This window comes from Butyrivibrio sp. AE2032, from assembly GCF_000702965.1.
In genome coordinates, this window is sequence record NZ_JNLF01000003.1 from 2,544,215 (window position 1) to 2,601,885 (window position 57,671).

A 57,671-nucleotide genomic window follows, 5' to 3' on the forward strand; every position below is an offset into this window, starting at 1 on the left:
GGAAATGAAGCTTATACCAGATGGTATCAGGATGAATATCTAAAGAGATTTCCAAAGCCACCAAGGAAAGAAAACAAGTGGACCCAGGATGATCTTCCGGAAGGATTCATCATGGAGAAGCAGACAGACTATGACATGGAATACTCTTTTAAGCTTGATGCATTTGTGGATTTTATGTTGATCCAGTCAAATGTGAATGCTCAGATAGAGAGTGGAAGTATTAGCGCCGAGCAGGCAAGGGACTGGATGATACAGTCTTTATCATCTGTTTTTGGTGATGGGGAAAAACAGCTTATATTCTATGGATACAGCTGGTATATAAGGAAAAAGTAAAACGGATAAGGAAGGATATTACAGGTGTTTGGGGATATTGAATCTAGTGTAGATTGGGAATCAGTCACTCCTGTTTCAAAGGGCTGGTCAAGTGATAAGAAGTACCAGATAAGGACTAAAGAAGGTGAAGAACTGCTCCTTAGAGTGTCAGACATAGAGCTATTTGATGCCAAGAAAAAGGAATTTGAGATAATAACAAAGTATTCAGAGCTTGGCTTCAATATGTCAAAGCCTATAGAATTTGGCACATGCAATGAAGGAAGAAGTGTATATATGCTTCTTTCCTGGGTGGAAGGAAGTGATCTGGAGGAAGCTTTGCCGAAGCTTTCTGAAAAAGAGCAGTATTTATTGGGAAGACAAGCCGGTACTATTCTTCGAAAAATACATTCGGTTCCCCTTGATAAAGACGATATTCCTCAGAAGACCAAGAAAGAAAAAAAGCTACTGCAGCTTTCCAAATACGAGGATTCACAGGTAAGAGTATCTGATGATGAGATAGCTGTTAAATATGTAAAAGATAATATAGACCAGATTTGGAAAGAGCAGCCTGTATATCTTCATGGGGATTATCATCCGGGGAATTTGATCTACATGAAAGATAGCACTATAGGAGTTATCGACTTCAATAGGTGGGAAGTGGGGGATCCCTACGAAGAGTTTTACAAGCTGGAAAGTTTTGGAATTGAAGTCAGCGTCCCTTACTGTATTGGTCAGATAGATGCATATTTTCAGGATGATGTACCAATGGATTTCTGGATTGTAAATGCGGTATATGTCGCACATGCTTCACTTTACTCAATTAAGTGGGCTGAGAAATTTGGTCAGGATGAAATTGATGGCATGACACGAAGAGCAATACAAGCTTTCGATGATTTTGAGAACTTTAAGGAATGTATTCCCAAGTGGTACACGGATAAATATAGAAAGCAGTATGAGGAGGAGTAAGTTTTGAAAAAGAGGGTGATACTAAGTATTTGCGGAATGCTATTGGTACTTTCCGGTTGTGGAGCAGAAAGTGAAACAAAGAATATGGGCTTGTTCCGAATGATAAGGAAGAGAGCGAATATCGTTTTGGAGTATAAAAGATATTAAGATTTTCGAGGTTTTGACTGTTGACAAATAGTGAGATAAAGGAAATTGCATTAAGACAATCTGCAGAGGATATAGGCTGTCAGTCAGATGATTTTATGTTAGATAAGAATATTGTTGTGCCCTTTTGTTTAGGAAAGAACGCGCGAAAGTATTATAAAGAGCCAATTACGAGCAATTTCGTTTCCTACGGGAGTAATATCGTTGCAGCCACAACAGAAGAAGTAGCTGATCTTGTTACAGAGTATATTGGCAAGTTTGAGTTTTATCATTGTTTTGAAACGCCGAATTTGCATTGGCTCAATGACAAGCTTGCAGAGCGAGGACATAAGGTATGCTTCATGGCAGAGTATTACCTTCCCGATGTAAACAGAATACCTGATGCGAAATGCTTGTATGAAACACGCATATTGGTTCAAGAGGACTTCAAGGATTTGTATCTGCCTGAATGGAGTAATGCCCTTTGTAGTGATCGCAAGAATCTGGATGTGCTTGGCATAGGAGCTTACGATAATGACAGACTGATCGGTTTTGCAGCCTGCTCAGCCGATTGTGATGAAATGTGGCAGATAGGCGTGGATGTTCTTCCAGAATATAGACAAAAAGGAATCGCATCAGCTTTGACGAGCAAACTGGCACGTGAAATTTTGAATCGGGGAAAAGTCCCATTTTATTGCTCAGCATGGTCCAATATCAGATCTGCTCGAAATGCAGCAAAAAGTGGCTTTATTCCTGCGTGGGTAGAAATGACTGTCAAGCCGACAGTCATAGTCGATGAGATGAATTTCAGAGGAGAATAAACATTATAAATATCGTGCGAGAAAACCCCTTCCGATGAAATCGGTTGTGGGATGAATCGCACTAGTTTTTCTTTTTGTATTTCCCCGTCTTAATGTATTTGCGTTTGTGTTCTTCTTTGCGTTGATCTTCAATGTATTTCTTAACAGTATCAAGCGAAACACTTCCGGTAGTGGCACAAAAGTAACTTGCGCTCCAGAAGGGGGAATCTCCCCCAAGGTATTTCTCTACGTGTAGTCTATATGTATTCCTTACTTCCTTGGATAATTGTGATTTTAATGAGTTGATGAGCTTCACAGGAGCAACATCAGGTGGCATTGAGATGAGCAGATGCATGTGATCGACATCTGTCTCTGCAGAAATGAGCTCACTGTTCATGCGCCCGCAGAGGTAAGCGGCGTAATTCTTCATGAAATCACCAATCTCATCTGTGATCACTTTCTTTCTGTATTTTGTCACAAAGATCACATGGTATGTGAGTTTGTATACGGAATGTGAGCCCCTTCTGTAGTCATCAAGGTTTTCTGATCTTGTTACTGATTTTGCTGCTGATTTCTGCATATTTTTCTTCATCCAAAAAGAACAAATGTTTGTGTAACTCCGAAATATGTGCTATAATACTAACTATAGAATACTAATAAGGAATTTACAACCGTGTACAGAACAAGGCAATACAGGATAAACCAAAACCACATACTCTATGACTATTTCAGGGATATCTGCAGATCATCAGCCATCCTGTACAACAGGGCAAATTTCATCTTAAGGCAGTATTCGTCATCGGTCGATTCAATGGCCATGTTCAAGCCTCTTTTTCCAAATCAGATGGTAGTTTACAAGCTCGTAAGGGATAGTCTCTTTGGAACCAAATATCTTGGTGACAGCAAGTGGCTTTCATATAATGCCCTTGATCATCTGCTAAAGGTAACAAGGGATAAGGCATACTATGCCCTTCCGGCCCAGGCTAATCAGCAGATATTGAAACTTCTTCTCAGAGACTATAAGTCTTTCTTTGAAGCTGTAAAAGTTTATGGCAGGAATCCTGGGGCATTTACTGGTCGCCCCAAGATGCCGGGATATATGTCACAGGGATCATTCAAGACAGCTGTCCTGACTAATCAGATATGCAGGATCAAGGATGGGTATCTAAAGTTTCCGGGGACAAAGGATAGGCTGTCTCTTGGCCAGCTCCCTGAAGAAGTGTGCCTTAAGGAAGTCCGTATAAAGCCCGGTGGAAACAGCTTTGTTCTGGATGTAGTTCTTTCAGTGCCTGACAAAGGGATAATCCCCATGGCTGATAAGGATATCCTCGCTGACCTTTCGGCTGTAGAGGATCTGAAAAATCTGAGAGTGATGGCTATAGATCCTGGAACAGACAATATCGCCGCTGTTGTAAACACTTTTGGTGCAAGACCATTTGTGATAAAGGGCGGTGTGATCAAGTCAATCAACCAGCTTTACAACAAAGAGATGAAAAGACTCTCTTCCTGTGCCATGACATGCAACAAGAGGTACAGGACAAGGAAAATGAAGGCTCTTACTGAAAAGAGGAACAGAAGGATAAAAGATCAGTTCCATAAGGTGAGCAGACATCTGGTAGACTATGCAAGGGATAACCATGTAGACATAGTGGTGATGGGCCATAACACATACCAGAAACAGAAAATAGGTATAGGAAATGTCAATAATCAGAACTTTGTGCAGATACCAATGCTGATATTTGCAGACATGCTCAGATACAAACTTGCTGAATATGGTATAAGGTTTGTCCTTACAGAAGAAAGCTACACATCAAAGGCAGACTACCTTGCAAAGGACTATATCCCTGTATATAAAAAGAATGCGAAGGATAACCCCAATTTTTCAGGAAAGCGGATACAGAGGGGACTTTACAAGCACTACGATGGTACAATAACAAATGCAGACATAAATGGAGCTGCAAACATCTTAAGAAAAGTATTCCCAAAGGTAAGCCAATGGGATAGGGGTATAGTGGACATGCCCTGTTCTGCAGGGTGCGTAGAGCATCCTGCAGGTTCATGCCGCCATGCGGCATAACAGAAACCCTTTCCGACGTGGAGTCGGTGGGGGTAGTTCATAGGATAGCCATATTAGAAGCCTAATTATTCCGTAACCGGGCGGAATAACCCTACAATAATTGCCGAATATGATATTTACCGCATAATAGACGCATATTATTATATAAAAAAGAGAAAACAATTATGATTTTCGTGGAGGGTATTTCTATGTTATTGAAAAAAAAGTGTTGAAGCAAAAGTATTAAGTAAAAATATCGAAGAATTAGAGGAACCACCAGTATTTGCCGCTTCAGGTGCTAACACGATGCTTGGAATGGCAGCAATGCAAGATGAAAATAAAACTATGTGGGACAGGGTAACACGCTATTGGGTATCTTTCTCGGCTGGAGATAAAACAAAAGAGTTTCAGGTAGAACGTCAGATTTACGATTTGCTTAATGTTGGAGAAGAGGGAACACTAGTATATTCAGGTACAAAATTCATTTCTTTTGAATAAAACAAGGTGGCCACATATGATAAATATACTTTTTATGTGCCACGGCACTCCGAAGGAATGACAATGCAGGCTTTTGCATAATGGAGCAAAGTTTTGCAGATTATAGTAGATAAATAAAAAGATACTACCAACCTTACTACTAAGGCACGTAGTATCGATGCTTAATGAATAGTATTTGATTCTATTTAGATTTGTTGAAAATATAGCTGACGGAGATGCCGAGGTCCTTATCACCTGGGTTCCGTGAATAAAGCAAAGATTGTACAGGTAGCTGGTAAGGCTGCCTGTTTTTTTGTGTTTTTATGCATTTTTTATTTAATTTTATTAAAAAAATATTAAACGTAAAACAATGCATTATTTAGCTATATAATGTATGTGGGTGAATATTTATTATATTGAAAGGAGTGTCGTTATGTCAAGGACAACTGAAAACAAGAAGAATAAGGTCAGTTTTTTCAAATCTATTCCGGTTCAGATTTTGTTCTTTAATATTCTGATGTTGCTGGTATTTAACATAGTAAGCTACATTGTTAACGATGGAATATCATCCATGTCTGACAGTGCTCAGGGTATAATTGCCGGAGTAACCGAGCTGGTTCATAAAGAGGGAACAGTTAAGGAAGATCTGGCCAGGATTGACGGAACGATCCAGAGCGCACTGGGACTATGGTCATATTACACTGATGCTGATAAAGAGAGAATCGGAAGCGAGCTTAAATCCTACGAGAGCGAAGTGACCACTCTTGTAAAAGAAATCGGCGATGAGTTTACTATGTATGGCAATCCAAACGCAACGACACAGCTTGATGCTTCGGCAAATGCTCTTATTGCGAACGTTGATGAAGTGTTCAATATCATGATGACAACTGGCGATGGACGTGTTGCCTCGGAGATACTTACCGGAGATTATATGACTAACATGGAAGGTGTCAAAGCAGGCATGACAACCCTTGATGCATCGGTGGAGGCACTTCAGGGTAATGTTGTAAATTATATGGCACAGTCAAGAAGTAAGATAACTGTCATGAATGTAACAGGAATGGTTGTGTTTATCGTGTGCCTTCTTTTGAACCTCTATGTTTCATTTGTTCTTATCACCAAAGTTATTGTTAAGATTTCCGACTCTGTTCAGGAAATTATAAATGATATCAACTCCGGAAAGGGTGACCTTACAGCAAGAGTAAATGTTAAGACCGGAAATGAGCTTGTATTTATAAGAGACGGCATAAATGATTTTATTGAAACCCTGCAGGGCGTAATGAAAGATGTTAAGAGCGGAACACTCATTCTTACAGATTCCGCAGACAAGATGACCTCACAGATCGCTTTGGCTAACGACAACATCACCAACACATCAGCGGCGCTTGAGGAGCTTTCAGCCAGCATGGACAATGTGTCAACTACAGCTTCTCACATTAAGGAGCAGCTCAATGATGTAAGAGATGCGGTGGAGAGCATCAACGATGAGGTTGCTTCAGGAAAAGAGCGTGCAGGCGAGATCCAGAAGGAAGCTGATACCATTAAGAATGAGGCTATGCAGAAGAAGGAGAATACAGGTGCCAGAGTTGAGGCGCTCAGCAAGACCCTTGATGAGTCAGTAAAGGAAAGTGAGCAGGTTAATCAGATCGGAGAACTTACCAAGGTTATCCTCGATATAGCTTCCCAGACAAACCTTCTTGCACTTAACGCCAGCATTGAGGCTGCAAGAGCAGGTGAAGCCGGCAAGGGCTTTGCGGTAGTTGCGCAGGAGATCAGTGCACTTGCCGATAACAGCAGACAGACAGCCGGAAATATTCAGACTATAAGTGAGAATGTGACAAAGGCTGTTCAGGAGCTTTCGAATAATGCCATCGAGGTTGTAGATTTTATCAACAATACTGTTATTGCCGATTATGAAGCCTTTGTTGAGACAGGAGAGAAATACGAGAGTACAGCAGAGATAATGAATGAAATTCTTGAAGGCTTTACTGAGAAGGCAGACTCTCTTGATAACACAATGCACAGCATGGCAGACTCAATTCTTACAATCACCGATTCCGTTGAAGAGTCCACACAGGCCATCAGCCTTTCAGCTTCCAACTCTACGGAGATTGTGGGAGAAATTCAAGAAATCGGAGAGGCCATGGATAATAACAATCAGGTTACGAACAAACTTAGCGACAGTACAAAGAAGTTTATAAACGTATAATACTATTTTTTATAAAGTGGCACAGCTATTATAGGCTTACTATACGCGTTTTTCTATATTCTGAGGGCGTCAGATCATATATTTTTTTAAATACTTTCACAAAGTAATTGTTGTCAGAATATCCGACGTAGCTGCTGATCTCCTGGACCGGAAGATCTGTCTTTTTCAGGAGTCCGGCAGCTTTTTTGCATCGCATAAGTGCGATGTACTCCGTCATGGTCCCGCCGGTTTCTTTTTTGAACACCTTAGACAGGTGAGAGATGGACATACTGGCATTTGCCGCCAGATCATCGTTTGATATATGGTCCCCCAGATGAAGATTGATGTATTCCATTACCCTCTGAATGGGGGGAGAATACTTGTCCAGAGACAGCTTGTGGTTGTGAACAGCTTTTGTCAGCTCAACGATCATATCGATCTGATAGCGCTTCTGAAGTTCTGCATTGTTTGTAGCTGATGAAAGCTGGGTGTATTTTTGGGTTATCTCATCTATTGTAATGACTGAAAGACCTGATTCTTCCGCAGCTTTTCTGGAAAGAGCTTTAAGTATTGCCAGACCATAGCCCGAGGCATAGTAGTTAAGAGTCTCTTTGGAAAAATCGGAAAGAGCCTCCGGACCGGACAATTTTTCAAATGCGGACAGGATGTTTTTGGTATCCCCGTTTCTTATCATCGAAAGGAACTGCTTTTCCTGATCATATCTCCTGTAGATTTCACTGTAATTCTTCTCGGACAGTTCTGTCTTATCATCTTCTTCAGATACATCCTGAATAAATCCCGATAGTCTTCTGTATGAATACTCACTTTCCGTAGGGGAAAAAGAGATTATGCATTTATTTACAACACTGGTGATCTGCTCGGTATACACAATGGGAAATGCTGTGTAATACAGCTTAAACGCCAATGATTTGGATGAGGATTCATCGTTTTTTGCAAGTACGGTTTCTGTCTTAAGCTCTGAATATTTCTCTTTTACATAAGGTCCGATTATATAAATCCTGTTATCAAACGTAAAAAAGGACAAGCAGATACCGAGCTGGTCTATGAGCTCATAGATCATGCTTTCTTTGGAGGAGGACAGAAGATAGTAAAGCGCCTTGCTTGTAAACATGGGCTGCATCTTTATGCTGAAGCAGTATTTCTTTTCAAAGGCGTAAAGAGAGCTGTCCATGTCTGTTGCATCCGTGACATCCACAGAGAGCAGGTTTTTTAAAAGAGCTGAAAAAAGAGTGTGGTCCATATTTATTCCTCAAAACAATAAGATAATACTAATCGGGATAAAATAATTCTAACATATTGTGAAACTAAATGATACCATGACCATAACAGGAAAGCTTTCAAAGATTATCATGCAACTGAAAGGGGTTAATAATGGGTAAGGACAAATCTCTGATAAGAGAAGAAAATGGGGTAACCTATAAAAGAGCTAAAACCTGGCATATTGCGCTTGCGATGATGACAGGTGCAGGGCAGATGGCATTTTATCTGCTGATGAATGGTGCAACATATATTGGAAATTCCAACTTTGGAATTCTTGTTGCAGTTACAGGACTTATTATCACAGGATCAAGGCTTTTGGATGGAATTACAGACCCGGTAATAGCTTTTTTCCTGGAAAGATTTAATTCCAGATTTGGAAAAGTAAGATTTTCAATTATGTTTGGATGGCTTCTTATGGCTATTGCTACGACGCTGATGTGCAATATAGGGGCAAAGCTGTCACTTACGGGCGCAGCAGGAATAGCATTCTTTGTTCTCTGTTATGTGATCTATATCATTGGTTATACATTCGTAAGTATAGCCGGCCAGATCAACATGAACATTCTGACCAACGATCCTAAGCAGCGTCCTACAATCGGTGTCTGGAGTACAGCATATTCATATCTGGTTCCGATGATCATGAGCGTTGTGGCATCGGCTGTGATTCTCCCAAGATTTAATAACATTCAGGGAACAGAATACTTCGCAACTTACAATGTAGTGGTAATACTTGTTTCACTCTTTTTCTACATTCTGGCATGCATAGGAATTGCTCCATATGACATTCCCGAGAATTTCGAAGGAATCAAAAAGGATGGCGAAACCGATGAAAAGCCAAGCTTTAAGGATATGCTGGCTCTGATCATAGAAAACAAAGAGCTTCAGAGATTCATCATGGCTGCAACATCCGATAAGCTGGCTCAGACAATAGGCTCTGCAGCGGTAGTATCCACGATGCTTAACGGAATCATGCTTGGATCAATGGCTATTTCATCAATTCTTTCTGCTGTGGCAATGCTTCCATCCATTATTTTCGCGATCATAGGTGCGAAGATTGCCGGCAAACAGGGTAGCAGAAAGGTCATGATCGACTGGACCAAGAATTGTATCGGACTGAATATCGCATTTGCAGTATATCTTTTATTCACACCTACAACTCTTGTGGGAACAGTATTCGGTGGCAACTTATCAAGCGGAGCAGTTCTCATGGCAATCACTTATGTACTCTTTACATTTGGAAATAACGCAATGAAGATGGTTGTTTCTGTATCAACAAGCGCGTTCAGAATGGATGTTGTTGACTATGAGATGGATCGCTCAGGAAAATACATGCCTGCGACAGTATCCGCTACTTACAGCTTTATTGACAAAATAGTTTCATCCTTTGGTGCAACTATCGCAACACTCATGATCGGACTTATAGGATATACAACTACAGCGCCTCAGCAGGGTGATCCGCTTACCTTCGGCGTCAGAGTTATGACCGTAATACTTCTTATCGGATTCCCTATAGTGGGATGGATCTGCACACTTCTGGCAATGAAGAATTCTGAGCTCACATACGAGAAGATGGAAGAGATCCAGAAGAGTATCGGCGAGAAGAAAAAGGCTGCAATGGGTCAGTAAAAAACTGGAGAGGTGAAACATGCGAACAACAATTCTTTGGAATGATAACTGGATATTTGAAAAAGAGGGAAAGAGCAAAAGCATAACTCTTCCTCATACCTGGAATGCTGTTGATGGACAGACGGGGCCTGAGCAGTATTACAGAGGAACCTGCCTTTATAAAAAGACATTTGAAAGACCGGTAATGGAAGAGGGACAGCGGGTGTTTGTGGAATTTCGAGGCGCTAACTCCTCTGCAAAAGTTGTTTTAAACGGCCGTGAGGTTGCGAGCCATGATGGCGGATATTCCTGCTTTAGGACGGACATTACAGAGGCACTTTCAGATTTAAATGAGATGGTAGTTTCTGTTTCCAACGAGCCCAATACAAGGGTGTATCCACAGAAAGCGGATTTCACTTTCTATGGTGGCATTTACAGGGATGTTTATCTTGTGGTTGTGGATGAAAAGCACTTTGACATGGACTATTATGGTGGAAAAGGACTGTACGTCACACCAAGACTAAACGGAAATGAAGCTGAAATTGAAATAAAGGCATACACGAGCGGCGGAGAGCGCGTAAGAATATCAATAGATGCTGTAACAGAGCAGGAGTTTGAGGTGGTTCCGGCAGAGGATGCATCCTGTGGATATGTTGCCTGTGGTAAGATCACGATAAAAGAGCCACATTTATGGAACGGTCTCAAGGATCCGTTCTTGTACAACATAACAGCAACTCTTTTGGATGGAACAAAAGAGTGTGACAGAATTTTTGACAGATTTGGAGTAAGAGAGTTTCATGTTGATCCTCATAAAGGATTTTTCCTCAATGGAGAAAGCTATCCGCTTCGAGGCGTTTCACGACATCAGGACAGGGCAGGAGTTGGCAATGCACTGACAAAAGAAATGCACAAGGAGGACATTGATCTCATCCTCTCCATGGGTGTCAATTCCATAAGGCTTGCACATTATCAGCATGATCAGTACTTCTATGATCTTTGTGATGAAAAGGGAATAGTAGTATGGGCTGAGATTCCATATATCACTGTACATATGGACAGTGGAAGAGAGAACACCATATCTCAGATGAAAGAGCTGATAAGCCAGAATTACAATCATGCATCGATAATGTGCTGGGCACTTTCAAATGAAATCTCTTTGCAGGGTGTTACTGAAGATCTTTTGGAGAACCACAGGATATTAAATGATATTGTCCACGAGATGGATCCTATCAGATATTCTGCCATGGCAAATCTGTTCCTTCTTGAGACAGACTCGCCTCTTGTAACACTGCCTGATATTCGCGGCTACAACCTCTACTATGGCTGGTATGTAGGCGAGATGGAGGACAATGACAAGTGGTTTGACGATTTCCATAATCAGCATCCCGATGTGGCAATAGGACTTACGGAGTATGGCGCAGATTCAGTAATTACGCTTCAGTCTCCAATACCTGAAAAAGGCGATTATACAGAGAGCTATCAGGCTGTTTATCACGAGCATATGCTTGAAATGTTCAGCACCCGTCCATATATCTGGGGAACATATCTTTGGAATATGTTTGAATTTGCTGCAGCAGGACGAGATGAGGCAGGAGATCCGGGCAAAAACCACAAGGGTGTCATCACCTTTGACAGAAAGCAGAAGAAAGACGCCTACTACATTTATAAAGCATGGTGGTCAGATGAGCCTTTCATCCATCTTTGCGGAAAAAGATATCACGACCGCATCGAGGATAACACAGAGATTAAGGTATATTCAAACCAAAAGTCCGTAACTCTCTTTGTTGACGGCGTAGAAGTAGGAAACGCAAGTGGAGAACACATCTTTAAGTTTAATGTTCCCATAAGCGGAGTTCATACCATAAAGGCTGTGAGCGGAGAACTTTCGGATGAGATGGAGATAACAAAGGTTTCCGAGCCCAATCCGACATATTTTGCACCGGATAAAAAGGTCAGAAACTGGTTTGACAAGAAAGATGAGCCTGAGGAAAAAGAGGGATATCTCTCCCTTTCAAGTACAATGGCAGAGATTCAGGCCATACCTGAAGGAAAAGCAATTCTCGACAGGATGATGGCAGCAATGACATCAAGAACAGCAGGCGGAATGGGAGAGGGCGTAGAGATTTCAGAAGCAATGCAGCAGATGATTGCCCGCCAGCCCCTTAAGAAGCTCCTGCAACAGGGCGGAATGGATATAGAATCTGACGAGATTAAGGCACTTTCAAATGCTCTTATGAATATTAAAAAGCAGTAAAGAACACAAGAGGTGTTAGATGGAAGCGGCGAAGATTTTTGAAAAAGCAAAGTGGATATCACCTGAAACCGTGGCAGAACCTGATAAGAGAAAGGGAGCAGGCTATTTAAGGACTACATTCTCTTATAAAGAGGGGAAAGTTAGCATATATGCTACGGCCCATGGTTTGTATGAAATATTGATAAATGGCCGGAAAATTACGGATGCACGACTGACACCGGGATGTGATGAGTATGATAAAAGGCTTCAGTATCAGGAGTATGAGATCACTGAAGTGCTAAAGCCCGGTGAAAACGAGATATTTATAACGCTTGGTGATGGCTGGTACAGAGGATGCAACGGGATTGACGGTGTGAGAAATCTGTACGGAGAGGATATTTCATTTCTGTGCGCGATAATAGGCGATGGAGACATGGAGAATCCGATACTTGTCACGGATTGCAGCTGGGATGCCTGTGAAAACGGGCCCATTAAGCTTACGGACCTTGAACTGGGAGAAACTTGTGATGCCGGTTCGGGCTTTGGTGAGTGGCATAAGGCAAGAGAGATGTCTTTTGACAAAGGGAATCTTATAGCCCAGACATCGCCGTTTGTTACGGAACATGAAATGTTTGAAGGAAGGCTCATCACTACTCCGAGCGGAGAGAGCGTATTTGATTTCGGACAGAACCTTGCAGGTTATACGTTTTTTGTTGTAGAAAACGCCAAAGGCGGTGAGAAGATCTGCCTCGTTCACGGTGAAACCCTGGATGAAAACGGAAACTTCACGATCAGTAATTTCCAACCCGGAGACAGGAACAAATCAGGCGGAATAAAACAGGAAATAAACTATATCTGCAAGCCGGGCAGGAATGAGTTTAAGCCTCATTTTTCGATGTTTGGATTCAGATATGCAAAGATAACGGGTGATATTTTGCCGTCTGACATCCAAATAAAGAGCATTGCTGTTTATTCGGACATGAAGGAAACCGCGAGGTTTGAATGTGGCGTGGATGAAGTAAACAAGCTCTTTAAAAACAGTGTATGGTCTATGAAGTCAAACTTCTGTGACATTCCTACTGATTGTCCCACAAGGGAGAGAGCCGGCTGGACAGGTGATGCGGCGGTCTTTGTGAGGACCGGTGCGTACCTTATGGACTGCAGGGGAGTTTACGAGAAATGGCTTGCGAACGTGAGGATAGGGCAGCATTCAGATGGCAAGATGGCGTATATCTGTCCCAAGAACTCAAATCCGGGCAAGATAGCAGAGATGTTCTCGGCTTCTGTCGGATGGGGCGATGCGGCGGTTCTTGTGCCCTGGAATCTGTACAGAATATATGGCGATGAGCAGATACTTAGAGACAACTATGAAATGATGAAGAAGTGGGTGGATTTCCTCGGAAGAAGAGCAGGAAAGAGCAAGCTCAAGAACCGCTTTGGAAAGAACCCTTACAGGAAATACATCATCGATACCGGAATGGACTACGGTGAGTGGTGCGAGCCGGGGGCAGATGTTATGAAGACCATGATGTCTGCATTCAAGGATGGCCAGCCTGAAGTGGCAACAGCTTACTATGCATATTCATCTGGGATTCTCGCCAAAATATCAGAGTTCCTTGGAAATGGCGTCGATGCGGATAAGTACAAAGAGATCTCGGAAAAGGCGACTGAGGCATACAGATATCTGGTTCTGAAAGACGGGCATATAAGATCTGACAGGCAGTGCGAATACGTAAGGCCTCTTGCGTTTTGTCTTTTACCTGTAAAAGAGGCAGTGGAAGCTGCTAAAGACTTAAATGAGCTGGTAGTGAAAAATGACTATCATCTTAATACAGGCTTCCTTTCAACACCTTTCCTGTGCAGCGTGCTTGCAGATTACGGTTATGTGGATACTGCATACAGACTGCTGTTGCAAAAAAGCTATCCTTCGTGGCTCTATGCGGTGGAGAAAGGTGCTACCACTATCTGGGAGACGTGGGATGGTATCAGGGAAGACGACACTGTACATGATTCGCTGAATCACTATTCCTACGGAGCTGTTTCCGGATGGCTTTTGTCCGGTGTCTTGGGAATCAGATACGATTTTGACAAAGTCCTGATAAAGCCTCTGCCGGATGAAAGACTTAAGTTTGCAAAGGGCTACTATGATTCGCCGAAAGGCCGCATAGTTTCTGAATGGAAATATATTGAGAGCTCGAATTCTTTTGCCTACCGTTTTGAAATTCCTGAAGGAATGGGAGCAGAGTTAGAGCTCCCCGATGGGGAAAAGAGAATTCTGACAAGCGGAAGTTATGAGATTTAAATTATGGAGGATAGGAAAATGAACAAGTTCGAGAACGGATTTATGCTGGGCGCTTCTACTGCAGCCCACCAGGTTGAAGGAAACAATACAAATTCAGATTACTGGGTAATGGAGAATATGGAGTATTCACAGTTTGTTGAGCCTTCACTGGATGCTGTGGATCACTATAACAGATACGAAGAAGACATCAAGATGCTTGCGGATGCAGGCCTTAACACGTACAGATTCTCTGTTGAATGGGCACGTATTGAGCCTGAGCAGGGCAAGTTTGATGAAAAGGAGATCGAGCATTACAGGAAGATGATCAAATGCTGCAGGGACAATGGTGTTGAGCCGGTTATTACCCTCATGCATTTCACATCACCTGTGTGGCTTATAAAACTGGGAGGCTGGGACAATGAGCAGGTTGTAGAGCTTTTTGCCAACTATGCAAGGTTCGTCACAGAGCAGCTTGGAAGCGAGATAAAGTATATCTGCACCATAAATGAGGCCAACATGAGACTTCAGATAGGCGCTCTCATGGAGAGATTTAAGAAGCAGATGATGGCGAAAATGGCAAATGCAGCCAAAAGCAGTGGTGACTCCATGGAGGGACAGGTTCAGGTTGGACTTAATCTCTCTGACCCGATGGAGAAAATGAAGCTGGCAGCAATGGAGAATGCCAAAGTATTCGGAGATCCTCAACCGCATACATTTGTTTCTGCAACAGATGCAAATGGCGATATGATAGTTATAAAGGCGCATCAGGCAGCCAGGGAAGCAATCAAGGCTGTTAATCCGGATATTCAGGTTGGTATTACGCTTTCCCTGCACGACTGCCAGTACATAGAAGGTGGCAAGGAGCGCGCAGACAGCGACTGGAATGAGGAGTTTAGCCATTACATTCCTTATATCAAGGATGATGATTTCTTTGGACTTCAGAACTATACCAGAACAACTTACGGCCCTGATGGAATAGTGCCTGTTCCGGAGGGAACACCCATGACACAGATGGATTATGAAGTATATCCTGAGGCTCTTGAGCATGTAATAAGACGTGTACATGGAGAGATGCCAAATGTTCCGATCATGGTTACCGAAAATGGAATAGCAACAGCAGATGATAAGCAGAGAGTTGAGTTTATCGACAAGGCAATTGAGGGTGTTCAGAGCTGTATAAATGATGGAATTCCTGTCATCGGATACTGCCACTGGTCACTTATCGATAATTTTGAGTGGCAGAAAGGTTATGCGCTGACATTTGGTCTTTGCGCAGTTGACAGGAAAACACAGATCAGGGCACCAAAGCCCAGTTTGAAGCATCTTGGAGGCTATTTGAAATAATGAAAGACACAGTACTGACGGGTGTGCAACAGATAATGATCGGAAGCAGATGCAATAGTTATGAGAGTGCACTCAGCACACTTCAGAGCATCAAGAGTGCCGGCTATGACGGCATTGAACTAAATGACTTCATGATCAAGCCAACGCCTTTTATTGTGAGGCTGCTTACAAAATTTGCCGGTATGCCCACTGGTAATGGCGGAAAACTCGATTGGAAGAAGCTGATCTCAGAGAGCGGCCTGAAAGTAATAAGCCTGCACAGCTATCTGAACAGCATTGAAGAAAACCCTGAGGCTGTTGCTAAAGAAGCCATGAGCTTTGGAACAGATACCGTTGTTATAACCGGTATGTACAGGTTTGATTACGGGAATGCTTCTGAGGTAAAAAAACTTGCTGAGAGGCTTAATAAGGCGGGAGAAGCTCTTTTACCCTATGGAGTAAAACTTCTTTATCATAATCACAATGTCGAGTTACAGAAGGTCTCAGAAGAAAAAACTGCATTGGACTTTATCGCCGCGAACACCGACCCCGGATATGTTAACTTCGAACTTGATACCTACTGGCTTGCAGACGGAGGAGCAGATGTTACTGCCCTGGTGAAAAAACTGTCAGACAGAATGGTAATGTGGCATATAAATGACAGAGGCTGCAGAAAACAAGGACCGTTCATTACGCCTATTCTCAAGGAAGATGCGGCCGAACTAGGAACAGGGAATATGGCCCTTGGCAGTATTTTGGAGACTGTACAGGAGGCTGCCAAAGTAAAGGCAATTGTATTGGAAACTCATAAAAACTGGATTGACAATGATCCGATAAAAAGTCTGACTCTTAGCGCGCAGTGGTTTAAGAAAAACAAATTGATTTCCTCATGATTTTACAACGTGATATGGAAATCACACGTCGGTAAGATTACGCCTCATGTTTGCCGCCATTCATTTTGTAGCAACATGGCTAAGTCAGGGATGAATCCGAAGACACTGCAATATATTATGGGACATTCAGACATAGGTGTAACGCTTAATACCTATACACATTTTTCTATCGATGATGCCAAATAAGAGATGGGAAGAATCTGTGCAAATGCCTGATAAATACTGAGTTGTACGGAGCAATGAATTGCAACTTGTCGTTAGGGTAATCGGGTAAACAACAATAATAAAAATGTCGGTTGACTGTATAGTTGATCGACATTTTTTATTGACAACACGCATCGCGTATGCATATACTGATAATACGCAATGAGTATAAATGCATTGAATGAACGGGGTGACTTGCATGGATAGCAGAGATTATTTGATAGAATTAAGAAACAGTACTGGAATGTCGAGAAAAGAGTTTTGTGCGTATTTTGAAATTCCGTATCGTACACTGCAGGATTGGGAATTGGGAAATAGAAAAATGCCAGATTATCTTTTGAGATTGATGGCGTATAAAATCGAGATGGAAAAACTTGCAGGTGATAGCAATAGGAGTGGGGAAAAGGGGAAAAACGATGATGGAAGATAAGGTACAATTATTCGAAAATCAGCCTATTAGAACGGCTTGGGTAGAGGACGAAGAAGAGTGGTATTTCTCAATAGTTGATGTGGCGGGTGTTTTAACTGAAAGTAAGGATCCGACTACATATTGGAGGAAACTAAAGCAAAGACTGAAAGAAGAAGGAAATGAAACCGTGACAAATTGTCACGCTTTGAAAATGACTGCTAAAGATGGGAGAAAGCGATTTACTGATGTAGCAAATACTGAACAACTTCTAAGAATTATCCAGTCAATTCCTTCCAAGAAGGCTGAACCATTTAAGATGTGGCTTGCACAGGTTGGTCGTGAAAGGATAGAGGAGACGATAGACCCTGAGCTTACGATAGATCGCGCTTTGGAAACATATGCAAGACTTGGATATGACGCAGACTGGATTAATCAAAGACTTCAGACAATTCGTGCAAGAAAAGAGCTAACGGATCAGTGGAAAGGTCATGGTGTTAAGCAGGGAAAAGAGTTTGCTATCTTGACAGATGAAGTTACCAGAGCCTGGTCAGGCATGTCAACAAGACAGTACAAGAATCTTAAGGGGCTCAAAAAAGAAAACCTAAGAGATAACATGAGTACTCTTGAGCTTGCATTAAATATGTTGGCAGAAGCAACTACTACTGAGCTAACTAAAGTACATAATCCGCAGGGACTTGATGAAAACAAAACGATAGCAAAAAGAGGCGGACAGATTGCTGGAGATGCCAGAAAGAATATTGAGGCAGAAACCGGTAAGCCCGTCATCACAAGTCAAAATGCGATGCAACTTAATGATGCTGTTGTTGGGCTTATAGAGAACATTATAGATATCGAGTATGAAAATGATAATGAAAATGGAGAATGATGTGCACAAACAGTGAGGGTAAGCTTTTGGAATTTACCCTGTTTTTTACCCTTTTTGCCGACTAATTTACACCAAGATATGCCATCTTATGCGGTGTAAGCCACAAAATAACAAAAACACAAAATGCGGGAAACCGCAGAAATAGAGGGCTTTAGAGCAATGATAAGAATTTTATTCGTCTGCCACGGCAATATATGCCGTTCCACAATGGCAGAGTTTGTGATGAAGGACATAGTGAATAAACAGGGGCTATATGACAGCTTCCACATTGAGTCTGGTGCAACACACACAGATGAGATCTGGAATGGAATGGGGAGTCCGGTGTATCCCCCTGCAAGGGCGAAGCTGAGGGAACATGGGATTGGAACAGATGATAATGAGCTGGGAGTTAGTGAGAAAAGAGCTAAGCTCACCACCAGATCTGATTATGCTAAATACGATTTCATTATCGGAATGGACAGCGCCAATATTCGCAATATGAACCACATCTACGGAGGAGACCCTAAGGGGAAGATCTTCAAGATGCTGGATTTCACAGATAGGGACGGAGACGTGGCTGATCCCTGGTATACCGGAAACTTCGATGCTACCTGGCGTGATGTGTCTGAGGGCTGCCACGGGCTTTTCCGTGCTATCCTGACAGATCCAAAGTATGCGAAGGTGCTTCAAAGCTCCATAGAAGACTGGGATGATGAACCTCAGGAACGAGGCCTTATCCACGATGATTTTCCACGAGGCTGACAGGACAATAAATCTATAAAGACCGCTGTATAGGCTACTTATGTAACCTGTACAGCGTTTTTTTGCAGCACACGGATAATAATTTTTTAATAATTTAGGTACGTTTGCCATGATATTATGTTATTAGTGGGATTACGTGAAAAAATGTGTGCCGGTCAAATGACCGGGTCAGGAGATGAAAAAAATGATTGTAGCAATGCTTTTTGTAGAATTCATCTTTTACAGCTTTTTAGGATGGGTATGGGAATCTATATACTGCACGATTATGGAAAAAAAGTGGGCTGACAGGGGATTTTTGTTTGGACCAATCTGCCCCATATATGGTTCCTGTGTCATAGGAGTCACAGTACTTTTTAGCCTTATCCCGGCATTGTCGGATCCCACATTCCCTGTTTGGGGCACCTTCATCATATGCCTGATCGGAAGCGCTATTGCAGAGTTCGCTACCAGTTGGGTTCTGGAAAAGAGATTTAACGCCAGGTGGTGGGATTACAGCTCTATGCCACTTAATATTCAGGGCAGGATATGCCTTCCTGTGAGCATCTGCTTTGGCCTTGCAGGAGTAGCGATCGTGAAGTGGCTTTTACCCTTCATGTCCGGATTACATCAGACCATACCGGAGATCATATATGTGATCCTGGGCCTTGTTCTTGCCGGTATCTTCGGCGCAGACTTCGCCCTGACTGAGGCGAGCCTTTCATCCCTGCTTAAGGATGTTGAGAGAATGCATGCTGAGTTTTGTGAGAGATCCCAGGCTAATTATGAGAAAGTCCATGACGAAGTTGTTTCCATTGAGACAAGGGTTAATGAAGGTAAGCAGGCTATGGCTGAGCGCGTCAGTGGAGCAAAAGAGAATCTCTCAAAACTCCACGCTAGTGGTCTTTCCTTCAACGAGAGAAGGATCCTTGGCAGTATCGACAGATTTACTCCCAGTAAAAAACGTACCGATGACCAGAATAATACACGCCTGATGCTTACCAAGGAAATGAAGAGCTTTGCCAGAGAACACAAAGCAAAAAGAAAAGATGCGTAAAAGAATTCTTGCCATAATAACAACCCTTATGCTATCAGCAGCCATAACATGCTGCGGACAAAGTGACACGGCAAAGTTGCCAAAGGGCTTTCAGAAACTGACTTCCAAGGGCGATATTTCTTTTGATTACACTCTGTATAGCCCCGAAGAGGGAAAAGAGCTACCGGTAGTAATTTACTTCCATGGCTTCGGAGAAACCTATTCCGTCATGGACACAAAGGTAGTTACAACCCTGACGGGGGATGAGAACCAGGCCCTTCATCCATGTTTTGTTCTTTCACCATGCATTGAGGATGATGTGTACCTTGCCCAGTCAGACAGGGATAAGCTCTACATCGCCGTAAAGAACATAGTAGACAAAATGGCCTCTAAGGGCAGCATAGATCCAAATAGAATATATGTCTGTGGCAATTCCTTCGGAGGTCTTGCTACAGTTGAGTTTACTGAAAAGTATGCAAAAGATGTGGCAGCAGCCATCGTTATGTGTCCGGCCCTTAGCTATTCTCAGGATTCCACTAGAAATCTTGAGCTTATGAAGGACGTTCCCACATGGTTTGCACATGCCACAAACGACAACGTGATTCCAGTCACCATAAGCAAATCGGCTGTTGAAACCCTTGAAAGAATGGGAGCTAAGGATGTTTGCCTGACAGAATTCACAGATAAAGAGATGCTTTCTGTTGGGGCTCTGACCGGCTACCATCAGGCAGACTATGCTGTAATGGCTTATCCGGAGTTTGCCGACTGGCTCTTTAACCAATCAAAATAATCAGAAAATATTAAGCAGGAGGGAAAACCATGTGTGGTGGAGATCTCTATAAACAGCAACAAAAGAAATCTAATGAAATTCATGTGCCTAAAAGTCTAGACGATATAAACGCTCAGATGCCTGAGGTGTTCCATCTTCAGCCCCCGGACCCTGAAATGATGAAGAGGTCAAAGGAGGCTTCCGTAAAATCAGTCAAAGAGAAAGACTATGTCTCTGAGAAGCTGAAGAAGATGGAGGAGGCTGACGAGGAGAAGCAGAATGAAAGAAAGATTCATGGTCAGCACCTTAATGGCCAGATTCAGGACGCTCTGCAAAATGCCGGACCTGTTCATGCTGTAAGATTTCTTCCGGGAAGTATGACTCTCACCAGGGAGTATCTGGGTCAGCTACGGGCAGATCTTGGCGATCAGCAGCGCCTTTCCAAAAAGAACAACGTAAAGTCCAGGCTCTACAGGAAGGATCAGAACTCCGTGGCACTGAAAACTGCCCAGGAACAGAGGGAGGCACGTAGCAATCAGCAGATTCAGGCCCTTAAGAACAGGTTCCCTGATTTCGACGAGGAGACTATAAAGAGCCTGACCTATTTTGCTGTGAATGGAAATAGTATTCCGGCAATACTTGATGAGCTGACGGTATATCTTTTTAAGATTAATATCTGTGACTTACATATGGCGGACGATGAGGATATAGTAGCTAATGCTGCAAAGCTGGAGAAGCTTTCCTGTCAGATGAAGGCCTATGATAAGCTCCTTGAAAAGAACCCTAAGTTCCTTGATTCCATTTCCGCGGATGTTAGGAAAAAGATAGAGAAGAAGCTTACCCAGCTTCATACCATCGCCTTCTATTATGATGCCAGGAAGGCCGTTATGACGGACCAGTACTTTATTGATCACTATAATGAGGAACTTAGTCTGGATGTTGACGCGAATTCTCCTAAAGCCAAGAGAAAACTTGCTGAAAAACTGGTCAATACCTATATACTTGGCAGACGCCTTCTTCGTGTAAATGGAGTAGGTGCTATGGATATGCTCAGCTATGGCTTCATTTTACCGAAGAATGAGTATGTAACAAAACTCATGTCAAGGGCGAAGAAAAAGTACTGCCAGGATGAGAATACAGGAAAATATGCTGCAAGCTCTCTTAGCGATGCCATCAGGAATCTTCGTGCGTCAGGAAGCATCTGGGGTGACAGCAACGAGATGAAACAGGTTAAAGAAGAAGTAGATGCTGTGGAACGGCTTTTGAACGCAGGTACTAAAGGCAGGCTTTTGGAAGAGGTTAAGATACCTATAATTGACACCCTGGGAAGGCTGGAGAGAACCTGCAACATGTATGTTAAAAAGAAGGTCAAGGACGTCAGAAAAGACACTTCCCGAAGGCATCTTAGTGTCATCAATATTATGGAAGCTGCCAAAATGGCCAGACAGTTTTGGGAGCCGCTTACCCAGGAAAAATACAACAAGCTGAAACCTGAAGTGGAGAACAAGACAGCAGCTGACCTTATGCGTGACTCCGGCCAGCAGATCGAAAGGAATGCTTTAGAGGAGGAAAAGACAAGGCGACAGGTTGAAAGAAAAAGACATGTTGAAGCAGAAAATTATACCCTTTCTCTTCATTCTGAAGGAAGCTCTTTCGACTATGCCTATGATCACCGGGAAATCCTGAAAAAGCTCAGGGAAAAGATTCCTGTAAAACTTGAGACTTTCGAAGTTGACAAGAGCACGATTGAGCAAAAATATACTGACCTTATTAAGCAATGTGACAAATATCTTAAGAAAAATCATGATTTTGACAGGATGATCAAGGTAAGGGAACTTAGACAGACCTATATTACTGAGCTTAACAGGATCCGAGCTCTTGATTATTATGAGATTTATAAGGCTCATGCCCATGAAAGCTGGGAAAAACTCCTGACAGGCGGAGCAGTTTATGTTGAAAAGAAGGGAAAAGGCTACGTGACTGATGATGGCAGGGAGAGAATAACTGTTATCACCAGCCAGACGTCCATAAAAGACAACTCCTTTATTAAAGCTGCAAAGACCCTTGGCTTTGAGAGTGGAATGTTCAAGAATTACGAGGAGGCTCTTGTAAAAAAGGAGGATGGAACATACCAAAAGTCCGTCATATCCACATTAGACGAAGTGAACAAGAAGTGGACGACTTTTGGAGATATTGTCTGGGCTGCTCAGAATTTCAAGAGCAACATGGTATATTCTGATACTGCCCTGAGACAGCTTTCCTCAATTCAGATCCTGGATGAGCTTCTGGGCATAAGAAACAGATCCCTAAACTCCCTTAAGTATCTGGGAAGGATTGATGTAGTAATTGGAGAGCCAACCCTTATTATTGATTCTGTAAGGATTGAGGAACCTATTTCAATTCCTTCAAATGCGGAACTGAAGGATGGAGAGAAGGGCTCAATTTATGATGAGAAGGGTAAGCTTAGACTTCCTGCCTACGACAGGACAATGGCTGATAAGATCTTGGCAACGGAGCCGGAAGCGTTTGTTGCCAATCTCCAAAGTCAGGGAATAAAGCTGACAGCCCAGGAGAAAGAGGGGTTCACTACACGTTATAACAAGCTGAAAACAGCTCTTTTGCTGGATAAGACAGATGAAAACGGCTGGAGAAAAAAGCAGGAGGAAAAAGAGAAAAAGGCTGCCGCAAGGATTGTCGCTAAATCCGTAAAACAGATAGAAAATTATATCTCTGCAGGGATTGGTCCAGATCATGGAATTTTCGTGAAGGAAAAGAAAAAGATGATTCACTATAATAATCATCCGTATCTTGCCCTTGAGAATCAGTTTGTAAAAAGCTTTGACCAGGCTATGACGACCAAGCAGTATACCGGTTATGCACGAAAGGAAATCCTGACAGAAAATCTTGGAGATGAAAAGGCATTTGCAGACCTTACAAAGGAGGAACTTGGAAGAGAGGCCTATAGGACATATACACTCAGCCTTGGAAATGTAGAAAAGCAGATAAAAGATATAGAAGAATACAAGGCGAAATTTAAGCCTGAATCCGAGAAAAAGAGACTTTCTATAAAGAAGCAGCTTCAGGATGACCTTACGGAAGATCTTAAACTTCAGGGAATGGATAATAAGTATTATGATGCCCTGAAAGCCTTTAAGAGCTATGCTACGATGGATGTCACCGGTCAGGATGCTTATGAGATAGTTGAGTTTGAGAAAAACGGAAAGAAATATGGGAAGCTCAAAAAGACTGAAAAAAAGACCCATGAAGAAGCAACAGCTCTTTTGAATGCAGATAAGCTGCTTAAGGAGCGCCTGGACTTACTTCCCGAGAATGAAGTAAGCAAGGAAAAAGAGGTACTTGAAAAATATATAAAACGTATCGATGAGATCACCAGTGGTAGACTGACTGTTCCGAAACAGGGACCCAATGTAATAACGGTCACAGATGATAAATTTGTAGACCTTGAAAACTCTAAGCTTGATGACTGGGAGAACACCAAAAAGAACTATGAGTGGAAACAGGTGGATGAACCGCTGTTTTCACATGAGCCATGTGTTAATGACGTGGTTCAGGGTACGGTCGGAAATTGCTACATGCTGGCTGCTCTTGGATCACTGGTTGAAAAGAATCCTTCTTTCATCAGAAATATGATGACGGAAAACAAAAAAGATAATACGGTTACAGTAAGATTCGTTAATGGAAAACAAAAGATATATGTAACTGTCTCCAAGACAGTTCCGGCCCAAAAAGGTAATAAAACTGTTTCCAGGTTTGCTGCCGGGGCACTTTGGGTTCAGATGATAGAGAAGGCCTTTGTAGCCTCCGGACTTATAAGAGTCGTAAAGGAGCTGAATTCCGGACTCTCTAATGATGAGAAGATGCTCATTCAAGAGACTGAAGAAAAGGGTATCAAGTCCTATGAGAATATCGACGGAGGCCTGAGTGACAAATTTATGAAGATAATCACCGGTAATACCTGTGATAATGTGGATTTTATCACAAAAAGATCTGATAATGACCTTCAGTATGGTGTTGGCACGTTTATTCAGGGGAATCCTGAATATAATTTCCTTAATTTGGCTAAGAAACTTAATGATGAGAACTCACATCAGATCCTTACAGTAGGCTCAAGACATGACTTTGAGCTGGAAGAGGGAGTTGGCCTTAACGGCGAAAAGATGATGCGCGGAATTGCTTCCAAACACGCCTATACTGTCCTTGGTTATGATACGGTAGGTGGAGTGCCTATGATATTACTTCGTAATCCCTGGGGTTATGGAACTGTTGAAGCTAAGATCAACAAGGTTACCGGAGCTATAAGTATAAGGAAAGCCAGTGCAGAATACGCTACCGGAGCGTTTATGATACCACTGGATACATTCTTCTTTATGTTTGATCACTACTCGGTCATGAGTGTGAAATCTTTTATGAATGAAGAGAAAGGAAGACTTAATCCTAAAAAGAAAAGTGGAAACTAATTAGACACCAATGTTTTTCTGTGATATATTCATTGCCATGTTTGCGGAAACTGAAGATCTGCTTGGGGTAGATCGGAAAGCATGGTAGCGCGGAGGAGAAAACAATGGCAATAAGAATAGTCACAGATTCAGCCAGCGATATTTCGCAGGTAAAGGCAAAGGAGTGGGGGATTCAGGTCCTGCCACTTAAAGTGAGATTTGGGGATGAGGAATTTCTTGATGGCGTAACACTGAGCCCGCAGGAATTCTATAAGAAACTGGTGGAGACTGATGAAATCCCGAAGACAAGTCAGATCACACCCTACGATTATTCACAGGTGTTCAAGGAAGCAGAGGATGCGGGGGATGATCTTATCTGCTTTACCCTGTCATCAGGTGTATCCGGATCATATCAGAGTGCATGCATGGCTGCATCTGACTTCTCTGACAGGATTCATGTTATTGATACCAAGCAGTTCTGCATCTCTCAACTCATAATAGTTCAGCGAGCTGTTCAGCTAAGAGATCAGGGCCTTTCAGCAAAAGAAATAGTTGACACCGTTACGGAGGACATGAAAAAGGCCCATGTTATTGCTGCTTTTGCAACTCTTGAATTTTTGAAGCTTGGCGGAAGGATTTCTTCGGCAGCAGCTTTTGCTGGTAATCTTCTCATGATCAAGCCTGTTCTTACCATAGAGGATGGAGTGGTAAAGATCCTTGGAAAGGCCAGAGGGTCCAAAAACAGCCATAACATGCTGATGGAGTTTGTAAAGAACAAGGGAGGGATTGATTACACAAAACCTGCCTGCCTTGGCTACACTGGATTTACTGATGAGATAATCAAAAAGTACGTAGAGGATTCAAAGGTGCTTTACGAGGGACATGAGGATATGATCCAGTATGCTTCTGTTGGTGCCACTATCGGAACCTACGCAGGCCCCGGGGCTATTGCTCTTGCTTTCTTCGAAAAATAAAAACCGGAAGAGAGGATTCTCAGAGAGGATTTCCTTAAGAACTCATTCTTCTGGTAATATGATATCTCTGATATCGTCAAAGGGGATTTTGGTATTTACTATCTGGAGTATCCTGGAGGTTTCATCTATCCGGGCCACGAGTCCTGTGATCTTCAGGTACTCACCCTTATCATAATAGATGGCTGTAACCATCATTCCCTTTTTAACTTTATGCATTTTAAGATCCAGCTCATGGAGACTTTCTTCAGAGAGCTGGATTTTTTCTACTATTATCTTTTCTTTTGCCCTCAGGGCTTCATCAAGACCTTTTACTGCCTGGAATGGCAGGAACTGGGCGGCCCTTTTGTCCATAGGCATTTTCTGTCTTGCCATTACGCCTTGTGACCTCCAATCTGATTGTTGCGCTCTCTTGTGGTGGCGCCTTCCTCAAAATTCAGACCCTTTAAAATGGCATTCTTCCCAAACCTGTTCTTGATCTCAAGGACAGCCTTCTGAACCTTCCTGTCACGTTCCAGGTCCTCTGCGGGCATAAAGAAGGAGTACTGCATAAATTCCTCAGGAACCACTCCGTTAGCAACAACGAACATACGCCTTACATCATAGGCGGGATTTACCACTTGCTCATAGAGGCGGGCAATGGCGGGGATCAGTATGCTGCCGGCATTGGTCTCGGTGTCAAGAGAAAAGGTGCCCTTGGTGCCTGAAAGAGGAGCACTTTTTGCATATCCTACGGTAAGAGTGAAGGACTTGGCCACCAGCCCTTTGTCCACCATGTCAAGACACATGACGTCCATCATCTCTTTAGCAATCACCAGTCCTTTTTCAAAACTGTAATCAGACATAAGGACCTGGCCCTGGGTCAGGGAATGGGACATGGAGGTATAGTTTCGGATGTCCTTTATGGTAACAGGTTCTCTACCCCAGGCGTGGTCTATGAGGAGTTCTGCATTTACGCCAAAGAGTTTGTACATCAGGTTTTCATCTGCGTGGGCTATATCCCTCATGGTCATGATGCCATAGGTGGCAAGCCGGTTTGAGATGCCCCGGCCTATGCGCCAGAAATCTGTCAGAGGTCTGTGATCCCAGAGAGTCGTGGTAAAGCTCTTTTCATCCAGCTCGCCAATGAAATCAGGGGAGTGCTTGGCTGTGATATCCAGAGCCACCTTGGTGAGGAAGAGATTGGAGCCTATTCCGCAGGTGGCACGAAGACCAAGGGTTTCGAAGATGTCGTCCAGGATTCGCTGACCCAGTTCTCTGGCAGTCATATGGTACAAGGACAGATATTCCGTAACGTCCATGAAGGCTTCGTCCACCGAGTAGACGTGGATGTCGTCCTTGGAGATGTATTTGAGGTAGATGGCATAAACCTGGGCGGAGTACTCCAGGTATAGATGCATCCGTGGAGGAGCCATGATGTATTCAATGTGCTTAGGAATCTCGAAGACCCTACACCTTCCGGGAATCCCAAGGGCCTTTAAAGCCGGTGAAACTGCAAGACAAATAGTCTTGTCGCTGCGCTCGGGGTCAGCAACAACAAGCTTGGTAGTCATCACATCAAGTCCCCTTTCCACGCATTCTACAGAGGCGTAGAAGGACTTTAAGTCTATGCAGATGTACACTCTTTCACGCTGAATACTCATGATTTTATTATACAAACAAACGTTCGGATAGTCAAATAGAAAGCTCCCTTGCTATAATGTGAACCTGACAAATGAACTAAGTTTAAACAGGAGATATTTAATGAGTATTTTAAACGTCGAGCACCTGACCCACGGATTCGGTGACCGGGCCATATTTGATGATGTTTCTTTCAGGCTTTTAAAGGGAGAGCACATCGGACTTGTTGGAGCTAACGGAGAAGGAAAGTCCACCTTCATGAACATAATAATAGGAAAGCTCATGCCTGATGCAGGTAAGATCGAATGGGCTAAGAATGTTAAGGTTGGATACCTTGACCAGCATGCGGTGTTAAAAGAGGGAATGACCATCAGGGACGTTCTCGCCTCAGCCTACGATGATCTTTTTGACATGGAGCGCAGGATGAATGAGATCTGCGATGCCATGGGAGAGGCAGATGAGAAGCAGCTTGAGGAGTACATGGAGGAACTTGGCACGATCCAGGACCTTCTCACAAATCGTGACTTCTATCTGATAGATTCCAAGATTGAAGAGGTCTCAAGAGCCCTGGGCTTTTTGGAACTGGGACTTGACCGTGATGTTACTGAGCTTTCAGGTGGCCAGAGAACAAAGATCCTTCTTGCAAAGCTTCTTTTGGAAAAACCTGATATCCTGCTTCTTGACGAGCCTACAAACTACCTGGATGCAGAGCATATCGTGTGGCTTACAAGATACCTACAGGACTACGAGAATGCCTTTATTCTCATATCCCACGACATCCCGTTCCTCAACAGCGTGGTAAACATCATTTATCACATGGATGGTCAGACCCACAGCCTGGACAGATATGTAGGGGATTACGACAAGTTCATGGAGGTCTACGAAGCCAGAAAGGCCCAGAGAGAAGCGGCCTACAACAGGCAGCAGCAGGAGATTGCTGATCTTAAGGACTTTGTTGCCAGGAACAAGGCAAGGGTTGCCACCAGGAACATGGCCATGGCAAGGCAAAAGAAACTTGATAATATGGAGATCATCGAGAAGATCCAGGAAAAACCAAAGCCTGAGTTTAACTTTAGGACAGCCAGAACTCCCAGTAAGTTCCTGTTTGAAATAAGTGATCTGGTAATAGGCTATGATGAGCCTTTATCAAAGCCAATAAATCTTTTTATAGAAAGAAATACTTTCATTGTCCTTACCGGAGCAAATGGAATAGGAAAGACAACGCTCCTTAAGAGCATGCTTGGACTTATCCCGGCTCTTTCAGGAAAGGTACAAAGGGGTGAGAATGTTGAGGTTGGATATTTCCAGCAGGAGATGCCACCGAACATTGAGACCACCTGTATGGAGGAAATCTGGAATGAATTCCCGGGCTTTTCCCAGTACGAGGTCCGCTCAGCCCTTGCCAAGTGCGGACTTACCACCAAGCACATCGAGAGCAAGTGCAAGGTCCTCTCCGGAGGAGAGCAGGCTAAGGTCAGACTCTGCAAGCTCATAAACAGGGAGTCAAACATTCTTGTTCTTGACGAGCCCACCAACCACCTTGACGTGGATGCCAAGGAAGAGCTTCACAGAGCCCTTAAGGAGTACAAGGGAACCGTGGTTATGGTCTGCCATGAGCCTGACTTTTATCAGGATCTGGCAACTGAAGTCATCGACTGCACCAAGTGGACTACCAGAATTTAATGTTATCATGCGCGGGTTTCTGACGTTGTGCTATACTGAATAAAGGTTCTTTATTTTGAATAAAGCTTGTTGGGAGGGTGCAAATGTTAAAAGACGGAAAGATTTGGATTGCTAATACTGAGGCCGGTGAGAATGTATTTCTTTTGCCAAAGATGGCCAATCGCCACGGCCTTGTTGCAGGTGCTACAGGTACAGGTAAGACCATAACCTTAAAGGTTCTGGCTGAGTCCTTCAGTGACATGGGAGTTCCTGTATTTCTTGCTGATGTAAAGGGTGACCTTTCAGGAATGGTTCAGGAGGGCAAGGATTCCGAGGATATGCAAAAACGCATCCAGAAGTTCGGACTTTCTGAGGCTGGCTTTGAGTATAAAAAATATCCTGCCACATTCTGGGATGTGTTTGGACAAAAGGGTATTCCTCTTCGTACCACCATCTCTGAGATGGGACCACTTCTTCTGGCAAGGATCCTGGGACTTAACGACCTTCAGAAGGATATTCTCACAATTGCTTTCAAGATCGCTGATGACGAGGGTCTTTTATTAGTAGATACAAAAGACCTTAAGGCGCTTCTTAACTATATCTCCGAGAACAGAAATGACTTTGCTGCCGAGTACGGCAACGTGAGCCCTGTTTCTGTGGCTGCTATTGTAAGATCCATTGTTGCTCTTGAAATGGCCGGCGGAGAGGATTTCTTCTTTGAGCCTGCCCTGGATATTAAGGACTGGTTTATAACAGATTCTGACGGAAGAGGAATGATAAACATTCTTGATTCCACAAGTCTTATAAATAACGGCACTTTGTATGCAACCTTCCTTTTATGGATGATGTCTGAACTATTCGAGACTCTTCCTGAAGTGGGAGATGCAGATAAGCCTAAGATGGTGTTCTTCTTTGATGAAGCACATCTTTTGTTCAAGGATGCACCAAAGCTTCTTATTGATAAGATAGAGCAGGTTGTTAAGCTCATCAGATCCAAGGGCGTTGGCATCTACTTTGTGACTCAGAATCCAAAGGATATCCCCGACGGAGTTCTGGCTCAGCTTGGAAACAAGATCCAGCATGCACTTCATGCCTATACACCTTCAGATATGAAGGCCGTAAAGGCAGCAGCTGACTCCTTCAGAGAGAATCCTGAGTTCAAGACTGCGGATGTTATCCAGGAGCTTGGAACAGGAGAGGCTGTGTGCTCCTTCCTTATGGAGGATGGAACACCTTCAGTGTGCCAGAAGGTTAAGATCCTTCCACCTCAGTCTCTTATGGGTGGAATTGATGACCTTACAAGGCAGAAGGAGATAAACAGCAGCAGGTTCTATGAGAAGTACTTTGAGCCTCATGATCCTGACTCAGCCTATGAATTCCTTGAGAGAAAGGGAATAGCAAAGGCTGAGGAGGAAGCTAAGTTCAAGGAAGAGGAAGCTGCACGTAAGGCAAAAGAAAAAGAAGAGGCCCTGGCTGCCAAGGAAGAAGCCAAGAAGAAGGCTGCTGAAGATCGTAAGAAGAAACAGACAGCCAAGACAATAGGAAATTCCGTGGTTGGAACCGTTGGACGAGAGGTTGGAAAGAGCGTTGGCGGTAAGTTTGGTAAGTTTGGAAAGACCCTTGGTGGTAACCTGGGAGCAAGTCTTGGAAGAGGAATCCTCTCAACACTGTTTAAATCCTGATATTATTACAATAAAATAATTGACGAATAATCGCCTATTTAGTGGATGTGTCAAAGCACAAACACCAGATAGGCGATTTTTTTGTCTGCCACGAAGAGGTTAATCATTTTTTTAGAAAAAACTAGGAAAACACTATTGTAAAGCACATTTTTCTCATATATAATGGTGACAGGTGGTAAAAAGTGTCACAAAGTGGTGACAAGTGGTAGAAAAGTGGTAAAATAATTGGGGACAGCTTTTAAAGGTGAATACAGTCATTCCATAGACGCCAAGGGAAGACTCATAATGCCTGCTAAGTTCCGTGAGCTCCTGGGTGAACAGTTTGTGGTAACCAAGGGGTTTGACGGGTGTCTTTTTGTGTTTGCCGAAGAAGGCTGGGAGCAGTTTGAAGCTAAGCTACAAGCTCTGCCAATGGATAAACCTGAAGCCAGAATGCTTGGACGTTTCTTTATCGCCGGAGCCATAGACGCAGAAACTGATAAACAGGGAAGAATTCTTTTACCCGCGAATCTTCTTCAGCACGCCAAGATCGATAAGGAAGCTGTTATTGCAGGTGTTGGTAACAGAGCCGAGATCTGGAGCAAGGCTGAATGGGAGAAGGCAAGTACCTTTGATGATATCAATGGAATTGCGGCGAAGATGAGCGAATATGGTCTAAGCATTTAGCCGTGCAAATGTGCGAGTTATTCAAATGCGGATGCTCGCATGCACATTTGGATGACAAAGCAGATTTATAGGGCGTTTGCCCTCCAACGAGGAATTCGAAGAATTCCGAGTCCGGGTGCACGGCGGGAGGAATGCAGATGGAATTTAAACATTACTCAGTGCTTCTTGGGGAATGCATCGAAAATCTGAATATTAAGCCTGAGGGAATATATCTGGATGGTACCCTTGGAGGAGCCGGGCACTCTTTTCACATTGCCGAAAGGCTCACCACGGGACATCTGTATGGCACCGATCAGGATGAGGATGCCATAGCTGCAGCCACTAAGAGACTTGAGCCTTTTGGGGACAAGGTCACCATCATAAGAGACAATTATGAGAATGCTGTGACGAGGCTTAAAGCTCTTGGGGTTACGGGGGTTGATGGAATTCTTCTGGACCTTGGAGTTTCTTCTTTCCAGCTGGATAACGCTGAGAGAGGATTTACTTATAAGGAAGATGTTCCTCTGGATATGAGGATGGACCAGAGACAGACCCTTACTGCAAGAGATATCGTAAATGATTATTCGGAAACGGAACTTTTTCATATAATAAGGGATTTTGGTGAAGATAAATTCGCCAAGAACATTGCAAAGCACATATGTATCGAAAGAGCGAAGGCTCCTATTGAGACAACGGGGCAGCTTAACGACATCATAAAGGCAGCGATACCGGCCAGAATGAGGGAAAAGGGAGGCCATCCTTCCAAGAGAACCTATCAGGCCATAAGGATTGCGCTGAACAGGGAACTGGATGTTTTGCAGAATTCCCTGGAGGGATTCATAGATTTCCTGAATCCAGGAGGAAGGATATGCGTTATTACCTTCCATTCACTGGAAGACAGAATAACAAAGAGCAGCTTCAAGACTGCTGAGGACCCATGCACCTGTCCGCCGGACTTTCCGGTCTGCGTGTGTGGTAAGAAGTCCAAGGGAAAGGTGATCACAAGAAAACCAATCCTGCCAAGCGACGAGGAACTTGCGGAAAACAAAAGATCCCAGAGCGCGAAGCTGAGAGTATTTGAGAAAAAGATCTAAATTACAGCCCGAAGCACTTCGCTGCTGAGGGCGTGCGAAAATGATACAGATGTGAGTTTGCCCCTTTGCCAAAGGCAACTTTAATGGGCAAACGAATTTTGTATCGAAGATACAAAAAAGGAGGTGTGAACATGGCAAGAGATGAATACATCCGCGGAACTACCGTAAGAAAACCAAATAAAAAACATGACCAGCGCCAGATCCATGTTCATCAGCCTTCGAAGCGTCAGAAGAAACATCACATGAGCCTGGGTTACCTGCTTTTCCTGACCCTTGCAATGGTTCTGATGGTTGGGACACTGGCAAGCTACATCAATCTTCAGTCACAGATTAAAAACAGTGTAAAAAATATCGCTGCATTGGAGAGTCAGCTTAATAATTTGAAACAGGACAATGATGAGGCGTATAATAGAGCAAATGGAAATGTAGATCTGGATGAAGTAAAGAGAATTGCTATCCAGGAATATGGTATGACCTATGCGACAGAGGGGCAGATCATTACATATTCTGACGGCGGTGGCAACGACTATGTCAGACAGATTGCTCCAATACCTGAGACGACGAAGAATTAGTGAGCTTGGGTTAAAATCTGGAAGGAAGTTGTAGTAACATTGAAAAGAAAGAAAACGGGGAATAATCAGAAATTCACCATAGGAATGAAGAAAAAGCTGGTAGTACTGTTTGTATTGGTACTACTGGCTTTCGTTGGGTTAGGGGTGAGACTCATCCTTATAACCAAGAATAACGGCGAGGAATACGAGAAACAGGTACTGTCTCAGCAACAGTACGACTCCACAACGCTCCCCTTCAGAAGAGGAGAGATACTGGATGCTAATGGTACGATCCTTGCCTATAGCGAGAAGGTATATAACGTAATCCTTGATGCGAAGCTGCTTTTAAGAGATGAAAAGTATCTGGAGCCTACCATAAAGGCTCTGGTAAAAGAGTTCAAGCTGGATTCAGGGGAGATCAGAGATTATTTAAGGGACCACCCCACATCCCAGTACTATGTTCTGGCAAAAAAGCTCTCTTATGATGAGATAAAGACCTTTCAGGATATGATAACTCCGGGAATGGAGGGGTATGATCCTGATATCCAGGGTGTGTGGTTTGAATCAAGTTATATAAGAAAATATCCAAACGGCTCTCTGGCTTGTGACATCATTGGTTTTACCTCCAGTGATAACACTGGTATGTACGGCCTTGAGGAATATTACAACAACACTCTTTCAGGAACCACAGGAAGAGAGTACGGTTATCTTGATGAAGATTCAAACCTTGAGAGGACCACAATTCCTGCAACTGATGGTGACAGCATTGTTACTACCATTGATGGAAACCTTCAGAATATAGTAGAGAAGTACTTAAAAGAGTTCAACGAGACCTACGCAAACAACTTCCGTCAGGGGAATGCAGCCAATAACGTGGGCTGTATCATGATGAATGTTAATACAGGCGAGATCCTGGCAATGGCCGGATACCCAGCCTTTGACCTGAATAACCCAAGAGACACGGCACCACTTATTGGAATGCCGGCGGTTGATGAAAAGGGAAATAAGGTAAAAGGCGAATCAGTCCTGGATTCAGGTGTATATATTACCGAGGAAATGCTTGAAAGCTTCACCGACGAGGAGCTGTATCAGAATTACAACTCTCTTTGGAAGAACTTCTGTATTTCAGATACCTATGAGCCCGGTTCTGTAGCAAAGCCTTTCACTGTTGCTACAGGTCTTGAGTGCGGAGCTATCACCGGCGATGAGGTTTACAACTGTACCGGTAAGCTTGAGGTAGGTGGATGGGAGATCAGGTGCCACAACAGATATGGTGATGGCTATGTCTCGGTTGAAAGAGGTATTGAGATTTCCTGCAACGTTGCCATGATGTACATTGCCCAGGCAATTGGTGTCAGCAAGTTTACCAAGTTCCAGAAAGACTTTGGTTTTGGACTTAAGACAAACGTGGACCTGGCAGGAGAGGCGAGAACGGAAGGCCTTACTTACAGCGCAGCTAACATGACATCTACAGACCTTGCAACCAACTCCTTTGGACAGGGCTTTAACGTAGATATGATCGAGATGATAACAAGCTTTTGCTCCCTTATTAATGGAGGTTATTACTATGAGCCCCATGTAGTAAAGAGGATTGTCTCCTCAAGTGGAGCAACCATCAAGAATATTGAACCAAGGATCCTGAGACAAACAGTTTCACAGAGTACCTCTGACAAGATAATACAGTATTGCAATCAGGTAGTTGCCGGAGCAGAAGGTACCGGTAAGACTGCAAGACCTGCAGGTTACATGATAGGCGGAAAGACCGGAACAGCTCAGACCCTTCCCCGTGGTAACCAGCAGTACGTTGTATCCTTCATGGGATATGCTCCTGCAGATGATCCCGAGATTGCCATCTACGTAGTAGTAGACAGGCCTAACACGAGATATCAGGACGATGCCAAGTTTGCCACAAGGATAGTAAGAGCGGTACTTACAGAGGCTCTCCCTTATCTTAATTATCCAATGACTGTTGAGCTTTCAGAGAAAGAGCAGGCTGAGCTTGCTGAGCTTCGTGAGAAGATGGTTACTCCTGAGACTCCGGTGGTGGAAACTACAGAGGAAGAAAACGTAGAAGAAACCGAGGAAACAACGGAAACTGAAGAGGTAAAAGAGGAGTCTTCCTCAATCTGGGAGACATTTGACGTAGACCCTGCAACGGGGTATTATATTGACCCGAATACAGGTAATCCTATCGACTCCAACGGATATGAACTTGGAGGAGATACACTTCCCGATTTTACCGGCGAACCAGTAACAGAAGAGTCGTCGGAGGGAAATAGTAATTAAGTTTGTGTGGAGATTATTATGAACAACTATCTACTTAGAACACTTCTTCCTGTCCTTGCTTCATTTTTCATCGCAGTACTCATCGGACCTTCGATCATCGAGATGCTGCGCAGGTTAAAGGCAGGCCAGACGGAGCGCGTTGAGGGACTTGAGTCCCATCAGAAGAAGACCGGAACACCAACTATGGGCGGTATCATTTTCCTTATTCCTGTAGTACTTATCGGAGTTTTCTATGCAACTTCTCACAAAGAGGTTATTCCGGTGCTGATCCTTACCATAGGTTTTGGTATCATCGGCTTTCTGGATGACTATATTAAGGTTGTCAGAAAGCACAATTTAGGACTTCGTGCCTGGCAAAAGATACTTGGGCAGTTTATAGTGGCTATGCTCTTTGCTGTGTATGTCACTAAATTTACTGATATTTCCCTTGCCATGAGAGTTCCTTTCACAAGCATTGTCCTTGATTTTGGTATCTGGAACATTCCAATAATGTTCTTTATCGCCCTTGGAACAGCCAACGGAACCAACTTCACTGATGGAGTAGATGGGCTTTGTGCTTCAGTTACAGCTGTGGTTGCAGCATTTTTCGCTGTGGCAGGCATGCACTACGGAGCAACCGGCGCTGAGGTTATGTCCAGCGCCATGGTAGGCGGACTTTTGGGCTACCTTGTTTACAATGTTTATCCCGGAAAGGTAATGATGGGCGACACAGGATCACTTGCCATTGGCGGCTTTGTTACCGGAATTGCCTACGTTATGCAGATGCCTATCTTTATTGTGATCGTTGGCTTTATCTATGCTTTTGAAGTAATTTCAGTTATCATGCAGGTCTCATACTTCAAGCTGACCCATGGTAAAAGAATCTTCAGAATGGCCCCAATCCATCACCACTTTGAGAAGGGTGGCTGGTCTGAGACCAAGGTAGTTAACGTATTTACAACAGTTACAATTCTTCTTTGTCTCATAGCCTATGCAGGCTTATAATGCGAGGATAGTTTGATGAATGCAGATTTAAAGGGTAAAAAAGTTCTTGTTATCGGAACAGGTCTTTCAGGAGTGGGATCAGTAAGACTCCTTTCACAGGTTGGAGCGCTTCCTGTGATGCTGGAAGAAAATACAAAGGTAACTAAGGAAGACATTATAAATAAGCTTCACGAGGAGGATAGGGACAGCACTGAGATCATTATCGGCGAGATCTCCGATGAAGTTCTTGATTCAATCGCACTCACTGTGCCTTCACCTGCAGTTCCTCTTGATTCTCCGACAGTTATGAGGATCAAGGCAAAAGAGATACCTATCTGGAGCGAGATCGAACTGGCTTATAACTTCTCCAAAGGAAAGATGGTTGCTATTACGGGAACCAACGGAAAGACCACCACAACAACGCTTGTGGGGGAGATCATGAAGGCTCACTTTGAATCTGTTTATGTTGTTGGAAACATCGGCGTTTCTTTTGCTGAGAGCGCCCTTGAGATGACAGAGGATACAGTGACAGTAGGAGAGATCAGTTCCTTCCAGCTGGAGGCAGTGGACAACTTCCATGCAAATGTCTCAGCAATCCTTAACATCACTCCGGATCATCTGAACAGACATCACACCATGGAATGCTATGCATCCATGAAGGAGAACATAACCAATAAAGAAACAAAGGACGATACCTGTGTTCTTAACTATGATAATGAATATACCAGGGATTTCGGGAACAGATGTCCAGCGAAGGTGGTTTTCTTTTCAACAAAAGAAAAGCTTCAGGACGGATTCTATCTTGAGGGTGACCAGATCATCATGAGCACCGCCGGAAATCCTATGACTATAATGAACATCCATGACATGAATCTGGTGGGACTTTGCAACGTTGAAAACGTAATGGCTGCCATCGCTATGTCCCTTGCCATGGGAGTACCTCTTTCTACAATCCTTGCAGTTATCAGGGATTTCAAGGCAGTAGAGCACAGAATTGAGTTCGTTGCCACAAAGAGAGGCGTAGATTATTACAACGATTCAAAGGGCACTAATCCGGATGCAGCTATTCAAGGTATCAGAGCCATGAGTAAGCCAACAATCCTTATTGGCGGAGGCTACGACAAGGGCAGTGAGTACGACGAGTGGCTGGAGAATTTTGGAGATACTGTAAAGCTCCTGGTGCTTATCGGGCAGACTAAGGAAAAGATAGCAGAGTGCGCTAAAAAGCACGGCTTTACTAACTATGTATTTAAGGACAGCTTTGAGGAGGCTCTGGAGTTTTGTACAGAAAGCGCCAAGAGTGGGGATGCAGTTCTTTTGTCACCTGCTTGCGCAAGCTGGGATATGTTTCCGAATTATGAGACCAGGGGAAAGAAATTTAAGGAGTATGTAAACAAGATCACTGAGTGATCCTGTGAGGGGAAGAAGTGGAGCTTGCTAACTATTTAAGGAGAAAAAGAGAAGAATACTATATAGACTACAGTCTGGTGTTTGTCATTCTGTTTCTGGTGGCCTTTGGGCTTATTATGCTCTATTCCACCAGTTCCTATGAGGCAAATCTTGACTTCGGGGATTCTGCGTATTATTTCAAGCATCAGCTTGGACCGGTGCTTATTGGTGTCGGGGCAATGGCTGTAATGTCCTATTTCCCATACAGAGTACTGGCAAAGTTTGCAATGCCCATCTATCTTGTTTCAGCAGCTCTTTTGATATTGATCATTCCTTTTGGTAAGACTATCAATGGTGCTAAAAGATGGTTGATCATTATGGGTATTTCAATTCAGCCTGCTGAGGTCGCAAAGGTTGCTACCATTATTTTTACAGCAACAATGATCGTTAAGCTTAAAAAGAACCTTCTTACCTCCAAGGGCTTTGGAGCAGCGCTGGTTTTCCCGGGAATTCTTGCAGGAATGGTTTACATTATCACAAGGAACCTCAGTTCCGCTGTTATCATCATGGGAATCACCATGATCATGCTGTTCGTTTCTACTCCGGGTTACAAGAGATACATTATTACAGCAGTTGCAGTTCTTGGTCTTGTGGCTGTGCTGGTACTTATAATTGCTAATTCAGATCAGACAAGTGGTATGAACTATCGTTTCGAACGTGTTCTTGCCTGGCTTGATCCTACAGCTCATGCTTCAGGAAAGGGATTCCAGACCTTACAGGCTCTTTACGCCATCGGATCCGGCGGAGTTTTTGGTAAGGGTCTTGGCGAGAGTATGCAGAAGATGGGATTTATCCCTGAGGCACAGAATGATATGATCTTCTCCATTATCTGCGAAGAGCTGGGGCTCTTTGGAGCAATAGCTGTTATGCTTATGTTCCTTCTGCTGATCTGGAGACTTATGATCATAGCTAACAACGCTCCTGATATGTTTGGAGCTCTTTTGGTAATAGGCGTTATGGGACATGTTGCCATTCAGGTAATCCTTAATATTGCCGTTGTTACCAATACAATTCCCAATACCGGTATCACGCTGCCTTTTATCAGCTACGGTGGATCAGCTGTTATCATCCAGCTTGCTGAGATAGGGATCGCCCTTAATGTGGCACGAAACATCGGTAGAGAGTAATCATTTGATATGGCAAAGAAGAGAAGAAAAGTTAAGAAGAGGCGCAGTGAATACAGGCCATCCCTAAGAGAGAGGATAGAAGATTTTCATCCTATAAGGAATTTCCACCCCGTTCGGGGGCTGGGAAGATCTCTTTTCCTCCATAAAAGCCTGTATATCATAGCCGGAGTACTACTTGTATTGTTACTGGCCGGAGGCCTTACCTTCAAATATATAAATGATAATTATACGGTAACCAATATATATGTAACGGGGAATACACACTATACCAATGATGAGATCATTGCTATGGTCATGGACGGAAAGCTCAGTCATAATTCCTTTTTCCTGTCCATGAAGTACAGGGACAAGAGTATTGAGAACATTCCCTTTATAGAGAAGATGGACGTGGATATTCTTTCAAAGGATACCATTAGGATAAACGTCTATGAGAAAGCTGTGGCAGGTTACATAGCCTACCTTGGAAGATATATGTACTTTGACAGGGATGGAATAGTGTGCGAAAGCTCGTTTGAGACCTCTGACAACGTACCTGAGGTTATGGGTCTTTCCTTTGACTATGTGATCATGCATGAGAAGCTTCCAATCCAGAACCAGAAGGTTTTTGAGGAGATCCTGGATATCACACAGCTTCTTTCAAAATACCAGCTTAGAGCTGACAGGATATTCTTTGACAGCGAGTACAACGTGTACCTGTATTTTGGCAACGTTGAGGTGAGTCTTGGCACTGAGGACTTCATTGACGAGAAAATCATACAACTTCAATATATTTTGCCAAAATTGGAAGGAAAAACTGGTATTTTGGAGATGAAAGATTTTGACGATAGTACAAAAAACATCACATTTGAAGAGAAAAATCAATAAATTGTCGTCAAAATAATGAAAATTTTCTAAAAAAAAAACTGGTTGATAATTAAGTAAAAAAATCGTATCATAGCTAATAGGAGTCTATGAGGTTTATGAAGGAGGAGTTGTTTTGCTGGAGATTAAGTCTAATGAGGCAGAAAACGCCTGCAAGATCATCGTCGTAGGGGTAGGCGGTGCAGGTAATAATGCCGTTAATAGAATGGTAGATGAGAATATTACCGGTGTAGAATTCATCGGTATTAATACAGATAAACAGGCACTGCAGTTATGTAAAGCACCAAAGCTTTTGCAGATCGGTGAGAAGCTTACAAAGGGCCTTGGAGCCGGTGCAAAGCCTGAGATTGGACAGAAAGCAGCAGAAGAGAGTGCAGAGGAGATATCTGCAGCCCTTAAGGGAGCAGATATGGTTTTCGTTACCTGTGGTATGGGTGGCGGAACCGGAACCGGTGCAGCTCCTGTTGTTGCCAAGCTTGCTAAGGAGATGGGTATCCTCACCGTTGGTGTAGTTACAAAGCCTTTCAGCTTTGAAGCTCGTGTTCGTATGCAGAATGCTTTGCTTGGTATTTCAAATATTAAGACAAATGTTGATACCCTTATCGTTATCCCTAACGATAAGCTTCTTCAGATAGTTGACAGACGTACTACAATGCCTGACGCACTCAAGAAGGCAGATGAAGTACTTCAGCAGGCTGTACAGGGAATCACTGATCTTATCAATGTTCCTGCAGTTATCAACCTTGACTTTGCTGATGTTTCAACTGTTATGAAGGAAAAAGGTATTGCTCATATCGGTATCGGTAGTGGAAAGGGCGATGACAAGGCAACAGACGCTGTTAAGATGGCTGTTGAGTCACCACTTCTTGAGACTAAGGTCAACGGAGCTACAGATGTTATCATCAACATCTCCGGTGATATCACTCTTACAGATGCTTCCGATGCATCAGAGTATGTTCGTCAGCTGGCAGGAGATGATGTAAATGTTATCTTCGGTGCAATGTATGACGAGAGCAAGACAGATACATGTACTGTAACAGTTATTGCTACAGGAATTGAGGATAAGTCAAATAACAACGCAGCAGTTGCACAGGCTAATGCACAGGCACAGGCTCAGGCAGCGCCTAAGGCTACGACCGTGGCAGAGACTGTAGTTACACCAGTTACACCTGTAACTCCTGTTCAGCCGGTTGTTACTCCTATCACTCCAATTCGTCCAATAACTCCAGTGGCTAAGGTTGATGGCGAGGCAGCTGCAGCACCTGCTCCTGCAACATCATCTGCAACAAGACCACTTACGCTTAACAGACCTTCAGAGATCAAGAGTACTGTAGAGCCTAAGTCTCTCAAGATTCCTGATTTTCTTCAGAGAAAGTAATGTAACGGACTAAATGCCCTCCGCTTTTTGCGGAGGGTTTTTTTATGTAAAAGCGCTTAAAAATAGCAGAAAAAAACTGTAATTAGTGTGGAAAAATGCGAAAATCAATGATACAATAATTTGTAGAGTGAAAACTTAGCCACACAACATACTGTGGACGAATTACACAATAATCTGGAGGAAAACTATGAAATGCCCATTTTGCGGTAAAGATGACACTAGAGTTATTGATTCAAGGCCTGCTGACGAGAATACTTCCATCAGGCGCAGAAGAGTATGTGATTCATGTGGCAAGAGGTTTACAACCTATGAGAAGGTTGAGACCATTCCTCTTATTGTAATCAAGAAGGGCGATGTGAGAGAGCCTTATGACCGTGCAAAGATTGAGGCAGGTGTATTCAGAGCGTGCCATAAGAGACCTGTAAGTGCTGAGCAGATCACCAAGATTGTTGATGCTGTTGAGACTGAAGTATTCAATATGGAGCAGAAGGAGATCCCCAGCCGTGCTATCGGTGAGATTGTAATGGACAAGATGAAGAATCTGGATCCTGTTGCATATGTAAGATTTGCTTCTGTTTACAGAGAGTTCAAGGATGTAAATACCTTCATGGATGAGCTGAAGACAGTTCTTAAGAAGGAAGCAGAGGGCACCATTACAGATACAACAGATAAGAACACACCACTTCTTAAGGACCATTGATCTGATTAGAGCAAATAATAAGCGCTGGCATGAATTATCATGTCAGCGCATTTTCTTTTTGTGAGGGACTCAGATTCCAAGCATTCCCTTTATGAAGATCTCAATTCCTATTCCGATAAGGATCAGTCCACCAACAATCTTGGCATTTCCTGCTAGCTTTGTTCCAAACTTTACTCCCAGCTTAAGACCTACAAAGCAGATAATATATGTGGTAACACCGATGATAAGTCCTGAAACAAGAGTCATTGCCAGGTTGTAGTCTGAAATGGTGAAACCAACTGAAAGAGCATCGATTGATGTGGCAATTCCCTGTACCATAAGAACCTTTGTTGTAAGTTCTCCTGCCTTAACATCCTCTTTAATGTCACATTCCTTGTTGGAACAGTTGTCGCAGTCCATTCCGTTTTTGCATTTTCTGGACTTGATTCCCTCTATAAGCATCTTACCGCCGATAAAGGCCAGTAATATAAGAGCAATCCAGGGTATAAATTTCTGGAATCCTGTAAAAAAGGTTACTGCTTCGTGAACCAAAAGCCACCCAATTACTGGCATTGCAAACTGGAAGAGAGCATAGATACCGGCAATTTCCAGCATTCTGCCTTTTTTCATGTGTGGCTCTGCAAATCCGTTTGCCAAAGATACGGAAAATGCATCCATAGCCAGACCAACACCCAGCATAACGCTGTTGGTGATCAGCCAAAAATAAAAATTCATTATATATTTCCTGCCTTTTTATTAGGGCTCTTTTAACGAGAATCTGGATATCAGATCTGATAGAGCCCTGTAATACATAAAGTGCGATTCGTTCCACTGAACAGCCTTGCCAAGACTTGAAACGATTATAAAGCACTCGTTGTTATCCTTGTCGTAAAATCGCATAAGTATGTAGGATAAAACACCGATTTCCTTGAGGAAAGCTTTTATACTGCCTGCCTGTGGCGGGAGAGTATCAAGCTTGTTGACTACCACAAAATCTCTGCCAGCAAGATACTTTTCCTTGGTATCAGAGTTTAGAACTCCCAGGAGAACGTCAGGTGATCTGAAGCCGGTATTTCCATTCAATCCTGTTGCGTACCTGAGCTTAAATGGGGTGCCAACAATCAGGCACATCCTCTGAAGCTTGAAAGTCTGAGCAAATTCATCTAACAAAGCCTCCGGTGTTGTTCCTTTTCCGTGAAGGGCAACTTCATACATTTTAACTATTATATCGCCATATGACAAGTCCCCACGGTCGTTGAACAGCTTTTTGGTCATTTCCTGCTGCTTTATATCTTCCAGGCTTCCGTGTTTCTCACTGTCATAGATAATGTAGCGGTTTCGACCCTTTTCTTTTGCTATATAAAGGCATTGGTCTGCCAAAAGGAATACATCCTCATAATTGTCTGCGTCTCTGGAAAAAGAAGCAGATCCTATTGAAACAGATATTGGATTATTGTCAGGAAGTTCCCTGTCTATAAATGCAGCTCTTACTTTGTCCCTTATGGCTCTGAAGATTACCCTGAGCTGCTGTTCTTCAGTAATGTTGTAAAAGACGATGAGAAATTCATCTCCGCCAAATCGCCCTGTAACGCCTTTTGCGCCTACTTCAAAAGAGATAATGTCTGCTATCTGCTTAATGACTGTATCTCCAAACTGATGGCCAAAGGAGTCGTTTACATTCTTGAAGAAATCTATATCTATGATTCCAAGAGTGGTGCCTTCGAGGCGACGCTCGTTGATCCTCTCCTGGGCAATGCGCATGATATCGGCCTTTTCCAAAAGACCTGTAAGACTGTCTCTTTTAAGGCTTGAGACCTGAGGACCACCGGTTCTGTGCTCCAGGTGCATGTGTCCCACTACATGTTCCTTCTGGCTGGAGTAGTTGACATACTTGGCTTCCAGAATTGTGGTCTGGACACTTGGGTCGTCGTTGATAAGGTTGGCCTCGATATGAGTAGTAGCACGACCGGCCTTAGCCTTAACCTGGCCTATAAAAGCTTTTATACGATCCTGCTTACTTTGGCTTACTTTTTTGCATAGCATGTTTTCTATGTCATCGATGGAGTAGAGCCCTGCATCGAATTCAGCAGCCTGCGTATTGGCAAGTATGACATTTTGGGCTTCCGGATCATAATCGAAATAAACGTCATCGTAGAGCTCTAACTGGGACTTGAAGGCGGTGACGGTATCTGTCAGATAGTTGTTATTGTCAATGAGCTCATTTATTCCTGCAAGGACCACGTGGAGGGTATTAGTCTTTTCTTTAAAGGATACCTTAAGACAATACAGCTGAACTCCGTTGTTGGTTTTGATTCCGGCTGCAAACCACTTGTTGTCAGCCAGAGAAAGGCCCTTTAGATACAGGTCTTTATAGGCTTCGTCTATATAATCATCAAAGGATCCATTCACTCCGCTCATCAGAGCATCATATAGTCCCTCATCAGCAGAGAGGATTACATGGTCCTTTTCGGATAATTCCATTTCAAAGAAGTTGAAAATATTCATGTCAAATGTTATCCTTTCTGAGAATTATTATATAAAAAAATGAGAAATAATGGTATCATAGACGTGATGTTTTTTGCGGAGGAAAGAAATAATGGATTACATTTTAAGCTGCTGCTCAACTGCTGACCTTTCAGCGGAGCATTTTAAGGAAAGAAATATCGATTATATCTGTTTCCATTTTGAAGTGGATGGAAAAGACTATCCGGATGATCTGGGAGTTTCATATCCTTTTAAGAGCTTTTATGATGATATGGCAAAGGGAGCCATGACAAAGACTTCTCAGGTAAGCGTTGGTGAATACCTTGAATACTTTGAGGGCTTTTTGAAGCAAGGAAAAGACATACTCCACCTTACACTTAGCTCAGGAATATCAGGAACACTGAATTCAGCTACTATTGCAAGAGACCAGCTCAGGGATAAGTATCCTGAAAGAAAGCTTTATGTTGTTGATTCCCTGGCAGCTTCTGCAGGATTCGGACTTTTGATGAATAAGCTTGCAGACCTTCGCGATGAGGGAATGGGCATTGATGACCTTTATGAGTGGGTTATCGAGCACAGACTTGAGTGCCAGCATTGGTTCTTTGTTTCAGACCTTACATATCTTGTAAGGGGTGGCCGTGTATCAAAGGCAGCCGGAATCATAGGCGGAGCCCTTAAGATCTGTCCTCTTCTTAATGTTGATTTTCAGGGAAGACTTATTGTACGTGCTAAGCATCGTGGAATAAACGCAGTTATGAAGGCTCAGGTTGCCAAGATGGAAGAGCTTGCAGTTGGTGGTACAGACTACGATGGTGACTGCTACATCTCCAATTCAGACTGCTATGAGGAGGCAAGAGCCGTGGCAGACCTCATTGAGGAGAAATTCCCCAAGCTTAAAGGTAAGGTTAAGATCTACAGCATTGGAACTACAATTGGTAGTCATACAGGTCCTGGAACAGTTGCACTGTTCTTCTGGGGATCAAAGAGAATTGATTGATAATTATTCGTCCTTTGTATGGCCCTGCTGTACAAGGGACTATCTTTGTGTAGAGTGAGTATCATTAGGAGGAAAAAATGGAAAACAGCGCATTACGTCAGCAAATTGAAGCAATTCGTGCAGAGATCAAGGCAAATTCCGAGAAGCTTGATAGCTCAAAGCTTGTTTATGAGATGAGAAAGAGCTTTTTGGACAATAAGAGTGGAAAGATCAGTGCTCTTATGAAGGAGATGAAGAACATCGCCGCTGAGGATCGTGCCGAGTATGGTAAGAATGTAAATGAACTTAAGCAGTGGGCTCTTGAGCATTTTGAAGAACTTGACAGAAAGATGAAGGAAAAAGAGCTTAAGGCAAGATATGAGAAAGAGAAGCAGGATGTTACAATGCCTGCCAAGATGCGTTATCAGGGCAATCTTCATCCTGTAACACAGATGAGAGAGACTCTTATAGATATTTTTGCCGGAATGGGCTTTGAGATTTATGAAGGCACTGAGATTGAGAATGACTACTACAATTTCACTGCCCTTAATACTCCTGCAGATCACCCTGCAAGAGATATGCAGGACACATTCTACTTAAGTCCTGAGTTTCTTTTGAGAACACAGACCTCTTCAGGTCAGATCCACGTTATGGAGAACAAGAAGCCTCCGATCAAGATCCTTTCACCCGGAAAGGTTTTCCGTTCAGATGATGATGCAACTCATTCACCTATGTTCTCACAGATGGAAGGCCTTGTAGTTGACAAGAAGGTTACACTTTGTGACCTTAAGGGAGCTTTGGAGACCTTTGCACAGAAGATCTTCGGTGAAGGAACAACAACAAGACTTCGTCCTTCATATTTCCCATTCACAGAGCCTTCAGTAGAGGTTGACTGCAGCTGTTTTGCCTGTGGAGGAAAGGGATGTAACCTCTGCAAGGGTACAGGCTGGATCGAGGTTCTCGGAGCCGGAGTCGTTAATAAGAAGGTTTTGGAGAACTGCGGAATCGACTCAGAAGAATACAGCGGATTTGCCTTTGGTATCGGTATCGAGCGTGCAACAATGCTTAAGTACGGTATAAACAATATCAAGCTTCTTTATGAGTCAGACCTTGATGTTCTTAAGCAGATCGATCACTACGAATAATGGGAGGATATAGAAATGTTAGTACCTTTAAGTTGGCTTAAAGATTTTGTAGATATAGATTTAGAACCAAAGGAACTTGAGAAAAAGCTTTTCGACTGTGGCTTTGAAGTTGAAGAGTGCTGGGAAGTAGGAAAAGACATATCTAAGGTTGTAGTTGGACAGGTAGAGACCTGTGAGGCTATTCCTGATACCCACCTTCATGTATGCACAGTAAATGCCGGTGAGCACGGTACTTTCCAGGTTTGCTGCGGTGCGGACAATGTTCAGGCAGGTGGTAAGTATCCTCTTGCCCTTGTTGGTGCAACAGTTATTGAGACTGAGAGAGACCATGTAACAGTTATTGGTGTTGCAACCATCAAGAAGGGTAAGCTTCGTGGCTATGATTCAGAGGGTATGCTCTGCTCAGGCGTTGAGCTTGGCGTAAACGAGGATATGTACCCAGGCGCAGGTTACAACGGACTTTTAGTATTCCCTGAGGATACAGAGGTTGGTATTGATGTTAAGCCACTTCTTGGCCTTGATGACTGGATCTTTGATGTATCCATCACAGCAAACAGACCTGACTGTCAGAGCATCTACGGCCTTGCAAGAGAAGTAGCTGCTGCTTTAGATAAGCCATTAAAAGAGATTGATCTTAGCTACACAGAGACTGATGTTGAGAACGAAGGCTTTAGCGTAACAGTTGAAGACCCTGATCTTTGCCCAAGATACATCGGACATTACGTATATGATGTTAAGCTCGCTGAGAGTCCTCTCTGGATGAAGAGAAGACTTGCCATGGTTGGCAACAACGCCATCAACAACATCGTTGATATCACAAACTATATTATGAGAGAGCTAGGCCAGCCAATGCATGCTTTCGACGGAAACTTCCTTGAAGGCAACAAGATCGTTGTAAGACGCGCAAAGGCAGGGGAAAAGATTGTTACTCTCGATGAGAATGAATTCGAGCTTACAAATGATAACCTTGTTATCTGCGATGGTGCTAAGCCTGTAGCCTTAGCTGGTATCATGGGCGGCCTTAACTCAGAAATCCGTGATACAACAACTACAGTAACTTTCGAGGCTGCTAAGTTCATGCGTGACAACATCCGTAAGAGCTCAAGAGCGCTGGGACAGTCTTCTGACTCATCAGCAGCTTTTTCAAAGGGCGTTTACGAATATACTACAGTTATCGCCATGAAGAGAGCACTTCACCTTATCGAACAGCTTGGTGCAGGAAAAGTATCCAAGACTCACGTGGACGTTAACACCGGAAACAGTCTTGAAAAGAAGGAAATGAAGGCTTCAATCAAGAAGGTAAATGGTGTTCTTGGTATTGAAGTTCCTGAAAATGAGATAAAGAGAATTCTTACAAACCTTAACTTTGAGCCAGTAATAAACGGCGATGAGCTTACTATCAAGATTCCTGCATATCGTGTAGATATGGAAGATTATCCTGATATCGCAGAAGAGCTTATCCGTATGTATGGCTATGACCATGTTGAGGCTACATTCCTTAAGGACTGCAATGTTACTGTTGGTGGAAGAAACCTTAAGCAGAAGACAGAACTCAGGATAAAGAGAGCTCTTTGCGCTCAGGGTGCTTACGAGTGTATGCATTACTCATTCTTCTCACCTTCAGATCTTGATCTCCTTGGATTTGCCGAGGATGCTGATGAGAGAAAGGCTATTAAGATCCTCAATCCTATAAATGAAGACCTTTCTATCATGAGAACTACTCTGGCTGCACAGATGATCCACGCTATTGCCAGAAACCAGAAGAAGGGCACTTTAGAGGGAAGACTATTCGAACTTGGTAACAGATTCGTTCCAAAGTCTCTGCCACTTACAGAATATCCTGATGAGAAGGCTACTCTTTGCATTGGTGTCTTTGGCGAAGATGAAGATATCTTCACATTAAAGGGACTTGCAGAGAATGTTGCTGCTGCTCTTCATATCAGCTTTAAGTATGAGACTGCTACAAAGACTTTCCTCCATCCATACAGAACAGCTAAGGTTCTTTGCGAAGGCGAAGAGGTTGGATATCTTGGACAGATCACCTATGAGATCCAGGATGAGACTGATATGAGAATTCCTGCTTATATCTGTGAGCTTGATCTTTCCGTACTTGAGAAGTGGTATGGCAAGACTCCTACATTTGAGCCTCTTTCAAAGTTCGCTACGGTTAAGCGTGACCTGGCTCTTATCATGGACAAGACAGTTACCTGCGGAGAGGTAGAGGATGCAATCTATGGCTCCTGCAAGTATGTGACAGATGTTAAGCTCTTTGACGTATATGAAGGACTTCCAATTCCTCCAACAAAGAAGAGTATGGCGTTTACTATCACATTCACACCAAAGGATGAGGAACTCACTGACGATGCTATAAGCGGATACGTAGATAAGATGCTCAGAAAGCTCTCCTTCACCATGGGAATTGAACTTAGATCCTAAACGTTGTAAAATTTCATTGTTAAAAGAAGAGAATAATCTCTGTATTATATGAGGATGATGTTAATACGTCATCCTCAATCTTTTGAAAGGAGAAAAAATAAATGAACAGAAAGAACGCATGGACAACATACTCTGCTACACAGCTTAAGGCAGTAGAGAAATTTGCTGACAACTACAAGGTTTTCCTTGATAACTCCAAGACTGAGAGAGAGGCCATCGATACAATCGTTAACGAGATCGAGGCTGCAGGTTACAGAGAGCTGAACACTCTCATTGGTGGCAAGACAAAGCTTAAGAAGGGCGACAAGGTTTACTCCGTATGGATGAACAAGTCAATCGCAATGTTCCAGATTGGCTCAGATCCCCTTGAGGCAGGAATGAATATCCTTGGAGCACACATCGATTCTCCAAGACTTGATGTTAAGCAGAACCCTCTTTATGAGGATGGCGGCTTTGCTTATCTTGATACCCACTACTACGGTGGTATCAAGAAGTATCAGTACGTTGCAATCCCTCTTGCAATCCACGGCGTTGTTGTTAAGAAGGACGGCACAACAGTACAGCTCAATGTAGGTGAGGACGAGGATGATCCTGTATTCTTCGTATCAGATCTTCTTATTCACCTTGCTCAGGAGCAGATGGAGAAGAAAGCTTCCAAGGTTATCGAGGGTGAGGCTCTTGACCTCATCATTGGAAACAGACCTTTTGTCATTGAGAGCGAGGAGAAGGAAAAGGCAGCTAAGAAGAACAGTAAGCTTTCAGCAGGTGAGCAGTATGCCATTGACGCTGAGAAGGCTGAAAAAGCTGAGAGCGGAAAGGTATCAGGAGCTGTAAGACGTGGTATCCTTGCTATCCTTAATGATCTCTATGGCTTTGAGGAGGATGACTTCATTTCAGCTGAGCTTGAGATTGTTCCTGCAGGAAAGGCAAGAGATGCAGGCTTTGACAGATCAATGATCCTTGGCTATGGCCATGATGACAGGGTTTGCGCTTATCCTTCCATGAAGGCTATTCTTGATGTTAAGAGCGTAAAGAGAACAGCTTGCTGCATCCTTGTTGATAAGGAGGAGATTGGCAGCGTAGGCGCTACAGGTATGAGATCAAAGTTCTTTGAGAACGCTGTAGCAGAGCTTATGAACCTTACAAAGGAAGGCTACAATGACCTTTCTCTCAGAAGATGCCTGGCAAATTCCTGCATGCTTTCTTCTGACGTTAATGCCGGCTTTGATCCAAGCTATGCTTCATGCTTCGAGAAGAAGAACGCTTCTTTCCTTGGCCAGGGTCTTGTATTCAGCAAGTTCACAGGTTCAAGAGGAAAGTCCGGCTCAAATGATGCAAACGCTGAGTTCATTGCAGAGATCAGAAAGGCCTATGACAAGGATGGCATCGTTTACCAGACAGCAGAGCTTGGTAAGGTAGATGTTGGCGGCGGCGGAACCATCGCATACATCCTGGCACTTTACGGAATGAATGTTATTGATGCAGGTGTTGCAGTCCTTAATATGCATGCGCCATGGGAAGCTATCAGCAAGGCTGATCTTTTCGAGGCTTACAGAGGATATGTTTCATTCCTTCAGAACATTGATTTCAGAAATGAGTAATTTGATTTAGAAAGAGCAGTAATGAGTGATAATAGAGAAATAGGTCTTTCTACAGCGGATTATTACTTTGATCTTCCACAGGAGCTGATAGCTCAGGATCCTATGGAGAAAAGAGATGAGTGCAGACTGTTAGTTGTAGATAAAAAGACCGGTGAGACAAGTCACCACATTTTTAGTGAAATATTTAATTATTTAGAGCCAGGCGATTGCCTGGTTCTTAATAATACCAAGGTTATTCCTGCAAGGCTTCTTGGTGAGAAGGAGGGAACAGGTGCAGCTGTGGAGATACTTCTTTTAAAGAGAAAAGAAGCTGATCTGTGGGAGTGCCTTGTAAAGCCCGGAAAAAAGCTTCGTCCAGGAGCAAGAGTCAGCTTTGGAGGAGGAATCCTTACAGCTGAGATTATGGACATTGTGGAAGATGGTAACAGGCTGGTAAAGTTCTTTTACGAAGGAATATGGGAAGAGGTTCTGGACAGGCTTGGAGAGATGCCACTTCCTCCATACATTACTCATAAGCTCCAGGACAAGAACATGTATCAGACTGTCTACGCCAAGTACGAGGGTTCAGCTGCTGCACCTACAGCAGGACTTCACTTTACCAATGAACTTCTCAAGAAGATAGAGGAAAAGGGCGTAGATCTTGCCTATGTTACTCTTCATGTTGGCCTTGGTACCTTCAGACCCGTTAAGGTTACCAACGTGAAGGAACACCACATGCATTCAGAGTGGTACCAGGTTACCCAGGAGGCTGCGGATAAGATCAATAAGGCTAAGGAGTCAGGACACAGGGTTATCTGCGTTGGAACCACCAGTTGCAGGACTATAGAAAGTGCTGCTGATGAGAACGGACATATGAGTGAATGCAGCGATGATACGTCCATATTCATCTATCCTGGCTATAAGTTTAAGGTGACAGACTGCCTGATCACTAATTTCCACCTTCCTGAATCAACGCTGGTTATGCTTGTTTCAGCCCTGGCTGGAAGAGAGCATGTTTTAAGTGCCTATGAAGAGGCTATAAAGGAGAGGTATAGGTTCTTTTCCTTTGGAGATGCGTGTTTCTTCTACGACAGGTAAAGGAAAAGTATGATATACTTAATCTTGAAGTGTTTCATAAAAGTATAAACATGGGGGTACATTATGGAAGACAAGAGAAAACACAAGAGACTTGGACTTACTGGCGAGATTTTGATCAAGCATCTGGGCGGCAATGAGGGCCCTGTGAATGCAACCATCGAGATCACAGACTGTTCTAGTGACGGAATTGGCTTTTCCACAGATGCTCAGCTTGTGGTCGGGAACAACTATGAAGCAAATCTGACACTTTGGACCAAGGAGGTTCTCCACGTTTTCATTCAGATTGTCAGAGCAGTCCAGACAGAGACAGGATTCCATTATGGCGGAATCTTTATTGGAATGCCTGATTCTGAAAAGATGAGGATCGAGGTTTATGAGACCGTAGAAGATCAGCTTAAGGAGCAGAACAACTAATCATGAAGATAGCAGTAGTAGGAACCGGATACGTTGGGCTTTCCAATTCGGTTCTTTTATCACAGTATAACGATGTAAAGGCAGTAGATGTCATCCCTGAAAAGGTTGACATGATCAATAACAGGAAATCTCCAATAGTCGATAAGGAGATTGAAGAGTATCTTTCTACAAAGGACCTTCGACTTGAGGCTACCACAGACGCATCCTATGCATATGCAGATGCTGATTTTGTCATCGTCTCTACACCTACAAACTACGACGAGAAGCTTAATTACTTTGATACTTCCTCTGTTGTAAGCGTTGTAGATCAGGTAAGAAAAGAGAATCCTGATGCCTTTATCGTGATCAAGTCAACCATTCCTGTAGGTTATACAGAGGAGCTTTGGGAGACTTATCACACAGACCATATCATGTTTTCTCCAGAGTTTTTGAGGGAGGGACATGCTCTTTACGATAACCTTTATCCTTCAAGGATAATTGTTGGATATGACACAGAGAGCGAAGAGGCTGAGGAGAAGGCTCATTTGTTTGCAGATCTGCTTAAGCAGGGAGCAAAAAAGGAGAAGATTGACGTTCTGTTCATGAACTCTACAGAGGCTGAGTCTGTTAAGCTCTTTGCCAATACTTTCCTTGCTCTTAGAGTATCTTTCTTTAACGAGCTTGATACCTATGCAGAAGTCAGAGGACTTAACACCAGAAATATCATCGAGGGTGTGTGCCTTGATCCAAGAGTTGGTAATTTCTATAACAATCCATCCTTTGGATACGGCGGCTACTGCCTTCCTAAGGATACGAAGCAGCTTTTGGCAAACTACGAGGATGTTCCCAACAACCTGATCACAGCCATTGTTGAAGCTAACAGGACCAGAAAGGACTTCATTGCTGACAGAGTATGGGCCCTTCATCCCAAGAAGGTTGGAGTTTACAGACTTACCATGAAGGCGGGCTCTGATAACTTCAGACAGTCAGCTATTCAGGGAATCATGAAGAGGATCAAGTCCAGGGGAATCGAGTGTGTGGTTTACGAGCCAACATTAAAGGACGACAACTTCTTTAATTCTCCTGTGGAGAGAGACCTTGCTAAGTTTAAAGAAGAGTGCGATTTCATTATTGCTAACAGACTGACAGAGGAACTCTCTGACGTGGTTGATAAGGTTTATACCAGAGATTTGTTTGGAAACGAGTAAAATGCAGGCTTTTAGGGATTGCTTTTGCGGCAATCCCCTTTTTTATGGGAATACAGAGCTATATTTCGCCGTTTTGTCTGTTGTGGGCGATATTTTGGGATGGTATAGTCTTTAATATACAGGAGGGAAGTGTTATGAAACAAAAAAAGCAATTTGACGCAGCAAAATTTGGAAGGACATCGCTTTTTATCGTGATAGGGTTATTCATCTTATCCGTAGTATTCGGTTCCTTCTACAACGTAAGTGAGCAGGAGCAGGCAGTTGTAACCCAGTTCGGAAAAGTTGTGGCAACCAATTCTGCGGGATTATATTTCAAGATCCCATTTATCCAGAGAGTTCACAAGGTTGATATGACAACCCACGGCATTGGAATCGGTTATGTTCTCGATGGAAACGGTCAGAATATTACAGTGGATGATGAGGGAATAATGATCACCTCTGATTTCAACTTTGTAGACATTGATTTCTATCTTGAATACAAGGTAAGTGATCCGGTGGCGTACATCTACAACACGGATTCACCCGAAGTTATCATGAAGAACATAGCCCTGGCAAGCATCCGTTCAACAGTAATTGACTATCCGGTTGACGAGGTCATCACAACAGCCAAGGGTCAGATACAGGCTGAGGCAAAAGAGAGACTGGCTACAGCCCTTCAGGATGAGAACGTTGGACTTACAGTAGTTAATCTTTCCGTTCAGGATGCTGAGCCACCAACAGATGATATCAAGCAGGCTTTCAAGGCTGTTGAGACAGCTAAGCAGGGAAAAGAAACAGCTGTAAACAATGCAAAGAAGTACCAGAGCGAGCAGGTTCCGGCTGCTGAAGCTGAGGCTGACAGGATCGTTCAGAACGCTGAAGCTCAGAAGGCTGCCAGGATCGCAGAAGCTGAAGGTGAGACAGCAAAGTTTAACAGCATCTTTGAAGAATACAGCAAATACCCTCTCATAACAAAGCAGAGAATGTTCTACGAGGCAATGGAGAATGTACTTCCTGATGCCAAGGTTATCATCACAGATGGTAATACACAGCAGATGCTTCCACTGGAGAGCTTCTCCACAGGAGTAGCCGGTGGTGAAAGTACTACTGAGGGCAACTAAGTAGACATAGTAACTATAGAATAAGTTGAGGGAAAAAATATGAAGAAGAAAATCACAGGGACTTTAATAGTCATAATAATAGTAGTTGCAGCAATAATCCTTGGAAATTCCTTATATACAGTTCACCAGAAGGAATACGTTGCTGTAAGACAGTTTGGTAAGATCGTAAAGGTTGAGTCAGATCCCGGCCTTAAGATGATCACACCATTCGTACAGAGCACACAGCGCATCAGCGCTGCAACAAAGATCTATGACATTCCGGCATCTGATGTTATCACAAAGGACAAAAAGTCCATGATCACAGATACTTATGTTCTTTGGAAGGTCGTTGATCCTGTAAAATACATCCAGTCACTTAATGCACTTGATGCAAGAGCACAGGAGAGGATCGAGGCTGCAGTTTACAACGCAACCAAGACAGCAATTTCTTCCATGACACAGGACGAAGTCATCGATTCAAGAGGTGAGGTTCTTACAAAGCTCATCACAACAGATGCTAACTCAGATATGGGTGGATATGGAATAGAGATCGTTACAGCTGAGATCAAGGCCCTTGACCTTCCTGATGACAACAGAACAGCAGTATATGAGAGAATGATCTCAGAGCGAAACAACATTGCTGCTTCCTATGAAGCTGAAGGTAATGCTGAGGCTCAGAAGATCAAGAACGAAACAGACAAGAAGGTTGCCATCCTCAAGGCAGATGCTGAAAAGACAGCAGCTAAGCTTGCCGGTGAAGGTGAGGCTGAGTACATGAAAACTTTGTCAGAGGCCTATAACACCCCTGAGAAGTCAGAGTTCTACAACTTTATGAGATCACTTGATGCATTTGAGGAGTCTCTTGGAAAGGGTGAAAAGACAATCATCCTTGATAAGAATTCAGAGCTTGCTAAGATGTTCTACAATAACTACTAAAAAAGATACAGGTCCGGGAACCCCACGTGTTCCCAGACCTGTTTTATATGTGCGCCTAGCGGCGCACGTTTCTAACGGGTTAAAGTCCCGAATCCGCCCGGTAGTGGGAAGGATATAGCCGAAGGCAAGGGTGTCCATCGTGAGGTGGAATCTGAAGGAAGCCGGATGTGAGGAACATACTAACTCACGGGCAAATCTCTGGTCTGACGAACAGAAATCTCATAAGAGGTCATGCATGAGGGTAAGACTGCATATCAAGCCGAAGCCCGATAACTACACGGAATCATGCATGATAGATGAGGCAGACGGATGGAGAGGAAGAAACGTGTGGTACCTAGGGAGGTCTGTGCGAAATGCTCTGAAAGGAGTAACCACTGTACAAGGAAACGAGGCGGTGCTGAACGCACAGAAGTCAGCAGAGGTCATAGTAGCCAAGAGGCGAAGGACCGAATCAATAGGAGTCTTGAGTATGACCGAGAAAGGAGGAATGACCATTTATGGCAGAAAACATTGAAAACAATGGCTGTTCGCAAAGAGATAATGCGGAACATGAAGGGTATGCGAAAGCGCGTAGGTCATTCAATCGGATATGGAAAGAAAGAGACAGTGCACAGCCGAAACTTTTAGAAGCGATACTGTATAAAGACAACTTTAACAGAGCGTACAAGAGAGTAAAGGCAAACAAGGGAGCGGCAGGAATTGATGGCATGACTATCGAAGAGGCACTTCCTTATCTCAAGGAACATCAACAGGAGCTAACCGACCGTATATTTCGTGGAAAGTACACTCCGTCGCCGGTCAGGCGAGTTGAGATCCCAAAACCAGATGGTGGTGTGCGTAAGCTTGGCATACCTACCGTGATAGACCGTACACTCCAGCAGGCAATAACCCAACAGTTAGTGCCTATCTATGAACCACTGTTTGCGGATGGAAGCTATGGTTACCGTCCAAACAGAGATGCAAAAGGAGCCATACTAAAGGTCAAAGAGTACGCAGAGCAAGGATACACATTTGCGGTGGTGCTTGATTTATCCAAGTATTTCGATACTCTGAACCACGAAATCCTTATAAATCTTCTCCGAAAGAATGTGAAGGACGAACGTGTGGTACAGCTCATAAAGCGCTATCTGAAAAGTGGAGTTATGGAAGACGGAGTGGTCATTGATACAGAGGAAGGTTCGCCCCAAGGTGGTAACCTATCGCCACTACTTGCGAACATCTACCTCAATGAGTTCGACCAAGAGTTTCTAAAGAGAGGTGTTCCCTGCATCAGATATGCGGATGACATAGTTCTCCTTGCCAAAAGCAAGCGGGCGTCGGAAAGACTCTTGGAAAGTAGTACGAGATATCTTGAAGAGAAACTAAAACTTACAGTTAACCGAGAGAAAAGCCGTACTGTAAGTGTGTTTGCAATCCGAAATTTTAAATTCCTTGGCTTTGCATTGGGAAGGAACGGAAGTGGCATATATGTCCGAGTTCATCCAAAGTCATGGAAGAAGTTTAAGTCCAAGCTGAAAGACTTATCTTCCCGTAAGTCTGTACAGTCCATCAAGCCAAGCCTAGAGAAAATCAAGGCATATGCTAGAGGGTGGCTTAACTATTATGGGATTGCCAGCATGAAGAACAACTTAGATGACATCAATGGATGGCTCTATCACAGAATACGCATGTGCATATGGATACAATGGAAATTGCCTAAGACTAAGAAGAGAAATCTGATTCGGATGGGTATACCAGAGTACTATGCACACATGGCGGCGAATTGCCGTAAAGGACATTGGTTCTGCTCCAACCTTTCTGCGGTGAAGCGAGCTATGTCAAAAGAAAGACTGATAAGCAGTGGCTTCTATGATTTAGCCACAGCCTATCAGTCTGTGCACGTCAACTATTGAAAGCGCCGTATACCGAACGGTACGTACGGTGTTGTGAGAGGACGGCGGTTAGCCACCGCCTCCTACTCTATTGGTTTAAAGTAATGCCTGAAGATCTTTGAAGAAGCTTGGGTAGGAGATTCCTACGCATTCGTCTTCCATAATTCTGGTGGTACCTTCCGCAGCCAGTGCAGCAATAGCGAAGCTCATGGCAAGACGGTGGTCCTTATGGGAGTCGATGTCAGCGCCTTTAAGCGGCTTTCCGCCGTGGATAATCATGCCATCCTCTGTGGCTTCGATGTCGCAGCCCATTTTTGTAAGGCCCTGTACCACTGCATCAATTCGGTTAGATTCCTTGATCTTTAGTTCAGCTGCATCCTTGATGATTGTATCGAAGTCCCTTGTGGCCGCCAGTACAGCTACAACAGGAAGCTCGTCTATCATTGTCGGTATCTCTTTTCCTCCGATAACAAACTGGCGA

The 57,671-nt window shown here is 43.4% G+C and carries 48 protein-coding genes and 1 pseudogene (2 of these 49 running past the window's edge); 42 read left to right on the forward strand and 7 right to left on the reverse strand.

Going from position 1 to position 57,671, the window contains the following annotated elements:
- The 3 genes from BO18_RS13055 to BO18_RS13065 all read left to right on the forward strand — a co-directional run.
- On the forward strand, positions 1-333 hold the 3' portion of the coding sequence (locus BO18_RS13055; protein ID WP_034446691.1) for a class I SAM-dependent methyltransferase. It extends 444 nt beyond the left edge of the window; the window shows 333 of its 777 coding nt (coding positions 445-777); its start codon lies beyond the left edge, outside the window; it ends in the stop codon at positions 331-333.
- Between the two features lie 24 nt (positions 334-357).
- Complete coding sequence (locus BO18_RS13060; RefSeq protein WP_034446692.1) at positions 358-1,278, forward strand: phosphotransferase family protein; 921 nt, start codon at positions 358-360, stop codon at positions 1,276-1,278.
- A 167-nt stretch (positions 1,279-1,445) separates the two neighbouring features.
- Positions 1,446-2,222: a GNAT family N-acetyltransferase gene (locus BO18_RS13065; RefSeq protein ID WP_034446693.1), complete on the forward strand. Its 777-nt coding sequence runs from the start codon at positions 1,446-1,448 to the stop codon at positions 2,220-2,222.
- Between the two features lie 61 nt (positions 2,223-2,283).
- On the opposite strand, the gene tnpA is transcribed toward BO18_RS13065, so the two are convergent.
- Positions 2,284-2,781, reverse strand: coding sequence for an IS200/IS605 family transposase (gene tnpA / locus BO18_RS13070; RefSeq protein WP_066738316.1), 498 nt, complete (start codon positions 2,779-2,781; stop codon positions 2,284-2,286).
- A 93-nt stretch (positions 2,782-2,874) separates the two neighbouring features.
- On the opposite strand from tnpA, the gene BO18_RS13075 reads away from it, so the two are divergent.
- The 3 genes and pseudogenes from BO18_RS13075 to BO18_RS13085 all read left to right on the forward strand — a co-directional run bounded on the left by BO18_RS13075 (position 2,875) and on the right by BO18_RS13085 (position 6,943).
- The gene (locus tag BO18_RS13075; RefSeq protein WP_081861018.1) at positions 2,875-4,278 is read left to right on the forward strand and encodes an RNA-guided endonuclease InsQ/TnpB family protein; all 1,404 of its coding nucleotides are present in this window, start codon (positions 2,875-2,877) and stop codon (positions 4,276-4,278) included.
- 213 nt (positions 4,279-4,491) lie between these two features.
- Positions 4,492-4,755 (forward strand): annotated as a pseudogene (locus BO18_RS13080) (DUF2500 family protein); the annotation flags it as partial.
- Positions 4,756-5,167: 412 nt separating this feature from the next.
- Positions 5,168-6,943, forward strand: coding sequence for a methyl-accepting chemotaxis protein (locus BO18_RS13085; RefSeq protein ID WP_034446696.1), 1,776 nt, complete (start codon positions 5,168-5,170; stop codon positions 6,941-6,943).
- Positions 6,944-6,971: 28 nt separating this feature from the next.
- Here BO18_RS13085 and BO18_RS13090 read toward each other — a convergent pair whose 3' ends face one another.
- The gene (locus BO18_RS13090; RefSeq protein ID WP_034446697.1) at positions 6,972-8,183 is read right to left on the reverse strand and encodes an AraC family transcriptional regulator; all 1,212 of its coding nucleotides are present in this window, start codon (positions 8,181-8,183) and stop codon (positions 6,972-6,974) included.
- 131 nt (positions 8,184-8,314) lie between these two features.
- On the opposite strand from BO18_RS13090, the gene BO18_RS13095 reads away from it, so the two are divergent.
- From BO18_RS13095 to BO18_RS13150, 13 genes are all read left to right on the forward strand, one after another.
- Complete coding sequence (locus BO18_RS13095; protein WP_034446699.1) at positions 8,315-9,829, forward strand: MFS transporter; 1,515 nt, start codon at positions 8,315-8,317, stop codon at positions 9,827-9,829.
- Between the two features lie 19 nt (positions 9,830-9,848).
- Positions 9,849-12,062, forward strand: a complete 2,214-nt coding sequence (locus BO18_RS13100) for a glycoside hydrolase family 2 protein (protein ID WP_034446701.1) — start codon at positions 9,849-9,851, stop codon at positions 12,060-12,062.
- A 19-nt stretch (positions 12,063-12,081) separates the two neighbouring features.
- A complete protein-coding gene (locus tag BO18_RS13105) occupies positions 12,082-14,343 on the forward strand; it encodes an alpha-L-rhamnosidase (protein ID WP_034446703.1) in 2,262 nt (753 codons plus the stop codon).
- 18 nt (positions 14,344-14,361) lie between these two features.
- A complete protein-coding gene (locus BO18_RS13110) occupies positions 14,362-15,666 on the forward strand; it encodes a glycoside hydrolase family 1 protein (protein ID WP_034446704.1) in 1,305 nt (434 codons plus the stop codon).
- Positions 15,666-16,538, forward strand: a complete 873-nt coding sequence (locus BO18_RS13115; RefSeq protein WP_034446705.1) for a sugar phosphate isomerase/epimerase family protein — start codon at positions 15,666-15,668, stop codon at positions 16,536-16,538. The genes BO18_RS13110 and BO18_RS13115 overlap by 1 nt, the downstream gene beginning before the upstream one ends.
- Before the next feature lie 9 nt (positions 16,539-16,547).
- A complete protein-coding gene (locus BO18_RS36000; RefSeq protein WP_185752427.1) occupies positions 16,548-16,724 on the forward strand; it encodes a tyrosine-type recombinase/integrase in 177 nt (58 codons plus the stop codon).
- 217 nt (positions 16,725-16,941) lie between these two features.
- On the forward strand, positions 16,942-17,172 hold the full coding sequence (locus tag BO18_RS13120; protein ID WP_034446707.1) for a helix-turn-helix domain-containing protein: 231 nt from the start codon (positions 16,942-16,944) through the stop codon (positions 17,170-17,172).
- Complete coding sequence (locus tag BO18_RS13125) at positions 17,162-18,037, forward strand: BRO family protein (RefSeq protein ID WP_034447351.1); 876 nt, start codon at positions 17,162-17,164, stop codon at positions 18,035-18,037. The genes BO18_RS13120 and BO18_RS13125 overlap by 11 nt, the downstream gene beginning before the upstream one ends.
- A 159-nt stretch (positions 18,038-18,196) precedes the next feature.
- The gene (locus BO18_RS13130) at positions 18,197-18,778 is read left to right on the forward strand and encodes a low molecular weight protein-tyrosine-phosphatase (RefSeq protein WP_034446708.1); all 582 of its coding nucleotides are present in this window, start codon (positions 18,197-18,199) and stop codon (positions 18,776-18,778) included.
- Positions 18,779-18,962: 184 nt separating this feature from the next.
- Positions 18,963-19,811, forward strand: a complete 849-nt coding sequence (locus BO18_RS13135) for a putative ABC transporter permease (protein WP_051688713.1) — start codon at positions 18,963-18,965, stop codon at positions 19,809-19,811.
- Positions 19,804-20,580, forward strand: a complete 777-nt coding sequence (locus tag BO18_RS13140) for a dienelactone hydrolase family protein (RefSeq protein ID WP_034446709.1) — start codon at positions 19,804-19,806, stop codon at positions 20,578-20,580. The genes BO18_RS13135 and BO18_RS13140 overlap by 8 nt, the downstream gene beginning before the upstream one ends.
- A 29-nt stretch (positions 20,581-20,609) precedes the next feature.
- A complete protein-coding gene (locus BO18_RS13145) occupies positions 20,610-25,037 on the forward strand; it encodes a C2 family cysteine protease (protein ID WP_034446711.1) in 4,428 nt (1,475 codons plus the stop codon).
- A gap of 104 nt (positions 25,038-25,141) precedes the next feature.
- Positions 25,142-25,990 (forward strand): DegV family protein, encoded by an 849-nt coding sequence (locus BO18_RS13150; RefSeq protein ID WP_034446713.1) that lies wholly within the window; start codon positions 25,142-25,144, stop codon positions 25,988-25,990.
- Between the two features lie 42 nt (positions 25,991-26,032).
- On the opposite strand, the gene BO18_RS13155 is transcribed toward BO18_RS13150, so the two are convergent.
- Both BO18_RS13155 and BO18_RS13160 read right to left on the reverse strand, forming a co-directional pair.
- On the reverse strand, positions 26,033-26,362 hold the full coding sequence (locus BO18_RS13155; protein WP_034446714.1) for a YolD-like family protein: 330 nt from the start codon (positions 26,360-26,362) through the stop codon (positions 26,033-26,035).
- A complete protein-coding gene (locus BO18_RS13160) occupies positions 26,362-27,630 on the reverse strand; it encodes a Y-family DNA polymerase (RefSeq protein WP_185752428.1) in 1,269 nt (422 codons plus the stop codon). The genes BO18_RS13155 and BO18_RS13160 overlap by 1 nt, the downstream gene beginning before the upstream one ends.
- Positions 27,631-27,730: 100 nt before the next feature.
- Here BO18_RS13160 and BO18_RS13165 point away from each other — a divergent pair, with 100 nt between their 5' ends.
- The 12 genes from BO18_RS13165 (at position 27,731) to nrdR (ending at position 42,005) form a co-directional block, all read left to right on the forward strand.
- Positions 27,731-29,290 carry an ABC-F family ATP-binding cassette domain-containing protein gene (locus BO18_RS13165; protein WP_034446715.1) on the forward strand — a complete coding sequence of 520 codons (1,560 nt, stop codon included), beginning with the start codon at positions 27,731-27,733 and terminating at the stop codon, positions 29,288-29,290.
- Between the two features lie 83 nt (positions 29,291-29,373).
- Positions 29,374-30,951 (forward strand): helicase HerA-like domain-containing protein, encoded by a 1,578-nt coding sequence (locus tag BO18_RS13170; RefSeq protein WP_034446716.1) that lies wholly within the window; start codon positions 29,374-29,376, stop codon positions 30,949-30,951.
- Between the two features lie 285 nt (positions 30,952-31,236).
- On the forward strand, positions 31,237-31,617 hold the full coding sequence (mraZ, locus tag BO18_RS13175) for a division/cell wall cluster transcriptional repressor MraZ (protein ID WP_051688714.1): 381 nt from the start codon (positions 31,237-31,239) through the stop codon (positions 31,615-31,617).
- 137 nt (positions 31,618-31,754) lie between these two features.
- Positions 31,755-32,690, forward strand: a complete 936-nt coding sequence (rsmH, locus tag BO18_RS13180; RefSeq protein WP_034446719.1) for a 16S rRNA (cytosine(1402)-N(4))-methyltransferase RsmH — start codon at positions 31,755-31,757, stop codon at positions 32,688-32,690.
- 131 nt (positions 32,691-32,821) lie between these two features.
- The gene (locus BO18_RS13185; RefSeq protein ID WP_051688715.1) at positions 32,822-33,262 is read left to right on the forward strand and encodes a hypothetical protein; all 441 of its coding nucleotides are present in this window, start codon (positions 32,822-32,824) and stop codon (positions 33,260-33,262) included.
- Between the two features lie 39 nt (positions 33,263-33,301).
- Positions 33,302-35,527 (forward strand): penicillin-binding transpeptidase domain-containing protein, encoded by a 2,226-nt coding sequence (locus tag BO18_RS13190; protein ID WP_034446722.1) that lies wholly within the window; start codon positions 33,302-33,304, stop codon positions 35,525-35,527.
- A gap of 18 nt (positions 35,528-35,545) precedes the next feature.
- Positions 35,546-36,511, forward strand: a complete 966-nt coding sequence (gene mraY / locus BO18_RS13195; protein WP_034446724.1) for a phospho-N-acetylmuramoyl-pentapeptide-transferase — start codon at positions 35,546-35,548, stop codon at positions 36,509-36,511.
- Between the two features lie 15 nt (positions 36,512-36,526).
- Entirely contained in the window at positions 36,527-37,900 is a 1,374-nt protein-coding gene (gene murD / locus BO18_RS13200; RefSeq protein WP_034446726.1) for a UDP-N-acetylmuramoyl-L-alanine--D-glutamate ligase, read from the forward strand.
- Between the two features lie 17 nt (positions 37,901-37,917).
- Positions 37,918-39,066, forward strand: coding sequence for an FtsW/RodA/SpoVE family cell cycle protein (locus tag BO18_RS13205; protein ID WP_034446727.1), 1,149 nt, complete (start codon positions 37,918-37,920; stop codon positions 39,064-39,066).
- Positions 39,067-39,075: 9 nt separating this feature from the next.
- Positions 39,076-39,930, forward strand: a complete 855-nt coding sequence (locus tag BO18_RS13210) for a cell division protein FtsQ/DivIB (RefSeq protein WP_034446728.1) — start codon at positions 39,076-39,078, stop codon at positions 39,928-39,930.
- Between the two features lie 112 nt (positions 39,931-40,042).
- A complete protein-coding gene (gene ftsZ / locus BO18_RS13215; RefSeq protein ID WP_034446730.1) occupies positions 40,043-41,305 on the forward strand; it encodes a cell division protein FtsZ in 1,263 nt (420 codons plus the stop codon).
- Between the two features lie 187 nt (positions 41,306-41,492).
- Entirely contained in the window at positions 41,493-42,005 is a 513-nt protein-coding gene (gene nrdR / locus BO18_RS13220) for a transcriptional regulator NrdR (protein WP_022765473.1), read from the forward strand.
- Positions 42,006-42,074: 69 nt separating this feature from the next.
- Here the strand turns inward: nrdR and BO18_RS13225 are convergent, their stop codons facing one another.
- Together BO18_RS13225 and BO18_RS13230 are read right to left on the reverse strand one after the other, a co-directional pair.
- Positions 42,075-42,719 (reverse strand): manganese efflux pump MntP, encoded by a 645-nt coding sequence (locus BO18_RS13225; protein ID WP_034446731.1) that lies wholly within the window; start codon positions 42,717-42,719, stop codon positions 42,075-42,077.
- A gap of 21 nt (positions 42,720-42,740) precedes the next feature.
- A complete protein-coding gene (locus tag BO18_RS13230) occupies positions 42,741-44,489 on the reverse strand; it encodes a GGDEF domain-containing protein (RefSeq protein ID WP_034446732.1) in 1,749 nt (582 codons plus the stop codon).
- Between the two features lie 91 nt (positions 44,490-44,580).
- Here BO18_RS13230 and BO18_RS13235 point away from each other — a divergent pair, with 91 nt between their 5' ends.
- The 11 genes from BO18_RS13235 to ltrA all read left to right on the forward strand — a co-directional run bounded on the left by BO18_RS13235 (position 44,581) and on the right by ltrA (position 57,211).
- Entirely contained in the window at positions 44,581-45,465 is an 885-nt protein-coding gene (locus BO18_RS13235; RefSeq protein ID WP_034446733.1) for a DegV family protein, read from the forward strand.
- A 77-nt stretch (positions 45,466-45,542) separates the two neighbouring features.
- Positions 45,543-46,589, forward strand: coding sequence for a phenylalanine--tRNA ligase subunit alpha (pheS, locus tag BO18_RS13240; RefSeq protein WP_034446735.1), 1,047 nt, complete (start codon positions 45,543-45,545; stop codon positions 46,587-46,589).
- Between the two features lie 15 nt (positions 46,590-46,604).
- Complete coding sequence (gene pheT, locus BO18_RS13245) at positions 46,605-49,025, forward strand: phenylalanine--tRNA ligase subunit beta (protein WP_034446736.1); 2,421 nt, start codon at positions 46,605-46,607, stop codon at positions 49,023-49,025.
- A 101-nt stretch (positions 49,026-49,126) separates the two neighbouring features.
- On the forward strand, positions 49,127-50,626 hold the full coding sequence (locus BO18_RS13250) for an aminopeptidase (RefSeq protein ID WP_034446738.1): 1,500 nt from the start codon (positions 49,127-49,129) through the stop codon (positions 50,624-50,626).
- 21 nt (positions 50,627-50,647) lie between these two features.
- On the forward strand, positions 50,648-51,703 hold the full coding sequence (gene queA, locus BO18_RS13255) for a tRNA preQ1(34) S-adenosylmethionine ribosyltransferase-isomerase QueA (protein ID WP_034446739.1): 1,056 nt from the start codon (positions 50,648-50,650) through the stop codon (positions 51,701-51,703).
- Between the two features lie 63 nt (positions 51,704-51,766).
- Positions 51,767-52,117: a PilZ domain-containing protein gene (locus BO18_RS13260; RefSeq protein WP_034446740.1), complete on the forward strand. Its 351-nt coding sequence runs from the start codon at positions 51,767-51,769 to the stop codon at positions 52,115-52,117.
- 2 nt (positions 52,118-52,119) lie between these two features.
- Positions 52,120-53,304 (forward strand): nucleotide sugar dehydrogenase, encoded by a 1,185-nt coding sequence (locus BO18_RS13265; protein WP_034446742.1) that lies wholly within the window; start codon positions 52,120-52,122, stop codon positions 53,302-53,304.
- Between the two features lie 134 nt (positions 53,305-53,438).
- Entirely contained in the window at positions 53,439-54,404 is a 966-nt protein-coding gene (gene hflK, locus BO18_RS13270) for an FtsH protease activity modulator HflK (protein WP_034446744.1), read from the forward strand.
- 39 nt (positions 54,405-54,443) lie between these two features.
- Positions 54,444-55,319 carry a protease modulator HflC gene (gene hflC / locus BO18_RS13275; RefSeq protein WP_034446745.1) on the forward strand — a complete coding sequence of 292 codons (876 nt, stop codon included), beginning with the start codon at positions 54,444-54,446 and terminating at the stop codon, positions 55,317-55,319.
- Between the two features lie 139 nt (positions 55,320-55,458).
- Positions 55,459-55,833 (forward strand): hypothetical protein, encoded by a 375-nt coding sequence (locus BO18_RS35625; protein ID WP_242856514.1) that lies wholly within the window; start codon positions 55,459-55,461, stop codon positions 55,831-55,833.
- Positions 55,817-57,211, forward strand: coding sequence for a group II intron reverse transcriptase/maturase (gene ltrA / locus BO18_RS13285; protein WP_034443583.1), 1,395 nt, complete (start codon positions 55,817-55,819; stop codon positions 57,209-57,211). Before BO18_RS35625 ends, ltrA begins: the two co-directional genes overlap by 17 nt.
- Before the next feature lie 75 nt (positions 57,212-57,286).
- Here the strand turns inward: ltrA and aroA are convergent, their stop codons facing one another.
- Positions 57,287-57,671, reverse strand: the 3' end of a protein-coding gene (gene aroA, locus BO18_RS13290) for a 3-phosphoshikimate 1-carboxyvinyltransferase (protein ID WP_034446746.1). It continues 944 nt past the right edge of the window; only the last 385 of its 1,329 coding nucleotides appear in the window; its start codon lies off the right edge, out of view — the gene reads right to left on this strand; its stop codon occupies positions 57,287-57,289.

Coding starts and splice junctions, on each gene's coding strand:
- BO18_RS13130 (WP_034446708.1), top strand. CDS start 18,197: ATGATAAGAATTTTATTCGTCTGCCACGGCAATATATGCCGTTCCACA.
- BO18_RS13145 (WP_034446711.1), top strand. CDS start 20,610: ATGTGTGGTGGAGATCTCTATAAACAGCAACAAAAGAAATCTAATGAA.
- BO18_RS13120 (WP_034446707.1), top strand. CDS start 16,942: ATGGATAGCAGAGATTATTTGATAGAATTAAGAAACAGTACTGGAATG.
- ltrA (WP_034443583.1), top strand. CDS start 55,817: ATGGCAGAAAACATTGAAAACAATGGCTGTTCGCAAAGAGATAATGCG.
- hflC (WP_034446745.1), top strand. CDS start 54,444: ATGAAGAAGAAAATCACAGGGACTTTAATAGTCATAATAATAGTAGTT.
- BO18_RS13265 (WP_034446742.1), top strand. CDS start 52,120: ATGAAGATAGCAGTAGTAGGAACCGGATACGTTGGGCTTTCCAATTCG.
- mraY (WP_034446724.1), top strand. CDS start 35,546: ATGAACAACTATCTACTTAGAACACTTCTTCCTGTCCTTGCTTCATTT.
- BO18_RS13225 (WP_034446731.1), bottom strand. CDS start 42,719: ATGAATTTTTATTTTTGGCTGATCACCAACAGCGTTATGCTGGGTGTT.
- BO18_RS13085 (WP_034446696.1), top strand. CDS start 5,168: ATGTCAAGGACAACTGAAAACAAGAAGAATAAGGTCAGTTTTTTCAAA.
- BO18_RS13115 (WP_034446705.1), top strand. CDS start 15,666: ATGAAAGACACAGTACTGACGGGTGTGCAACAGATAATGATCGGAAGC.
- queA (WP_034446739.1), top strand. CDS start 50,648: ATGAGTGATAATAGAGAAATAGGTCTTTCTACAGCGGATTATTACTTT.
- BO18_RS13170 (WP_034446716.1), top strand. CDS start 29,374: ATGTTAAAAGACGGAAAGATTTGGATTGCTAATACTGAGGCCGGTGAG.
- nrdR (WP_022765473.1), top strand. CDS start 41,493: ATGAAATGCCCATTTTGCGGTAAAGATGACACTAGAGTTATTGATTCA.
- BO18_RS13125 (WP_034447351.1), top strand. CDS start 17,162: ATGGAAGATAAGGTACAATTATTCGAAAATCAGCCTATTAGAACGGCT.
- BO18_RS13210 (WP_034446728.1), top strand. CDS start 39,076: ATGGCAAAGAAGAGAAGAAAAGTTAAGAAGAGGCGCAGTGAATACAGG.
- BO18_RS13100 (WP_034446701.1), top strand. CDS start 9,849: ATGCGAACAACAATTCTTTGGAATGATAACTGGATATTTGAAAAAGAG.
- BO18_RS13235 (WP_034446733.1), top strand. CDS start 44,581: ATGGATTACATTTTAAGCTGCTGCTCAACTGCTGACCTTTCAGCGGAG.
- hflK (WP_034446744.1), top strand. CDS start 53,439: ATGAAACAAAAAAAGCAATTTGACGCAGCAAAATTTGGAAGGACATCG.
- BO18_RS13105 (WP_034446703.1), top strand. CDS start 12,082: ATGGAAGCGGCGAAGATTTTTGAAAAAGCAAAGTGGATATCACCTGAA.
- murD (WP_034446726.1), top strand. CDS start 36,527: ATGAATGCAGATTTAAAGGGTAAAAAAGTTCTTGTTATCGGAACAGGT.
- tnpA (WP_066738316.1), bottom strand. CDS start 2,781: ATGCAGAAATCAGCAGCAAAATCAGTAACAAGATCAGAAAACCTTGAT.
- BO18_RS13155 (WP_034446714.1), bottom strand. CDS start 26,362: ATGGCAAGACAGAAAATGCCTATGGACAAAAGGGCCGCCCAGTTCCTG.
- BO18_RS13165 (WP_034446715.1), top strand. CDS start 27,731: ATGAGTATTTTAAACGTCGAGCACCTGACCCACGGATTCGGTGACCGG.
- BO18_RS13250 (WP_034446738.1), top strand. CDS start 49,127: ATGAACAGAAAGAACGCATGGACAACATACTCTGCTACACAGCTTAAG.
- BO18_RS13230 (WP_034446732.1), bottom strand. CDS start 44,489: ATGAATATTTTCAACTTCTTTGAAATGGAATTATCCGAAAAGGACCAT.
- mraZ (WP_051688714.1), top strand. CDS start 31,237: ATGCCTGCTAAGTTCCGTGAGCTCCTGGGTGAACAGTTTGTGGTAACC.
- BO18_RS13110 (WP_034446704.1), top strand. CDS start 14,362: ATGAACAAGTTCGAGAACGGATTTATGCTGGGCGCTTCTACTGCAGCC.
- BO18_RS13185 (WP_051688715.1), top strand. CDS start 32,822: ATGGCAAGAGATGAATACATCCGCGGAACTACCGTAAGAAAACCAAAT.
- pheT (WP_034446736.1), top strand. CDS start 46,605: ATGTTAGTACCTTTAAGTTGGCTTAAAGATTTTGTAGATATAGATTTA.
- BO18_RS13150 (WP_034446713.1), top strand. CDS start 25,142: ATGGCAATAAGAATAGTCACAGATTCAGCCAGCGATATTTCGCAGGTA.
- BO18_RS13095 (WP_034446699.1), top strand. CDS start 8,315: ATGGGTAAGGACAAATCTCTGATAAGAGAAGAAAATGGGGTAACCTAT.
- BO18_RS13260 (WP_034446740.1), top strand. CDS start 51,767: ATGGAAGACAAGAGAAAACACAAGAGACTTGGACTTACTGGCGAGATT.
- BO18_RS13090 (WP_034446697.1), bottom strand. CDS start 8,183: ATGGACCACACTCTTTTTTCAGCTCTTTTAAAAAACCTGCTCTCTGTG.
- pheS (WP_034446735.1), top strand. CDS start 45,543: ATGGAAAACAGCGCATTACGTCAGCAAATTGAAGCAATTCGTGCAGAG.
- BO18_RS13135 (WP_051688713.1), top strand. CDS start 18,963: ATGATTGTAGCAATGCTTTTTGTAGAATTCATCTTTTACAGCTTTTTA.
- rsmH (WP_034446719.1), top strand. CDS start 31,755: ATGGAATTTAAACATTACTCAGTGCTTCTTGGGGAATGCATCGAAAAT.
- BO18_RS13160 (WP_185752428.1), bottom strand. CDS start 27,630: ATGAGTATTCAGCGTGAAAGAGTGTACATCTGCATAGACTTAAAGTCC.
- BO18_RS13140 (WP_034446709.1), top strand. CDS start 19,804: ATGCGTAAAAGAATTCTTGCCATAATAACAACCCTTATGCTATCAGCA.